The sequence below is a fragment of the Psychrobacter sp. AOP30-A2-5 genome, from assembly GCF_052378115.1.
Taxonomy (GTDB): Bacteria; Pseudomonadota; Gammaproteobacteria; order Pseudomonadales; family Moraxellaceae; genus Psychrobacter.
This window is the reverse complement of sequence record NZ_JBQSXK010000004.1, coordinates 1-57,671: the sequence shown is the minus strand read 5'-3', so window position 1 is coordinate 57,671 and position 57,671 is coordinate 1. Positions and strand designations below refer to the sequence as shown.

Annotated in this window: 46 protein-coding genes; 27 read left to right on the top strand and 19 right to left on the bottom strand. The window is 43.7% G+C overall.

Annotated elements, in window-relative coordinates; translation table 11 throughout:
- The first annotated feature begins 593 nt into the window (after nt 1–593).
- Entirely contained in the window at nt 594–1,577 is a 984-nt protein-coding gene (locus tag ACT3S4_RS04830; protein ID WP_087814355.1) for an ion transporter, read from the top strand.
- Between the two features lie 113 nt (nt 1,578–1,690).
- On the opposite strand, the gene ACT3S4_RS04825 is transcribed toward ACT3S4_RS04830, so the two are convergent.
- The 3 genes from ACT3S4_RS04825 to ACT3S4_RS04815 all read right to left on the bottom strand — a co-directional run bounded on the left by ACT3S4_RS04825 (nt 1,691) and on the right by ACT3S4_RS04815 (nt 6,566).
- Nucleotides 1,691–2,338, bottom strand: coding sequence for a TerD family protein (locus ACT3S4_RS04825; RefSeq protein WP_201559782.1), 648 nt, complete (start codon nt 2,336–2,338; stop codon nt 1,691–1,693).
- An 88-nt stretch (nt 2,339–2,426) separates the two neighbouring features.
- Nucleotides 2,427–3,545, bottom strand: coding sequence for a helix-turn-helix transcriptional regulator (locus tag ACT3S4_RS04820; RefSeq protein ID WP_201559783.1), 1,119 nt, complete (start codon nt 3,543–3,545; stop codon nt 2,427–2,429).
- A gap of 165 nt (nt 3,546–3,710) precedes the next feature.
- Nucleotides 3,711–6,566 carry an ATP-binding protein gene (locus tag ACT3S4_RS04815; RefSeq protein ID WP_201581184.1) on the bottom strand — a complete coding sequence of 952 codons (2,856 nt, stop codon included), beginning with the start codon at nt 6,564–6,566 and terminating at the stop codon, nt 3,711–3,713.
- Nucleotides 6,567–6,928: 362 nt separating this feature from the next.
- Between ACT3S4_RS04815 and rsmG the strand changes: the two genes are divergently transcribed.
- The 10 genes from rsmG (at nt 6,929) to ACT3S4_RS04765 (ending at nt 16,868) form a co-directional block, all read left to right on the top strand.
- Entirely contained in the window at nt 6,929–7,645 is a 717-nt protein-coding gene (gene rsmG, locus ACT3S4_RS04810) for a 16S rRNA (guanine(527)-N(7))-methyltransferase RsmG (RefSeq protein ID WP_201581185.1), read from the top strand.
- A 225-nt stretch (nt 7,646–7,870) separates the two neighbouring features.
- Nucleotides 7,871–8,650 carry a ParA family protein gene (locus ACT3S4_RS04805; protein ID WP_201581186.1) on the top strand — a complete coding sequence of 260 codons (780 nt, stop codon included), beginning with the start codon at nt 7,871–7,873 and terminating at the stop codon, nt 8,648–8,650.
- A gap of 153 nt (nt 8,651–8,803) precedes the next feature.
- A complete protein-coding gene (locus ACT3S4_RS04800) occupies nt 8,804–9,949 on the top strand; it encodes a ParB/RepB/Spo0J family partition protein (RefSeq protein ID WP_198330645.1) in 1,146 nt (381 codons plus the stop codon).
- 86 nt (nt 9,950–10,035) lie between these two features.
- On the top strand, nt 10,036–10,770 hold the full coding sequence (locus ACT3S4_RS04795) for a MotA/TolQ/ExbB proton channel family protein (RefSeq protein ID WP_444760575.1): 735 nt from the start codon (nt 10,036–10,038) through the stop codon (nt 10,768–10,770).
- Between the two features lie 86 nt (nt 10,771–10,856).
- A complete protein-coding gene (locus tag ACT3S4_RS04790; protein ID WP_025651795.1) occupies nt 10,857–11,288 on the top strand; it encodes an ExbD/TolR family protein in 432 nt (143 codons plus the stop codon).
- 94 nt (nt 11,289–11,382) lie between these two features.
- On the top strand, nt 11,383–13,170 hold the full coding sequence (gene msbA, locus ACT3S4_RS04785) for a lipid A export permease/ATP-binding protein MsbA (protein ID WP_444760574.1): 1,788 nt from the start codon (nt 11,383–11,385) through the stop codon (nt 13,168–13,170).
- 75 nt (nt 13,171–13,245) lie between these two features.
- A complete protein-coding gene (gene lpxK / locus ACT3S4_RS04780; protein WP_443509908.1) occupies nt 13,246–14,385 on the top strand; it encodes a tetraacyldisaccharide 4'-kinase in 1,140 nt (379 codons plus the stop codon).
- A gap of 37 nt (nt 14,386–14,422) precedes the next feature.
- Nucleotides 14,423–15,235 (top strand): 3-deoxy-manno-octulosonate cytidylyltransferase, encoded by an 813-nt coding sequence (kdsB, locus tag ACT3S4_RS04775; RefSeq protein ID WP_444760573.1) that lies wholly within the window; start codon nt 14,423–14,425, stop codon nt 15,233–15,235.
- Nucleotides 15,236–15,319: 84 nt separating this feature from the next.
- Nucleotides 15,320–16,465 carry a DNA polymerase III subunit delta' gene (locus tag ACT3S4_RS04770; RefSeq protein ID WP_201581190.1) on the top strand — a complete coding sequence of 382 codons (1,146 nt, stop codon included), beginning with the start codon at nt 15,320–15,322 and terminating at the stop codon, nt 16,463–16,465.
- Nucleotides 16,466–16,520: 55 nt separating this feature from the next.
- Entirely contained in the window at nt 16,521–16,868 is a 348-nt protein-coding gene (locus ACT3S4_RS04765; RefSeq protein WP_045446052.1) for a PilZ domain-containing protein, read from the top strand.
- A gap of 300 nt (nt 16,869–17,168) precedes the next feature.
- Here the strand turns inward: ACT3S4_RS04765 and ppk2 are convergent, their stop codons facing one another.
- Both ppk2 and ACT3S4_RS04755 read right to left on the bottom strand, forming a co-directional pair.
- Nucleotides 17,169–18,182, bottom strand: coding sequence for a polyphosphate kinase 2 (ppk2, locus tag ACT3S4_RS04760; RefSeq protein ID WP_228139068.1), 1,014 nt, complete (start codon nt 18,180–18,182; stop codon nt 17,169–17,171).
- A gap of 248 nt (nt 18,183–18,430) precedes the next feature.
- Nucleotides 18,431–19,990: an acetyl-CoA C-acetyltransferase gene (locus ACT3S4_RS04755; RefSeq protein WP_201581191.1), complete on the bottom strand. Its 1,560-nt coding sequence runs from the start codon at nt 19,988–19,990 to the stop codon at nt 18,431–18,433.
- Nucleotides 19,991–20,567: 577 nt separating this feature from the next.
- Here ACT3S4_RS04755 and ACT3S4_RS04750 point away from each other — a divergent pair.
- The 4 genes from ACT3S4_RS04750 (at nt 20,568) to ACT3S4_RS04735 (ending at nt 25,828) form a co-directional block, all read left to right on the top strand.
- Nucleotides 20,568–21,968, top strand: coding sequence for a 3-oxoacyl-ACP reductase (locus tag ACT3S4_RS04750; protein WP_201581192.1), 1,401 nt, complete (start codon nt 20,568–20,570; stop codon nt 21,966–21,968).
- Between the two features lie 377 nt (nt 21,969–22,345).
- Nucleotides 22,346–23,263, top strand: a complete 918-nt coding sequence (locus ACT3S4_RS04745; RefSeq protein ID WP_055124219.1) for a MaoC family dehydratase — start codon at nt 22,346–22,348, stop codon at nt 23,261–23,263.
- 176 nt (nt 23,264–23,439) lie between these two features.
- Nucleotides 23,440–23,982, top strand: a complete 543-nt coding sequence (locus ACT3S4_RS04740) for a beta-lactamase hydrolase domain-containing protein (RefSeq protein ID WP_201581193.1) — start codon at nt 23,440–23,442, stop codon at nt 23,980–23,982.
- A gap of 433 nt (nt 23,983–24,415) precedes the next feature.
- Nucleotides 24,416–25,828: a serine hydrolase domain-containing protein gene (locus ACT3S4_RS04735; RefSeq protein ID WP_201581194.1), complete on the top strand. Its 1,413-nt coding sequence runs from the start codon at nt 24,416–24,418 to the stop codon at nt 25,826–25,828.
- Nucleotides 25,829–25,846: 18 nt separating this feature from the next.
- On the opposite strand, the gene ACT3S4_RS04730 is transcribed toward ACT3S4_RS04735, so the two are convergent.
- The 3 genes from ACT3S4_RS04730 to ACT3S4_RS04720 form a co-directional block, all read right to left on the bottom strand.
- Nucleotides 25,847–27,094, bottom strand: coding sequence for a cation:proton antiporter (locus ACT3S4_RS04730; protein ID WP_201553713.1), 1,248 nt, complete (start codon nt 27,092–27,094; stop codon nt 25,847–25,849).
- Between the two features lie 209 nt (nt 27,095–27,303).
- Nucleotides 27,304–29,190 (bottom strand): dihydroxy-acid dehydratase, encoded by a 1,887-nt coding sequence (gene ilvD / locus ACT3S4_RS04725; protein WP_201553714.1) that lies wholly within the window; start codon nt 29,188–29,190, stop codon nt 27,304–27,306.
- Between the two features lie 205 nt (nt 29,191–29,395).
- The gene (locus ACT3S4_RS04720; protein WP_227694081.1) at nt 29,396–30,157 is read right to left on the bottom strand and encodes a hypothetical protein; all 762 of its coding nucleotides are present in this window, start codon (nt 30,155–30,157) and stop codon (nt 29,396–29,398) included.
- 258 nt (nt 30,158–30,415) lie between these two features.
- On the opposite strand from ACT3S4_RS04720, the gene ACT3S4_RS04715 reads away from it, so the two are divergent.
- From ACT3S4_RS04715 to dusB, 3 genes are all read left to right on the top strand, one after another.
- A complete protein-coding gene (locus ACT3S4_RS04715) occupies nt 30,416–30,856 on the top strand; it encodes an HIT family protein (RefSeq protein ID WP_087814376.1) in 441 nt (146 codons plus the stop codon).
- Between the two features lie 319 nt (nt 30,857–31,175).
- Nucleotides 31,176–33,221 (top strand): BCCT family transporter, encoded by a 2,046-nt coding sequence (locus tag ACT3S4_RS04710; protein WP_087814377.1) that lies wholly within the window; start codon nt 31,176–31,178, stop codon nt 33,219–33,221.
- A 132-nt stretch (nt 33,222–33,353) separates the two neighbouring features.
- Entirely contained in the window at nt 33,354–34,385 is a 1,032-nt protein-coding gene (gene dusB, locus ACT3S4_RS04705) for a tRNA dihydrouridine synthase DusB (protein WP_087814378.1), read from the top strand.
- Between the two features lie 50 nt (nt 34,386–34,435).
- On the opposite strand, the gene ACT3S4_RS04700 is transcribed toward dusB, so the two are convergent.
- Nucleotides 34,436–34,825, bottom strand: coding sequence for a DUF1622 domain-containing protein (locus ACT3S4_RS04700; RefSeq protein WP_087814379.1), 390 nt, complete (start codon nt 34,823–34,825; stop codon nt 34,436–34,438).
- Nucleotides 34,826–35,014: 189 nt separating this feature from the next.
- Here ACT3S4_RS04700 and ACT3S4_RS04695 point away from each other — a divergent pair, with 189 nt between their 5' ends.
- Nucleotides 35,015–35,902: an SDR family NAD(P)-dependent oxidoreductase gene (locus ACT3S4_RS04695; RefSeq protein WP_444760572.1), complete on the top strand. Its 888-nt coding sequence runs from the start codon at nt 35,015–35,017 to the stop codon at nt 35,900–35,902.
- Nucleotides 35,903–36,272: 370 nt separating this feature from the next.
- Here the strand turns inward: ACT3S4_RS04695 and ACT3S4_RS04690 are convergent, their stop codons facing one another.
- The 4 genes from ACT3S4_RS04690 to ACT3S4_RS04675 all read right to left on the bottom strand — a co-directional run bounded on the left by ACT3S4_RS04690 (nt 36,273) and on the right by ACT3S4_RS04675 (nt 39,527).
- Nucleotides 36,273–36,551: a peptidylprolyl isomerase gene (locus tag ACT3S4_RS04690; RefSeq protein WP_045446094.1), complete on the bottom strand. Its 279-nt coding sequence runs from the start codon at nt 36,549–36,551 to the stop codon at nt 36,273–36,275.
- A gap of 262 nt (nt 36,552–36,813) precedes the next feature.
- Nucleotides 36,814–37,881: an LLM class flavin-dependent oxidoreductase gene (locus tag ACT3S4_RS04685; protein ID WP_087814381.1), complete on the bottom strand. Its 1,068-nt coding sequence runs from the start codon at nt 37,879–37,881 to the stop codon at nt 36,814–36,816.
- Nucleotides 37,882–37,973: 92 nt separating this feature from the next.
- The gene (locus ACT3S4_RS04680) at nt 37,974–38,888 is read right to left on the bottom strand and encodes an MBL fold metallo-hydrolase (protein ID WP_087814382.1); all 915 of its coding nucleotides are present in this window, start codon (nt 38,886–38,888) and stop codon (nt 37,974–37,976) included.
- Nucleotides 38,889–38,981: 93 nt separating this feature from the next.
- Nucleotides 38,982–39,527, bottom strand: coding sequence for a cysteine hydrolase family protein (locus ACT3S4_RS04675; RefSeq protein ID WP_087814383.1), 546 nt, complete (start codon nt 39,525–39,527; stop codon nt 38,982–38,984).
- A 108-nt stretch (nt 39,528–39,635) separates the two neighbouring features.
- Between ACT3S4_RS04675 and ACT3S4_RS04670 the strand changes: the two genes are divergently transcribed.
- Nucleotides 39,636–40,616 carry a GlxA family transcriptional regulator gene (locus ACT3S4_RS04670; protein ID WP_444760571.1) on the top strand — a complete coding sequence of 327 codons (981 nt, stop codon included), beginning with the start codon at nt 39,636–39,638 and terminating at the stop codon, nt 40,614–40,616.
- Nucleotides 40,617–40,731: 115 nt separating this feature from the next.
- Here ACT3S4_RS04670 and ACT3S4_RS04665 read toward each other — a convergent pair whose 3' ends face one another.
- The gene (locus ACT3S4_RS04665; RefSeq protein ID WP_444760570.1) at nt 40,732–42,885 is read right to left on the bottom strand and encodes a heavy metal translocating P-type ATPase; all 2,154 of its coding nucleotides are present in this window, start codon (nt 42,883–42,885) and stop codon (nt 40,732–40,734) included.
- A gap of 152 nt (nt 42,886–43,037) precedes the next feature.
- Here ACT3S4_RS04665 and cadR point away from each other — a divergent pair, with 152 nt between their 5' ends.
- Complete coding sequence (gene cadR, locus ACT3S4_RS04660) at nt 43,038–43,448, top strand: Cd(II)/Pb(II)-responsive transcriptional regulator (protein ID WP_045452168.1); 411 nt, start codon at nt 43,038–43,040, stop codon at nt 43,446–43,448.
- A gap of 141 nt (nt 43,449–43,589) precedes the next feature.
- On the opposite strand, the gene ACT3S4_RS04655 is transcribed toward cadR, so the two are convergent.
- On the bottom strand, nt 43,590–43,784 hold the full coding sequence (locus ACT3S4_RS04655) for a heavy-metal-associated domain-containing protein (protein WP_109590099.1): 195 nt from the start codon (nt 43,782–43,784) through the stop codon (nt 43,590–43,592).
- Nucleotides 43,785–43,934: 150 nt separating this feature from the next.
- On the opposite strand from ACT3S4_RS04655, the gene ACT3S4_RS04650 reads away from it, so the two are divergent.
- Together ACT3S4_RS04650 and cueR are read left to right on the top strand one after the other, a co-directional pair.
- Entirely contained in the window at nt 43,935–46,412 is a 2,478-nt protein-coding gene (locus ACT3S4_RS04650; RefSeq protein WP_109590098.1) for a heavy metal translocating P-type ATPase, read from the top strand.
- A gap of 64 nt (nt 46,413–46,476) precedes the next feature.
- Nucleotides 46,477–46,869 carry a Cu(I)-responsive transcriptional regulator gene (gene cueR, locus ACT3S4_RS04645; RefSeq protein WP_087814389.1) on the top strand — a complete coding sequence of 131 codons (393 nt, stop codon included), beginning with the start codon at nt 46,477–46,479 and terminating at the stop codon, nt 46,867–46,869.
- A gap of 369 nt (nt 46,870–47,238) precedes the next feature.
- Here cueR and ACT3S4_RS04640 read toward each other — a convergent pair whose 3' ends face one another.
- From ACT3S4_RS04640 to lipB, 4 genes are all read right to left on the bottom strand, one after another.
- Nucleotides 47,239–47,565: a ribonuclease E inhibitor RraB gene (locus ACT3S4_RS04640; protein WP_087814390.1), complete on the bottom strand. Its 327-nt coding sequence runs from the start codon at nt 47,563–47,565 to the stop codon at nt 47,239–47,241.
- Nucleotides 47,566–47,740: 175 nt separating this feature from the next.
- Nucleotides 47,741–48,208 (bottom strand): hypothetical protein, encoded by a 468-nt coding sequence (locus ACT3S4_RS04635; RefSeq protein ID WP_250162328.1) that lies wholly within the window; start codon nt 48,206–48,208, stop codon nt 47,741–47,743.
- 161 nt (nt 48,209–48,369) lie between these two features.
- Nucleotides 48,370–48,900: an inorganic diphosphatase gene (locus ACT3S4_RS04630; RefSeq protein ID WP_404642735.1), complete on the bottom strand. Its 531-nt coding sequence runs from the start codon at nt 48,898–48,900 to the stop codon at nt 48,370–48,372.
- A gap of 208 nt (nt 48,901–49,108) precedes the next feature.
- Complete coding sequence (gene lipB, locus ACT3S4_RS04625; RefSeq protein ID WP_444760569.1) at nt 49,109–49,936, bottom strand: lipoyl(octanoyl) transferase LipB; 828 nt, start codon at nt 49,934–49,936, stop codon at nt 49,109–49,111.
- Between the two features lie 602 nt (nt 49,937–50,538).
- Between lipB and ACT3S4_RS04620 the strand changes: the two genes are divergently transcribed.
- The 4 genes from ACT3S4_RS04620 (at nt 50,539) to msrAB (ending at nt 57,392) form a co-directional block, all read left to right on the top strand.
- Nucleotides 50,539–52,023, top strand: coding sequence for a coniferyl aldehyde dehydrogenase (locus ACT3S4_RS04620; protein WP_444760568.1), 1,485 nt, complete (start codon nt 50,539–50,541; stop codon nt 52,021–52,023).
- A gap of 349 nt (nt 52,024–52,372) precedes the next feature.
- Nucleotides 52,373–54,304 carry a glycine betaine ABC transporter substrate-binding protein gene (locus ACT3S4_RS04615; protein ID WP_176393037.1) on the top strand — a complete coding sequence of 644 codons (1,932 nt, stop codon included), beginning with the start codon at nt 52,373–52,375 and terminating at the stop codon, nt 54,302–54,304.
- 75 nt (nt 54,305–54,379) lie between these two features.
- Entirely contained in the window at nt 54,380–55,288 is a 909-nt protein-coding gene (locus tag ACT3S4_RS04610) for an ATP-binding cassette domain-containing protein (RefSeq protein WP_087814393.1), read from the top strand.
- A gap of 289 nt (nt 55,289–55,577) precedes the next feature.
- Nucleotides 55,578–57,392, top strand: a complete 1,815-nt coding sequence (msrAB, locus tag ACT3S4_RS04605) for a bifunctional peptide-methionine (S)-S-oxide reductase MsrA/peptide-methionine (R)-S-oxide reductase MsrB (protein WP_087814394.1) — start codon at nt 55,578–55,580, stop codon at nt 57,390–57,392.
- Nucleotides 57,393–57,671 lie beyond the last annotated feature (279 nt).

Here is a 57,671-nt window from a genome sequence, read left to right as displayed (position 1 = left end):
ACTTAGATTCTATCATACCGATGTTATACAGAGGCACGGCGCTAGAATTTGGTCGATAGTCAATGATGCTAAACTCTCGCTGATACTTTTAGCGTATTAAAATGTCAAAAACTTAGAGCCGGTAATGATAGTCTCATTACTTTTCGAATGAATAATGAGAGTGGGAAAAGAGGGGTAATATATTATGCTTGGCTATTGTAGTAATTCTCCTCTACGCTGCACAAACGCACGTTCTGTGACGATATTGGATCGCATGGACTCTTGCTGTCCTGAATGCAACTTATTTTTGCTGCCTGCTCAAGATATCAGTCAGCAATTACGCGCTGACGAACGATTTTTACGCTTCGCTATCATCGCCATTGTGCTGATGCTAATTTTGTTTGCCTACATGTATTATTTAAATTTAGTATAATCACCGATCATGATTCATACTAAATAAGCCAGTCCTATCACTAGTAATGCTTTAAGAGCACTACATCGTCAAGTAGTGATGGGTATGAAATACTGATGGTGACCGAGCATTAATGTCATATTCTGTGATGACTGCTTTATTATATTAATATAAGACCGGTGTTTCACCGCATAGGGACGGCATGCTATTCCAATCTATACGGCGCTTGCGTCTTTTCGTATACGATATTCTGCAAAATGATGAGCACGATACGCTGTTTAGCCGTTGCGTTGACTACTTTTTAATATTTCTAATCATGACCAATGTAGCAGCGGTCATTGCTGAGTCGGTTGACAGTTGGTATTACCCTTATCAGGAGTATTTTACTTGGTTTGAAAATTTCTCTATCGTGGTGTTTTCTATTGAGTATTTGCTGCGTTTGTGGAGTGTGGCCGAGGAAAAACCAGATGACACTACTTGGCGTCAGCGTTGGGAGTGGTTGAAAAGTCCTTCTGCGTTGATTGATTTAGTCGCCATTGCGCCAGCTTTCCTGAATTTCTTTGTTACGATTGATTTACGCTTCTTACGTATTTTACGTTTATTCCGCATTCTCAAACTGACACGCTATTTTGCTTCGTTACGCATCTTATTGGTGGTCATTAGTAAAGAAAAAGGCTCATTCCAAGCGGTTATTTTTATTTTAATAATTATGATTGTGACGGCATCTAGTGGCATTTACTTGGTTGAAAACCACGCCCAGCCAGAAGAGTTTGAGTCGATACCTAAAGCGATGTGGTGGGCGGTGGTGACGCTAACGACGGTGGGCTATGGCGATGTCACGCCGATTACCAATGCGGGTAAAATATTGGGTGCGGTTATTACCATATTAGGTGTGGGTCTGGCGGCATTACCTGCAGGTATTTTAGCGACTGGTTTAGCAAATGAGCTTGCTCAGCGCCGTGAAGAGCTTGAACAAGACTTTCGAGCGCAGCTGATTGATAGCGATTTTGATTTGGTGAAAAATCAGATGATGATCGATAAAATTCGCCGTGAGCTGGGACTGGATAAAGAGCAGGCGCAAAATATCGTATTGCAGGTATTACGCGAACAAGAGCTTGAGCGCCGCGAAAGAGAAGTGGAAGAACGACAAAAGAACTTTTGCCCACATTGCGGTGAGCCACTGTAAGTCTTTTATAGTAATTATTTCAGGTTTCAAAAAATGGGTGTTTAACAAAAGGGTGCAATGTTATCAGAACGTTGCACCCTTTTTATTAGCAATAAACGGATATTTTATGGTATTTAGATAGCTTGTGGAATGGGTAGCGCACGGGCCAATTCATGGGCGACTTGCTGCGCCGCCGTTGCTAAATCTTCGGCAGTAAGGGGTAAGTTTTGTAGTGTGAGATGCCAATCATCCACTTCTCGGCGTAAATGTGCCACCCACAGCGTCGTGCAATCACGTGGCAGTTGCTTTAGATTGACTTCAAAGCATCGATTGCCTTCATCATCGCTTAGATGAATCTCGCCTTTTTTGACTCTTGAAAACGGATGACCGTGGTAAGAGTTGGCTATCATAGCAATGTGGGTGATATGTGCTGGGATTTTATCTAAGTAAAGCCTGATTTGCTCTTGGTCAAGAGGTGCCAAATACATCGCTTGTTCGCCGCGATCTTTGCCATTGAGACTGTCGCCTTGATGTTTCACTGATTCCGCTTTATCGCGCAATTGTTTGAACCACACGATATCACTGATGGTGCAATTGTCGTCATATAGTACGCAAGCCAAATCAATATCAATAGCGCTCTGGTTTTTTTTAAAGCGCTTAAACATGCCTTTTGGCTCAATCTTGGTAAATTCATAGTTTAGCGCAAAAAATAAGGTTCCCGCGTCTAAGCCCAGTCCTCTTAAACTGTCTGACAGTAATGGCAATGAGGTAGTGGTCGGCATAACATTCCTTATCTACTTTCGTTCTTCATTTTTAAATAATGGTAATCGTCTGAATACGGTTAAATTTGAGCATCATTACTCGCAGTTGTTATTTATGATCAAAAAACTTATCCAATACGGCTTGATGTAACAATGCTGGTTTGGCATTCAATAAACCATTGCCAAAACCACGCAACCACCAAACCAGTTGTGAAGTTAGGTTGACAGTGGCTTGAATAGTCAGCGTGTCATCATCCAACGTAACAGTTTGGTCGTCACTGAGCTTGCTTTCAGTCAGGCTTTTGCCCGCTTGTTTGGTGAATTGTAGCTCAATAGCGGTGTTTTTGCCATGATTAGGCAGCTCACCGAATAAGGGGTGGCTAAAGCCCATACCACCCGCATCCAAATAATTATCGAGTTGGAAACTCTCAGGTGTTTGTGCGGCGCTTTCAAGAATGTCAACGCTAGCAAATCGATGTAGGGCAAAGGTACGAATGGTAAAGTTTGGATCATCAGTACGAGTTGCCAGCAGATAAATAATCACACCGCGCTGGATAATAGCGATGGGATTCAAAAGATATTCACTGGCCTGTGATTTATTGCTGCGTGTGTAGCAGGCTTTGATTTGTAATTGATAAAATAGCGCATGGTAAATATTGTCTTTGCTATCCAAGTCAATATGCGGCGCGATTAGTGGCTGAGTGGCAGGCTCAATACGCACTCTGTCGATCCATGAATGGGTGACTTTACTGTTTTTTAGCTGCCGCCTTGCCAAGTCAAACCACGGAAATAATTCATCTAAAATAACAGGTGGTAGTAGCTGAGTTAGATTGGCTTCAACCATATTAAAGGCGACTGCTTGCGATAGATTCATGTGCGGTAAGCTTTGGAGTGGCGCGTCATCACGCCAGCGCCAGCCTTGTGGGTTGGCGTTGTTTTTTTCTATAGGAAAGCGTTTTGCTAGCGCATTTAAGTCGCGTTGAACAGTGCGTAGGCTGATGTCAAAACCTGCCATCATCAGCTGCTCGTAGATATGGGTTGTGCCCACCCAGCGGTTGCGCTGTAGTTGCGATAGCACTTGCCACTGGCGCGCCGTCGTCGCCGCGCCATGGCGATTATCGTTGTTATCTCCTGAGACATGACTGTCCGCTGCCGCTACAGTATTAGCTTGCTCAACAGAGTTCGTTTGAGCATGAGAGTGGTCGGCGTCAGTAGAATGTACAGTCATTAAGCGATAACCTTTATGAAATTACGAGTTGGCTTTTGTATAGCTTAGCGGAGTATTAACCATTCATCATCGCAGAAAAGTATCGTAGCGTCTAGGGCATGTCTTCAATTAGCACACTGACTTATGGATTGGTTTTGATACAGCTAAATTTCACTATAAATCAGCTTATATGGCGTCAATGGGCGTTTTAGTGGCATTCTTATCGATACCTTGATTGATGCTTTGGTTGATACCTTGATCATCATTTATACTGACTTCGTTGTGCTCCGCCTTGTCTTTGTGTTTTTCCTTTTTTCTCTTGTCCCGTTTTTTTTGACGTTTTGCTTTCTGCTTCTTTTTATCTTTCTTTTTGGACTTTTTATCATCCATACCATCGTCATTGTTATCTTGATTTTCATCCCATAACATCAGACGACTTAAAACTTTGCCAAACAACGTGTCTTTACGATAGCGACCTTTCTTGTTCATGGTATCGATAGGCAAACCAGTCATCAGCGTCAATGCTTCGCTCAGTGTATAGACACCATAAATATGAAATTCGTTCGCTTTGACGGCAGCAATGATGTCGTCACGCAGCATGAGCTGTTTGACATTGGCCATTGGAATGACCACGCCTTGCTGCCCAGTCAATTCTTGCTCGCGGCATGCATCAAAGAATCCGGCGATTTTAGAGTTGATGCCACCAACCGCTTGCACTTCGCCCAATTGGTTCATAGAGCCAGTAATGGCAAATGATTGATCAATCGGGACGTTTGCTAAGGCAGATAGCAGCGCACAGCCTTCGCTGACGGTAGCACTATCGCCATCGATATGGGCGTAGCTTTGTTCAAAAGCGAGCGAGGCGCTAAAGTTGAGCGCATGATGTTGGCTGAATAATGCGCGCAAATAGCTGGTCATAATCAGCATGCCTTTGGCGTGTAAACTACCGCCCAAGTCTACATCACGCTCGATATCGAGAATCTCACCTGTACCGATATTTGGTTGAATGACGGCAGTCAAGCGGGCGGGCATGCCAAACTCGCTATCGGCATAGCTGACCACTGTCAGCGCATTGACTTGTCCGACAGCGCTGCCTTGAGTTTGAATAAGCTGCTGACCGTTTCTTAGCTCATCCCAATAGAGGTCACGCAGGTATCCTGAACGCTCGTCCATATCATCGATGGCTTGTGTGACATGATAGGCATTAACAATGTTTTTTCCGCTTAAATGCGCGTGGCGGTTAGACTCATGCAACAGCTTGATTAATAAATCACTGTGCAAGCTTAAGCGGTCTTGGTCTTCTGCTTGTAAGCTTAAATGCTCAAGTAGGGCAGCTTGCGCGCTACGATCAAACGGATAGAGATTGGCATAGTCAATGATATCAGCCATTTTCGCGACTAACGCCAATTCGTGCTCACTGCTGCGAGGCACGTCATCGTGAAAATCCGCACGTACTTTAAATACCGCATCAAACTCAGGCTCAAGCTCTAACAGCTCATAATATAAGTCTGCTTCACCAAGCAAAATCACTTTAACATCAAGGTCAATGGGGGCAGGTGCTAACGATAAGCTGCCTGTTAAGGTCAGCATTTGTTCAAGGCTTGAGAGTTTGATTTTGCGTGATTGTAACGCCCGCTTGAGACCCTGCCAGGCATACGGATGCTCAAGTAAGTGACTCGCTTCTAATAGTAAATAACCACCATTAGCACGGTGTAGAGCACCCGCTCGAATCATACTGACATCAGTGGTGACCGTGCCCAATTGGGTGATTTGCTCGACATGACCTAACAAGTTCAAGTGCGTCGGTAAGTCCTCAAAGATGACGGGTGCACCGTCGTCCGGCATGTGACTGACAATGACGTTGACCGCATAGCGACTTGGGGTCGTGGCCAAAACTGCCGTTACAAACTCTTCGTCATCGCCATTGACGATGCGCTCGACATGCGTAACCATGTCGGCAAATACGGTCTTGAGATAGTCAATGACCAGTGGGTGACTGGCAAATTGCTCATAAACAGGGGCAAATAACGGTTGTAATGCACGACGTGCAATATTGCGATGCAGGGCTTCTATCGCATCATTGGCTTCGTCCTCTAACTGCTCTAACGCGATGGTCAACTGACTTAAGCGTTTTTGCATATGGTTTTTTTGGACAAAGTTATTTAGCTCAGCTTCGTATTCACTATTGCCGTATTCAGTATTGTTTTTATTCTGCTCTGCATTTATAGGATCGTTATACTCGGTGCTAAGAATGCTCGGTTCACTACTATTATCGCTCACGGATTTATTTTTGTTGCTAGCAGATGGTTTGTCATTACTACCACTAGTTTCTGTCGCGAGTTGACTGGGATGTACAAACACCGCTTTATTATCAAAGGAGCGAAACGTCAACGCCAAATCATATTGTTTGCCTTCTGCATTGAGCACATCATAAGCCTGACTTTCTTTTTGATGCGTGTCATTTTTGATTGCTTCGATTTTGCTTTGATATTGATCACTACGAAAGCGTTGGCTCAATCGCTTTTTGGCTTGTTGCCATAAGTGAGTGACTTGCTGCTGCAATAAAGAGGCTTGCCCAGCAGGTAGTCGCAAGGCTAAAGGGGTACGTGGATCGGTAAAATTATGCACATATACCCAGTCGTCAGGTGTGGGTGCATCGGCGGCAATACGCGTTAGCAAGCGGCTGATGACGGTGCGTTTGCCCAAGCCATTTTCACCAGCAGCAAACACATGATAGCCACTGGCTTTGATATCCAAAGCTGTTTGTAAGGCTTTTAGTGCACGCTGCTGACCAAAGCCAACGTCTAGATCTGGTGCCGTGCGAGTATCCGAGGGCAATTCATCAGGATCGCTATAGCGTTTTAGTTGCTCAGCGGTGACAAGGCAGCGCTGCTTGATATCAATAAAGCATGGATGCGGTGCATTCGGTGTTGCTGATTTGGTGCTTTTTAATTCAATGATGGGTGTTGCCATATTATTAGCGTCTTTTTTATTAGCGTCTCTCGATAATTGAGAGGTAGGGATGTGTGGCTGTTTGGTCATAGGTATAAATTATATCGTTTGTGGAAAGTGGCGTGGTTATTAAGTGTTATTAAGTTTACTAATGAGTGCTAATACTTGGTTTTTTCTAGTTAATTTGCATCGTTCATAAAAACATCTTACAAGATAAAACGGTGTTTTAAATAAATCATTAAAAGCAGTTTTGTATCATTAGCAGGCTCTGTCAAAACCGCCTATATAAGTAATCATTCATCATCCATTTAAGGCGATTAAAGAACAATAACGCCTCAATATAGGCTCAGATAGTATAAGATGTCTCACATTGGCGCAATCTGCAACTATTCAATGGGCAGACTGCATGATAAAATAGACGGTTCACATGTCAAAACTGGATAACTCGTTGTATGTCAGACTTTACTAAAACATCTTCATCCTCTGCTAACACGGGCAATATCCGTATTGATCCGACTGGCTTTGTAAAGCTTGGCGCACAGTTGCCAGCGCTGGCGAATACCTTGGCACAAGCGGTCAATGAGCTCAATTTACCCTTGAGTGAGACGCAGCAGCGCACATTATTATTGTACTTAGACCAGCTTTTGTTGTGGAATAAAGCGTATAATCTGACCGCCATCACTGATCCAGAAGAGGCATTGATCAAACATATAATTGATTGTTTGGCTATTATAACGCATTTACCGTCAGGGTCACTGTTAGATATTGGCACAGGAGCAGGGATGCCAGCGGTTATTATTGCGATTTGTCAGCCAGAGCGTCAATGCACCGCACTTGATAGTAATCAGAAAAAAATTCGTTTTATTAAGCAAATCAGCAGTGAGCTTGGCTTGAATAATATGCAGCCAATTGCTTCTCGTATCGAGGCGCATGACGCCAGCTATGACGTTGTGACTTCTAGAGCCTTTGCCAGTTTGATCGATTTTGTCGAAGTGGCTCAGCCGCGCTTAGCAGATAACGGTTACCTATGCGCGATGAAAGGCAAAGCGCCAAGCGATGAAGAACTACAAGCGCTGGACAATGACTGGCATATTAAGACGATTAAGCTTAAAGTGCCTCGTTTACATGATAGTCGTCATTTAATTGAATTGTCCTATAAAAATGTCTAAGCTATGAACACCTTTTAAGTGATACATGTCGGTATCACATGATTTTGTGGATATTTGAATGGCATAATATTCAAAATATAGTGATGCAAATCGTGCTAATTAGATAAAAGTACTCGTATTGTTTACGCTTATGAGTATGATGCTATGCAAAGTTTAGCGAAAAATTGATTGTGTAAGCCAAAAGTAAAATAACAGTAATAGACCCTAATTAAATTGAGTGAGTGTATGGAAATCATAGCAATTGCGAATCAAAAAGGCGGCGTGGGCAAAACCACGACGGCAGTAAATTTGACCGCCAGCTTGGCTGCGAAGCGCAAGCATGTACTGCTGATTGACTTAGACCCACAGGGTAATGCGACCAGTGGTACGGGTGTTGATAAAAACGAGCTTGGGCTAACTATCGCTGACGTATTATTGGATGGAGTATCGCTGTCTGATGCTATTGTTACCAGTCCGGCGGGGTTTGATGTGATCGGTGCCAATCGTGATTTGGCAGGCATGGATATCACCCTAATGAACAAGACCAATAGTCATGAGCTGTTTAAAACAGCAATGGTGGCTTTGGTTAATGATCAGCTAGCTGCTAAAAAACCTGCTTACGATTATGTGGTTATAGACTGTGCACCCAGCTTGAATTTGCTGACGATTAATGCGTTAGTTGCTACAGATAGCGTTATTATTCCTATGCAGTGTGAATACTATGCATTAGAAGGATTGGCTGATTTGTCGCAGACGATTGAGCGTTTAACGGAATTGAATCCGAAGCTATACATTCGTGGTGTAGTGAGAACATTATTTGATGCACGCAATACACTGGCTCGTGATGTCTCTGCCGAGCTGGAAGCGCACTTTGGCGATATTATGTATAAAACCCATATTCCAAGAAATATTCGCTTGGCAGAAGCGCCAGCACATGGTTTGCCAGTTATCGCTTACGAGAGATGGTCAAAAGGTGCGCGCGCTTATCAAAAATTGGCGGCTGAAGTCATGAAACAAAGTGACTAATATGCATGTATGCATGTTTTTTAGCACCAATGATAGACTGCAAGCAAAAGCGTGCAAACAGATATCGAGTATTGAATGTCGTATTTATAAGTAATGAGTAAGCTGTATTAATAATTATTTGGCTTTTATTTTAGCGTTAGAGGATAGGTAATCATGGCGAAGAAAAGAGGGTTGGCTGCCAATCGAGGCTTAGATGCCTTATTGGGGTCAATCAAAAAAGAAAAGCAAATCACCGCCTCTGCCTTGCAAGACGATATGGCGGCGCGTGAGAGTACTTTGCCAGCTGAAACGCTAAACGCTGATAGATTAAATATTAGCACACCTGCTAAATCTGATAGTAATGAGACCAGTGAAAAACCAACGACCAAACCTATTGCCTCTGACACCACTGCCAGCAGTCGAACCACACGGTCGCCGCGCACGATAAATAAAGGTACGGCTAATAAAAGTCGTGTTAATGGAACAGATGCCATTGCCTCTGAAGACCAGATCAGCTTGGTGCAAATAGATGTCACGCGTTTGCAAGCGGGTAAGTATCAGCCACGCCGTGATATGAGTGAAACGGCGCTTGCAGAGCTGGCGTCTTCGATTGAGCAGCACGGTGTCATGCAACCGATCGTTATCCGTCCGTTGTTAGCCAATGAAGACAAGAGTGAAGCATTCGTTACCCATGAGATCATTGCTGGCGAGCGCCGCTGGCGAGCGGCAAAAATGGCAGGTAAATCTGTCATTCCAGCGATTGAACGTGCTTTATCGGATGAGCTTGCCATCGCACTGGCCTTGATTGAAAATATCCAGCGTGAAGACTTGTCTGTGATTGAGCAGGCCGCCGCATTACAACGTTTTCATACTGAATTTGGTATGAGTCATGCGATGATTGCCGAAGTCGTTGGCAAGGCGCGCACCACCGTATCAAACCTGCTGCGTCTCAATCAGCTACATGATACAGTCAAAGATCATTTGGCAAATAGCGCCTTAGATATGGGTCATGCGCGCACGCTATTGGCATTATCTTCTGAGCAGCAGCCGATTATCGCGCAAAAAATTATCGACGGCGGTATGACGGTACGCGACGCTGAAAAGTTGGTTAAATCGATCTTGCAGCCTGCGCCTAAAGCCAATCGTGCTGAGCAAACGCAATCTCGTGAGGTTGAGCGCTTAACGCAAAGGCTGACAGATATGTTAGGGGCTGAAGTCAAACTCAAACACAAAAAAGATGGTCAGGGTAGTGTTGAGATATTTTTCCATAACCAAGATCAATTAGCAGCTTTGATTAAGCACATAGAAGCACAGGCTTGATATCGCTAACGAGTTTGTCATGATGCTGTAAATATTAAGATATTTTGATAACCGCTATTTTTATAAAAATATAAAAGAGAGTCAATATGTGGGAGTTGGTAAAAGCGGGTGGTTGGTTGATGACGCCTATCGTGGTGTGCTCAATATTGGCATTGGTTATCATCATCGAGCGTAGTCATACCTTACAGTTTAATAAAGTTGCTCCGAGTAGATTGCGCGAACAGCTAATCACGCGCTTACGTGAGAATGGGGATATTGGTCGTACACAGTTGATGAATGTCAAAGAAAAAACACCTTTGGGAGATATTTTAGCGACAGGGCTGCTGTATCGTCAATATGGCTTAGACTCGATGACGATGCATATGCAAAACCGCGCTAGCGTACAAGTGCATCAGTTAGAAAAAAACATCAATATGCTTGGGACCATAGGGGCGATTGCGCCACTACTGGGGTTGTTAGGCACGGTGTTAGGCATTATTTCGTCGTTTTTGGCGATTACCGATGGCGCGATGCAAGACCCAACGATGCTTGCTGCTGGTGTGTCACAAGCGTTGATTACGACTGCTGCTGGTATGATCGTGGCTATTCCAGCACTGGTTGCCTATCGTTATTTTCAGCGCCGTATTATCGATATTAATGCCCAGTTTGAGACGCAAGCGGGACTCATGATTCAAGAGTTGTATGATTATCATTTGCTGAAAAATACGTCTACTGCTGGTTTGAATGTGCCTGCACATCGTGCGCCATCGGCTGACGTTGTAGATCACGAGTATGCAGTGGATGGATTAAGCTCAAATAATGGTGTTGCCGTCACTTCTTAGCATTTATTTCTTATTATTTGTGACTGTTCAGCACGCCCTAATAATCCATCAAGCACATGAGTATTCAGTAAATTAAAGAGAGTGATATGCGCTTTAGAAAACCGACTGTTGAGCCGCTCGAAATTAACTTGACCCCGATGATTGACTGCTTGTTGTTTTTGATTGTGTTTTTACTGTTAGCAACGTCGTTTAATCATTTTAGTCGTTTAAATATTATTCTTCCTGAAGCTGAAGGTGTTGCGCTGACAGAAGAGAAAAACAGTATCGAAGTGGCAGTACAAGAAGATGGCAGTTATCTGGTGAACGGTATTACGCTTGCTAGTAGCAATGAGGCAGAGTTGACAAGTATGCTACAACAAGAAGCTGGCAGTAATCGTGACATGCTATTTGTTATTGCTGCGGATGCCAATGCCACCCACCAATCGGTTGTGCGAGTGATGGACATTGCGGGTAAACTGGGATTTTTGAATCTTAATATCAGTACGGTCGTGCCACTTGGTCAGCCGTTACCGCAGTAGCCTATAGCTACTTTATTGCCATTGATAGATGTTCTTATAAAACTGTAATTTTAACGCAGTCCATTCATGTTATGACCCCCAAATTGAGGCTTTTATGAGCCAAGCATATCAACCTGACTCTGCAAAAACTGCTGCTAAAAAACTATCAGCAGAGCCGTCAAACATACCTAAACATAAGACCTTGCTGCGTTTGCTGAGTTATTTAAAACCATACTGGTGGGCATTAATGCTTACTGTGTTGGGCTTTGCGATTAATGCGGCGACAGAGATTTGGATTGCCAAATTACTTCAATACATCACCGATGCCATTAATCAGAACGATCAAAGCAAACAAGATTTATTTCCATTATTGATCATTGGTCTGTTTTTTGTCCGCGGTGTTGGTAGCTTTTTGGGTAATTACTATTCTGCTCTGGTCTCACGTAATTTGGTATATGAGCTGCGAGTGGAAGTCTTTAATAAATTGCTTCGTCTGCCAAGCTCTTTTTACTTAGCCAATCCTGCTGGTACCATTTCATCCAAGCTGATATTTGATGTTGAGCAAGTCACCGCCGCTAGTACAGACTCTATGAAGACGCTACTGCGGGATGGTTTGACAGTCGTCGCCTTGATAGGTTTCTTGCTTTATAGCAATTGGCGTTTGACGTTGATTTTATTCGTTGTGCTACCGCCAATATTGTGGCTTATTCGCATCGCCTCAAAGCGTTATCTAAAGTTGTCTAAGGGTATTCAAGAGACGATGGGTGATGTCAGCCATATTACCAATGAAGTGATTGGTGGCTATCAGGTTGTCAAAAACTATGGCGGTCAAGCATACGAAGCCGCACGCTTCGATAAAACATCGAAAAAGAACTTACGCCAAGGCATGAAGGTCGTGGTGACCAACAGTATCAATACGCCAGCAGTACAGCTGCTAATGGCTGTCGCCATGTCAGTTGTGGTGTGGCTCGCACTACGCCCATCGGTGATTGACAATATCTCAGCGGGTGAGTTTATCTCATATATTGCCGCTGCAGGTTTGCTCAGCAAGCCGGTACGCTCATTGACTGATGTGAATCAAAAACTGCAAAAAGGGATTGCGGCAGGTGAGTCTATTTTTGCATTGCTAGATGAGCCAGAAGAAACAGATACTGGTGTGCTTAGCCCTACTTTGACAGGTGAAATTAAGCTGGATAATGTCAGTCTGGTTTATCCTGATTCGACGGTCGCTTTGCGTGACTTTACATTAGATGTAAGAGCGGGTGAGACGGTTGCATTGGTAGGGCGAAGTGGTGCTGGTAAGTCCTCTTTAGTGAATTTACTGACGCGTACCTTATCGACTTCTTCTGGGCAAATTACTTTGGATGGCATACCGATTGAAGACATTAAGCTTGAGAGCTTACGGGCGCAGATTGCGATGGTCAATCAGCAAGTAGTCCTGTTCAATACCACGGTATTTAACAATATTGCTTATGGTGGCTTAGCCAGTAAAACCCAAGCTGAAGTTGAACGCGCCGCAAAAGATGCTTTTGCCCATGATTTTATTATGAAAATGCCAAACGGCTATCAAAGTGAAATCGGTGCTGAAGGTTTGCAGCTGTCTGGCGGGCAGCGTCAGCGCTTATCGATTGCTCGTGCGCTATTAAAAGACGCGCCGATTTTAATTTTAGATGAAGCAACCAGTGCTTTAGACAATGAGTCAGAGTACTACATTCAACAAGCGCTTGATAATGTGATGAAAGATCGTACGACGTTAGTCATTGCACATCGATTAACCACTATTGAGTCCGCAGATCGTATCGCCGTGTTAGACAGCGGTCAAATCGTTGAGTTAGGCACGCATGATGAGCTGATGCAATTGCAAGGTCATTATGCACAAATGTATGAGCGCGATTTTGAGTAGATTTATGTATCGCTATCTTGCAACACTCTTGCCACTTGAGCCGCACTAAAATAATAGGATAAGTAGCCAATAATAATGAGCATTGAGACGACAGTGACGCGTGCCTGGCAACGTCAAGCCGCTTGGCTATGGCTATTGCTACCTATTAGTTGGTTGTATGGACTCATCACCACGCTGCGTCGTCAAGCTTACAAATCTGGGCTGTTAGAAAGTTATCGTGCGCCGGTTCCCGTGATGGTGATCGGTAATATCAGCGTGGGCGGTAGTGGCAAAACGCCATTAATTATTGCCTTGGTTGATTATCTACAAGAACGGGGAATAAAGGTAGGTGTTATTAGTCGTGGTTATGGTGGTGATACCAGTCAAATGCCCGCTTTGGTCGATGCCACCAGTTTGCCCAATGTGGTAGGGGATGAGCCTTGTTTGATTGTCAATATGACAAATGCGCCCATGGCAGTATGTCCTGATCGTAAGCAAGCAATTATGACCTTGTTAGCTGCCCATCCTGACTTGCAATTCATTATTGCCGACGATGGCTTGCAGCATTATGCACTGCAACGTGACATTGAATGGATTGTGGTCGATTCGACACGAGGCTTTGGTAATCAGCAACTCCTGCCAACAGGGTTTTTACGTGAGCCCATGTCACGCTTACAGGGGGCAACTGTCATCTACCATGAGCCACTAAAAACAGATTCAGTTGATAATAACAAAGATAATAGCAGTCTATATCGAGCCAATCGCTTGACGATGCATCTAGAGGCGAATGCTCTGCAACTCTTATGGCAACCTACTTTATCTTATTCTCACATTGATGCGCCTAAAAAGGGCCATAAAGTACATGCGGTGAGCGGTATTGGTTATCCGCAGCGGTTTTTTGATACTTTAAATTCGCTTGGCTTCGATGTCGTTGGACATGCTTATCCTGATCATTATGATTTTGACTTGGCGGAATTGTTACAGTATACAGAATATCCAATCGTAGTAACCAGTAAAGATGCGGTAAAAATGAGAGCGTTGTTGTCGAAAGCCACTACTGATAAAGCGCTAAATGATGAGTATCAAGAGCTGATAAACAGACTATGGGTACTGCCAGTAACCGCCGAACTCTCTGACAGCTGTTATGATAATCTGCAGCAGCAGCTAAAGAAGCTAGGTATTGATATCGAAAATAATGACAGTACCAATAACAATAATAAAGCAAATAATAAATGATGCTTTAAACCGTATAAAAATTGCTATAGGAAACCCCATGTCGTCAGTAATTATACCCGCCAAAACTCATATTGTTATCCCTGCTCGTTTTAAGAGCACACGGCTGCCTGGCAAGCCATTACTAGAAATACATGGTAAGCCGATGATTCTTTGGGTTGCTGAAAAAGCGCAAACAGCGCACTTCGCTGATGATATGTGCATTGCCACGGATGATGACGATATTGCCAAGGTATGCATGGATGCAGGGTTTGATGTGGTGATGACCAGTAGCGAGCATGCTTCAGGCACTGACCGTTTGGCAGAGGTAGCCGCCATTAAAGGATGGGCTGACCATGATATCGTGGTCAACATGCAAGGTGATGAACCGTTAGTGCCACCGTTATTATTGGAGCAGGTAAAGGCGCTTTTGGTCGCAGACAGTGATAGCGTGATGGCGACTTTGTGTGAGTCTATCGACGACTATGAGACCTTTATGCGCTCATCAGTGGTAAAGGTTGTCAGTCAACAATCTAATCACTTGCAACGTGCGCTTTATTTTAGCCGAGCACCCATTCCTTGCGACCGTGATGTCGTATTGTCCAATGATGGTCATAGAAACCCACCAAAAAATGCTTATCGTCATTTAGGGTTATATGCTTATCGCGTCCGTTTATTGCAGCAGTTTGTGCATTGGCCGCAAACGCCACTTGAGACACTTGAGAGCCTAGAGCAGTTACGCGTTTTAGAAAATGGAGCGCAGATTGCTATTGCAGTTGCCGCTTGTCATCTACCTGCAGGGGTCGATACCCAAGAAGATTTAGACCGCTTAAATGCCATGAGTTTGACTGAATTTCAGAGCCCCATTGGATAGATAGCCTAAGCAAAAATATTTCATCTAAAGCGTCATGAACACGCTATATCCTGAATAATCAAGCGAAGTGATAGGACGTTAGCTATGAGTGATAAGACGCAAAATACAGGCACAATGGATACTACAGACCACATTTATTTCGCCGCGTTATTGCCATGGCAGAAAAATCTGTGGTCGCAATTGACCAAGCGAGTTTTGACATCACAGCAATCTTTGCCACATGCGCTATTAGCTGCTGGTATGCAGGGTATGGGCAAGCGGGCTTTTGTATGGCGTTTGGTCGCTTGGCTATTATGCCGTAAGCGTGATAGCCATCCCACAGGGGCTTGCGGCGCGTGTGAAAGTTGCCAATGGCTAAGATCTGGCACGCATCCAAGCTTACAGGTATTGCCACTGATCAGTATGCCGATCAGTGCAGATAGTGCAGATAGTGCTGATAATCAAGAAAAATTAAGTAACGCTGCAAAGGATAAAAAATCATCCAAAACAGCCAATAACAGTGCTCTTAAGATTAAAGTGGATGATATCCGCAACTTGCAGCCTTTTATCTACCAAGGTGGTCAAGGGATGCGTATCTGTGTGTTAGACCATGCAGAGCAAATGACGATTGCTGCGGCCAACGCGCTACTCAAAACCTTGGAAGAACCACAAGCTAAAGTCCATTTGTTTTTGATCAGCGATACTCCAGCACAACTACTGCCCACCATTAAAAGTCGGGTGCAGCAGTTGCCATTACAGACCATTCAGCCTATGATCGCCGTTGACTATGTGACACAGGCACTTGGCTCTACGGTCAATCGTGAAGCGGTCGGAACGGCTGCGATTGAGCAGCTTATCCAATTGGCAAATGGCGCACCTTTGGCAGCGATAGCCATGGCACAAGCGCCATGGTATAGCAAACGTGCGCTATGGTTGACGACGTGGCAGGCATTGCGTAGTGGTAAACGTAGTAGTGTGGCAGCCAGTGACTATTGGCAAAACCAACTGAGTATCACGGAATTTATTCAGCTTTCTGAGCTGATGCTACTTGATATGCGCCGTCTTTACTTAGGGCTTAATGAGCTTCAAAAAGATGTCAATCTATCCGCTGCCTTAGAAAAATATCCACCTGATAATAATGGCCTCGCACTTTTTTCTAATAGCTTACAGCAGACAAAAATCGCTCTGCAACAAAATGTGCAAGAAAAATTTGCCTATGATAAGCTAATGCAAGAATTGGCTTGTTTATAAGAAAATCTGCCTTGATAGCAAATAAAAATACCAAACTTAATGAAGGAAGCTGACTATGGCCATGCCAGGACGCGGCGGGATATTAACCTGCCACATTGAAAATATCGAAATGTTATATGCCAGCTACTTGTCCTTTGTCAGTAATGGCGCATTATTTGTGCCATCCAATGACGCTCAGCAGCTAGGTAACGAGGTATTTATCGCCATCACTTTACCCAATTCTAGCGAGCGTTTGCCTATGAATGGCAAAGTGGTTTGGATTAACGCCAAAACTCAAGGTGGTCGACCGGCAGGTTTTGCGGTACAGATTGGAACTGATATTGCAGGTCAAAGAATTAAAAACGAAGTTGAGCGATTATTGGCGGGTAAAATAGATGGTTTGCAGTCCACCTATACCATGTAATTATTTATTGTACTTGTAATGGTTTTGATGAATGTTAGACGACTATTATTCAACAAACAGTATAAAAAAAGCCACCTTATATATCGATAAGGCGGCTTTTTTTATGAGCATAAGACTAGGGCGTGTCTTCATTTTAAAAATGGTGATAAAAATTGCCGTCAAACAATGAAGGTAATGCCAATAATATCGAGATATCAATAAGCTGTTTGACTATCCTTGGCAAAATGTAGCCATTATTAGCCAATTTAGAGGACAATCGATTGAATTGAGGACACGGCTTACGTAAAACCAGCATATCTTTTAATAGCGCGGTGGCACATACATATCATCTGGAATAGGCTCACGGTAGTATTCGTCATCACGTTTACGATCGGGTAATTCTACTTCATCACGTGGCACTTCCTTATAAGGAATTTGTTCGAGTAGATGAGCAATACAGTTTAGCCTTGCGCGTTTTTTATTGTTACCTTCAACCACCCACCAAGGTGCTTCAGGGATATGCGTTCGCTCAAACATGGTCTCTTTAGCCTTGGTATAGTCTTCCCAACGGCGGCGTGACTGTAAGTCCATGGCTGAGAGCTTCCATTGCTTGAGCGGATCATGAATACGGCTCATAAAGCGTGAATGCTGCTCATCATCAGTGATCGAAAACCAGTACTTCACCAAGCGAATACCTGAGCGTACTAGCATACGTTCAAACTCAGGCACCGACTGAAAAAATTCTTCATACTGTGCATCGGTACAAAAACCCATCACACGCTCAACCCCCACACGATTATACCAACTGCGGTCAAACAGCACAATCTCACCAGCAGCAGGCAAATGGGCGACATAACGCTGAAAATACCATTGTGATTGCTCACGTTCTGTCGGTGCAGGTAGGGCAGCCACTCGACACACACGAGGGTTTAAGCGCTGCGTGATACGCTTGATAGCGCCACCTTTACCCGCCGAGTCACGACCCTCAAATATGACGACGATACGCTCACCGCGATCAACGACCCAGTCTTGCAACTTAATAAGCTCGCGCTGTAGCCTTACCAACTCTTGAAAGTACATACGCCGATCAAGTCTTTCTTGCTCACTCATTTCGCGCCCATCAAAACGAAAATCACGCACATAATCATCTATCTCGTTTTCTAGCTCTTCATCATAAGTATCGATGAGGTCTTCGTGCATTTTACGCCGCAACTGATCATTAAAAACCTCCTTATCCATACGCTCGATAAAACTGTGTTGCTCAGGTGAGCTAAGTTCCTGACGCTCTTGTGGCGTGAGGGATTTGGGATTGATGGACGAAGGTATCTTACCCATAAAAAACTCCTAATCAGTGTTGTTATGATTTTTATTGGTTATCCTCTTACTTTAGCATAACTACCGATAGAGCTATGCGTTGGCTACGTTTCATTATTGTGTTGTTAGCAAGACCATGACTATCATCCAGTTTTGAGTAGTGAATGGGCATAAAAAAGCACCCTCTAATCCATCGATTAAAGAGTGCTTTAAAGTATTCATGCTAACTATTGACTGATAATACCAATCAAATAATAGCAGTCAAAGAGTTATTTCTCTAAGATACAAGTCACGCCCTGACCACCAGCTGCACAGATAGAGATTAGTGCACGACCTGAGCCTTTTTGATCCAATAGCTTCGCTGCAGTGGCTAGGATACGACCACCCGTTGCGGCAAATGGATGACCCGCAGCTAACGACGAGCCATTAACGTTTAGCTTGCTACGATCGATAGAGCCTAGTGGTGCATCTAGTCCTAGACGCTCTTCACAGAATTTTTCATCTTCCCAAGCAGCTAGTGTTGATAACACTTGTGATGCAAAGGCTTCATGGATTTCATAAAAATCGAAATCTTGTAGTGTTAGACCTGCACGCTCAAGCATACGCGGTACGGCATAAGCAGGTGCCATTAATAGGCCTTCTGTGGTGCCAGATTTACCAATGAAATCAACGGCGGCCGTTTCTTGATGAACGATATAAGCCAATGGCTTAAGACCACGCTCTTTTGCCCACTCATCGGTTCCTAATAGGACACAAGAGGCACCATCCGTTAACGGTGTAGAGTTGGCTGCTGTCATCGTTGGGTTGGCGTTCTTTTTACCAAACACAGGCTTTAATTTAGCCAGTTTTTCCAAAGTGGTATCAGGACGCAAGTTGTTATCGCGCGTCAGACCTTTGTATGGAGTGATTAGGTCGTCAAAGAATCCTTCATCATAAGCGCGCGCTAGGTTTTGATGACTGTTAAAAGCAAGCTCATCTTGTGCTTCGCGGCTGATATTCCACTCAAGAGTGGTGATGGCTTGATGGTCGCCCATTGATAGACCAGTGCGTGGTTCACCGTTTTGTGGCGAATCGATTAAGTCTTTTGGATTTAGACCCATTAGTGCTTTTAAGCGTTGTTTGTTGTCTTTAGCCGCGCCCAGTTTGATCAGTACTTTACGTAGACCATCACCAATCGCGATCGGTGCATCAGAGGTCGTATCTACGCCACCAGTAATCGCTGAATCGATAAGACCCAGTGCGATTTTATTGGCAGAAGCAAAAGTCGCTTGCAAGCCAGTACCGCAAGCTTGTGAGATATCATAAGTTGGCGTATGTGGGTTGAGCGCTGTGTTAAGTGTGGCTTCGCGAGTTAGGTTGATGTCACGGCTTAGTTTCATGACGGCACCAGACACCACTTCACCCAACACTTCGTCTTGTAGATTATAGCGTTCAATCAAGCCATCTAATGCAGCTGTCAACATGTCGGTGTTGCTAACGTCAGCGTATGAACCGTTCGAGCGTGCAAACGGAATACGGTTGCCACCTAAGATAGCCACACGATTTTGACCAGCAACGGCTTTTGTTTTGCTGGTTTTTTTGGCGGCAGACGCTGGCTTTTTCGTAGTAGAATCTGGTGATTTATCATTCGCCTCTGTAGTGCTAGCAGACTCTTTATTACTAGAAGACTCTTTATTAGACATGTCTGTAGCTGTCGTGCTTTTAGCTTTTTTAACAGCCGTTTCTGTTTTGGCGCTGTCTGATTTATTATCAGTAGATTTTGACGCACTGGCTTTGACCACTGTGCTTTCAACAACAGGGCTATCAGGGTGATTGTTTTTATTACTCATAATATTATCCTTAAAAAATATGGGCAGAAGAAAAGAGGGTAACAATAGTAAAGCTAATAATAAAAATGATTACATTAAAAAATTCAATAATCGAAAATAAACAAGAAGCAAATATTATCACTTATTACGCAGCATAACTGTTTATGATAAGACGTTTTTACGACCTTACTGTATATCTTTGGCAAACTATGTGACGCTTATCTAAGGTCGGTATCAGCTTTGAAAGATATCAATATGACTTTCGTAGACTGGCTAGTATCGATTATTGGCATTGCATAACGATAGATTTGATAATATATTGTTATCGATAATTGCATTTGCTATAACTTATAGGTCTGATTTTAGCACAATGTGGTGATTTTTAAATCCAGAAAAAGTGACCGCCTTGTATACTGAGTTGTTTACAGATTGTTGTAGACATTATCGGTTTTTGGACTTGTTTAAGATGGCAGTGTATAGTTAGGCCAGCTTTAGACTCATTTACTAAATATCAATAATTATGAGGTTATTGAGTCTATATAATAGGCACATTACATTTATTACTATTATTCTAACCGTTCGTTATAGGGATTATATTATGTCAGACCGTTATGGTGATTTTGTTCAGTCTTCTATTGGCAAAAAAGTGGCCAAAAATTTAGGTTTACCGTTACCTGTTACTCTTGATCGCTTCGAAAGCGGTGAGCCTTTAGTACGTGGTAGCGTATTGGTTGGTCGTGCTAATGGCGATGATAAAAGCGTCAGTGAGTCTGTGGCGCGAATTTTGTCAGACGTACATGCTGATGTTTATGTAAACAGCAGTGATGATATCAAAGATGCCCTTGCTGATGCAGGCGTTGAAGCAAAAGCCAATACGGGCGGCGATGATAAATTTAAAGTTTTGTTGTTTGATGCCAGCAATATTAGCAATGCCGATCAATTAAAAGAAGTGTATGAGTTCTTCCATACTGTCGCTCGTCGTGTAGAAAAGTCTGGTCGCGTCATTATTATTGGTCGCCCACCAGAAAATATCACTGACATTGATACAGCTTTGGCTCAGCGTGCGCTTGAAGGCTTTGTAAAGTCTGTCGGTAAAGAGTTCAAACGCGGTATTACGGCACAGCTTGTTTATGTGGAAGACGGCGCAGAGCAAAATCTAGATTCGACTTTACGCTTTTTCACCTCAGCTCGTTCAGCTTATGTCTCAGGACAAGTCGTACGCGTTAGTAAGGGTAGTAACGTTGATGTCGATTGGACACAGCCTCTTGGCGGCAAAACCATGCTGGTGACTGGCGCAAGCCGCGGTATTGGTGAAGCAATTGCTCGTGTATTGGCTCGCGAAGGCGCTCACGTTATCTGCCTCGATGTACCGCAGCAACAAGCAGACCTACAAAAAGTCGCTAGCGAAATTAGTGGCTCAGTATTGACCGTCGACATCACCAGTGATGACGCTGGCAAACAAATCGCCGAAGCCGCACAAAAGCGTGGCGGATTAGATTCAATCATCCATAATGCTGGCGTCACTCGTGATAAGACATTGGCAAACATGGACGAGAAAAAGTGGGACATGGTTATCGATATTAACCTAGGTAGTATTGCTAGGCTGAACCGCTATTTACTAGACAACGATGTATTAAAAGACAATGCACGTATTGTTTGTGTGTCATCGATTTCAGGTATCGCTGGCAACTTGGGTCAAACCAACTATGCCACCTCTAAAGCAGGGGTGATTGGTTTGGTGAATGCCACTGCCAAGCAGTTAGAAGACAACGCCAAAGGCATGACAATCAATGCCGTTGCTCCAGGGTTTATTGAAACGCAAATGACAGAAGCCATTCCATTTGCTATTCGTGAAGCGGGTCGCCGTATGAACTCTATGAGCCAAGGCGGCTTGCCAGTAGACGTGGCTGAGACCATCGCATGGTTTGCATCACCTGCTTCTGGTGGCTTAAATGGCAACATCGTTCGCGTTTGTGGTCAAAGCTTATTGGGTGCTTAACATCACTTTATAAGTAAGTGTCAATTATAAGTAAGTGTCAATTATAAGTAAGTGTAGATGATGATTTAGATTATGATAAATAGCTGATATTAATCAGTATTTTCAATTTTCCTCACATATGCTTACGAAAAAATTGCTCATAAATCGTAATAAAGCTGCCCAAGGGTGGCTTTTTTATGATAAAAACACAGAGAACCAGTAGCCAAATTGTTTTTTGCTGTGAGAGTTGCTTACATTGTCTAAAACCACGCCTATGAATTGTGCCTAATTTAGGCATAATACTGGTGGCATTGCTCAATGATAGGCTGTAACCAATAATGTCATAGCATCTTTAGATACACCAAGAAAATTTGCTCAAGCCCCACTTAGGATTTATTATGTCAGACAAACATTATGATGCGTTGCCGAAAGCGCATACGACCTATGCCAATATCGTTAAAAGTTTATTGCCTATTGGTAATAACGGCAAAATCAGTAAAGACCAATTGCCGCAGGCGACTTACTATGTGGACGATTTGCACATTGACCAAAGTAACTTAAACGATTATCGTAAAATTTGTGGTTTTGCAGATAATGGCAAAGTACCCATTACTTACTTCTCAGTGCTGTCTCAAACGCTGCAGATGAATATGATGGTTAAAGAGCCATTTCCATTTGCTATGTTGGGTCTAGTGCACGTCGATAATAGTGTGACTCAGTATCGTCCTATCGGTGAGCGTGAAACGGTTGCTATGTCAGTCACCTTTGATAATTTGCGTGACCATGCTCAGGGTCAGCAGTTTGATTTTGTGACGACGGTCAAGTCAGAAGATAAGGTGATTTGGGAAGGTACTTCGACGTATCTATCACGTAGCAAAAAACCCATCAGCAGCAAAGACAAAAAAAGCACTCCACGTCCAATAACGGTTAAGCCATCAGTCAACCCAGAAGGCGTGCATAGTATCTTTGAAGTGCCAGAAGATATCGGTCGTCGTTATGCTTTTGTTTCAGGTGACTTTAACCTTATTCATCTTCATCCATTATCTGCGCGTGCGTTTGGCTTTCCTAAAGCGATTGCTCACGGCATGTGGTCAAAGGCCAAATGCCTTGCTATGATGGACGAGTTGCCAGATGCGTGTACGGTTGATGTGTCATTTAAACTGCCTATCTTTTTGCCAGCCGAAGTAGAGCTGATCGCTGATCCGGTAGCTGCACTTAAAGACACAGACGATACCTGTGAGTTTGGCTTATTTAGCTCTAAAAATGACAAGCCGCATTTGGCAGGTACGGTTAAATTACAGAGTGGCAATGAGTAAAAGCCAGTAGAACAACTGTCATTTAACTAAAAAATATCTCAATATGGTCGATTCGTGATAGAAAAGTGATAGCGTTAACCTCGCTTGAAGTATTGCTTATACATCGACACGCGGTTGCTTTGTACTTATTTTAACTGGAATTGACCATAGTAAATATAACGAACAAATTTATAATTATGACTTCACATACCGCCGTACCAAACTCAGATCAACTGAATCATTCAGTAGCTACTGACACAGTATCGAATGCTGGCAATAGCGTTTTAGACAATGATGTTGATCTTAGTACTATTCTTGAGCCTTATTTTCGTCCTGACGACACTACCATTGTATGCGGTGCACTCAATGACGAAAAAGTGGTTGCCTTAGCGAACGCTGGGGTTGAGCTAGTGATTAACTTACAGCCAGATGATGAATTGAGCTTTGATGAAGCCGCAGCGGTCGAGCGAGCTGGCATGCACTATGAGCATCTGCCTATTAACGGTGCTGCAGACTTAAAGCAGCTCAATATATTGGCATTTGATAATATATTGCGCCAACATCATGGCAAAAAAACAGCAGTGCATTGTGGCTCAGGCAATAGAGTAGGTGCCGCAATGGCGCTACGCGCAGGATGGTTACGTGGACGTAAAATGGACACCGCTATGGAACGTGGGCGCAGTCATGGATTAACGAAGCTTGAGCAAGAAGTTCATAATCGTCTGTTGGTACCGCGCTAAGACATAAAGATGACAACGTATTATTAAGCAGCATTGCATGACAGAGAGGCGACCACTAGGTTGCCTTTTTTATTAAGGCGCGTTGTTATTTTTAAAATGAGGATAAAAGTTCTAGGGCGTGTCCTCATTTTAAAATGGTGATAAAAATGAGATAAATTGGCGTCAAACAAGGAAAGTAGCGCATATAATATCGAGATACTAAGAAGCTATTTGACGATGTTTGGCAAAATTTAGCTATTTTTAGCCCGTTTAGAAAGTAATCGATTGAATTGAGGACATGCTCTAAGCAAACGAAAAAATAACGAGTTAGTATTGAGATATTGAACAGTTACGCCTTAGCAAATAATGTATTTTTTATCATATGAACACTTAATATTAAGGGCTAAATAGTTCTTACCGTTTAGCTATTTTATAGAAATGGAGCAGGGTAGCCATGATCGATAATAATAAAACCACGCAGATTTTTGATCAACAGATAAATATAACGTTGCAACAACGTTTGCAGCAAATACTCACCGACTTACAGCTAGATGATGCACCAGCAGGGGGTGCCGTGGTTGTCTATCAGGCAGGAGAATGTATTGCACAGGCGAGTGTAGGGATGGCACGTCCAGAGATGCCATGGCAGCCTGATACTTTGGCGATTAACTTTTCGACGGGTAAAGGTATATTGGCGACGCTTGTACATATATTGGTTTCGCAGCAGATGCTTGATTATGACCAGCCTATTGCCCATTATTGGCGTGCATTTTCTGCACAGAATAAAGGGAATATTACGCTACGTAGCGTGATGTCGCATCAAGCCAACTTATTCTCAATTCAGAGTATCGATGCGGATAGCGAAACTTTGCTTGATTGGGATCAAATGCTCAATAAAGTTGCTGCCATGCCAATCACAGCATCAGACCATGGCGAGCTATATGACAGCGCTTATAGTGCTCTGGTCTATGGTTGGGTGTTGGGCGGTCTGATAGAAGCCGTTACGGAAATGTCTTTAGCTGAGGCATTGCGCCATTATCTTACTGAGCCTTTAGGTATTGCTGATAGTTGCTATTTTGGTGTACCAGAGAATAAAGTCAACCAAGTAGCAAGACTCGCCAAAGACTTCGAAGCATCAAATGAGGCTGGCTCACAACTGCGTCATAAACGTCATAAACCAACGCTAAAAGCTGACTCACAAAGTACTTTACGTACTTATGCTAGTCTGCCTAGCTACACTTGTTGGCAGCAGCTCGCCTTAGTTGATATACAAGCGGCAGACCTAAGTTCAGATGATGAGCAAAATACTTTACCGATACTAGACACGGCTCATATTAATCGTTTGTACTTCAATACCAGTCAGCTTAATCTAAAAAATTATAAGGCGGCACTCATACCTGCTGGCAAACAAGCAATCGATTATCACAGTCGTGAGACATTACAGGCGATTATTCCAGCAGCAAATGGTGTCGCTTCAGCTCAGGCATTGGCCACCATCTATGCGATGTTAGCCAACGGCGGAACATGGCAAGGACACACGTTTATTAATAGCGCCACTTTTGAGCAACTATCCAAACCGCAAGTCACAGGGCTAGATGCCGTCATGCCAGCAAACATGGATTGGCGCTTGGGTTATCATCGGTTATTTAGTCTTTGTCAGCATATAGACAGTGAAAAATTTGATGCAAACAAGCAAGGATTTGGGCATATGGGCTATAACGGTTCAGTGGCTTGGTGTGACACAGAGCGTCAGTTGTCATTTGCCTTTATCCATAATTTTGACACCACGATGCTGAATGATGTCCGTCAATTTGCACTAACGGAAGCGGTACTTAACTTAGTCGATTCAGAGCTTTCAAAGCGCTAGATAGCTCTATCGATAAGGTTAATGTGATTTATTCGGCGTCATTTTAAGCAATTTTGTGGCGCTAAGACCATGAATAAAGATTGACGCCAAAATGACAATTGAACAGACGACCCATAGCTTAAGCGCATCTTCATCACCGAAAAAACCTTGGTTGAGCGCATAAGATAAATAATATAGCGTACCAATGCCACGGATGCCCAAAGCAGAAATGGCATACTTTTCAGTGTGTGGCATGTTTAGTCCTGATAAAGCAATAAACCCACCAATGGGACGTATCAACAAGAGGAAAGTGAAGCTGACGATGTAAACACGCCATGTCAGCTCAACACCCGACTGCAATCCTTGACCAAGAAACATGCCGAAAGTGACCAGCACTAGAGACATGAGTAAGCCTTCTGATTGTTCTGCAAAATCATGGAGCTTGTGGTGATAGCTATGCTCATGCTCTGAGCGGCGAAAGGCAAATGCCGCGATAAACACGGCGATAAAGCCATAACTATGTACAAATTCGGCAAGTCCATAAGCCACTAACGTTAGTGCAATGACCACATAGCCTTGAGAAATAGTGGTGTTTTGGCTGTATTTTGAAAATACCAGCTTGGCCATAATTTTACCAACGACAATCCCCACCACCAGCCCAGCACCAATTTTCCATAAGACATCATGAGTGAACCATGACCAGAGCATCTCGAGGGTAAAGGAATTGCCTTGGCTAAAGGCTTCCGCTATTTTTATGGCCAAATAAACAAATGGGAAAGCCAGTCCGTCATTCAATCCTGCTTCTGAGGTCAAAGTAAAGCGCGGTGTATCTTCGCGACCTGTGTTGGGTGGCCCTACTTGAATACTAGAAGCTAAGACGGGATCGGTTGGAGCTAGTACTGCGCCCAGCAATATAGCGGCTCCCAGACTGAGACCAAATGCATAGTAGCCCAGTACCGCCATCGCAAAGATGCCAATCGGCATGGTAATAAGCAACAGACGCACGGTCGGTCGCCACAATTGCCAAGACAGCTTCGTATCAATTTTAATACCAGCACCAACCAAGGATACGAGCACCACAATTTCGGTTAATTTTTCGATAATTAAGCCGTTATTCATAGGGTCTAAAAATGATAAGGTCGTCCACCAGTAGCCCATCAGCAGCCCAAAGCTGACCTGCAACATAGGCAAAGAGATAGGCGTGCGCTTAAATATAATGGGGAATAACGCCCCCAGTAAAAAAGCGATACCGCAGACCAATAAAAATAAATTGTAGTTTTCAATCATAAGGTAGGTGCACGCTGTTATGTTTATCTTAAAAAGTTAGAATAAGGCCATATTTACTAGTCCATTATAATGACGCTAAAAAATAATGATTACCGCAAAAAATCGTTATCAAAACGACATATGCGTTGTTTTTTGGTGAAAAAAAAGCCTGCATAGCGCAGGCTTAATAGATTTTTACCAATATACTTTAACAATTAATAGTTTAAGGCTCAGCGCTCAACTTGACTCACGTCACGTACCGCACCGGTATCGGCACTGGTAGTCATGGCAGCATAGGCACGTAGCGCAGGGGTCACATGACGGTCACGGCTTACAGGCTTCCACGCATCGCGGCCACGAGCTTCCATCGCTTCGCGGCGAGTGGACAAATCGGCATCACTGACTTGCATGTTAATCGTACGATTAGGAATGTCGATATGGATGGTATCGCCTTCTTCAACCAGACCAATGGCGCCACCTTCCGCTGCTTCTGGGCTGGCATGACCAATGGATAAACCTGATGTTCCACCAGAGAAACGACCGTCAGTTAGTAAGGCGCATTCTTTACCCAAGCCTTTAGACTTAAGGTAAGTGGTCGGATATAGCATCTCTTGCATACCAGGGCCGCCTTTAGGGCCTTCGTAGCGGATGATAACCACATCACCTGCGACGATATTGTCAGCTAATACTGCCGCGACAGCATCATCTTGTGACTCAAATAGACGAGCACGACCAGTAAATACTAGGATGCTGTCATCCACACCTGCGGTTTTGACCACACAGCCACGCTCGGCGATATTGCCATACAATACGGCCAAACCACCATCTGTAGAATAGGCATGTAGGGCACTACGGATGCAACCTGACTCACGGTTGACGTCAAGGTTTGACCATTCTTTTGATTGTGAAAATGCCTCAGTGGTACGTATGCCACCCGGTGCTGCAAGGAAGCGTGCGCGAGCCTCTTGATTATCAGGATTCATGATATCCCACTTATCAATCGCGGCTTTCATCGTTGGACTATGGATGGTCGGTACGTCAGTTTTGAGTAAGCCTGCACGATCAAGCTCGGCCAATAAGGCAAAGACACCGCCAGCACGATGCACATCTTCCATATGGTATTTTTGTGAGGCAGGGGCGACTTTTGCAAGGCAAGGTACACCGCGACTTAGACGATCGATATCTGACATTTTGAAATCGACTTCTGCTTCGTTAGCAGCCGCTAACAGATGCAAAATAGTATTGGTTGAGCCACCCATCGCGATATCTAAGGTCATTGCGTTTTCAAAAGCCGCTTTGCTAGCGATGGAGCGTGGCAATACTGAATCATCATCTTGCTCATAGCGACGTTTGGCAAGCGAGACAATGGTGCGTCCTGCTTCTAAAAACAACTCGCGGCGTAGCGAATGGGTGGCGAGTAGCGAGCCATTACCCGGTAATGCCAAGCCCAATGCTTCAGTTAAGCAGTTCATTGAGTTGGCCGTAAACATACCGGAGCACGAACCACAAGTTGGGCAGGCAGAGGCTTCAATAGTGGCTACATCTTCATCACTAATGCTGTCATCAGCGGCATCCATCATCGCATCGACAAGATCAAGCTTACGAATCGCACTACTGTCACTACCATCGGTATTATGGCTTTTACCAACGGTACTGGCTAAAATCTTGCCCGCTTCCATTGGGCCACCTGAAATAAACACTACTGGAATATTGAGGCGCATGGCTGCCATCAACATACCCGGCGTTATTTTATCGCAGTTGGAGATACACACTAGTGCATCCGCACAGTGAGCATTGACCATGTATTCTACAGAGTCAGCAATTAGGTCGCGGCTGGGTAGCGAGTACAACATACCGCTATGACCCATCGCAATACCATCATCGACCGCAATGGTATTGAACTCTTTAGCCACGCCGCCTGCTTGTTCAATCTCACGTGCGACCAGTTGCCCCAAGTCTTTTAGATGAACATGGCCGGGTACGAACTGGGTAAACGAGTTGGCAATCGCAATGATTGGTTTACCAAAGTCGCCATCAGTCATGCCAGTCGCACGCCATAATGCGCGCGCGCCTGCCATATTACGGCCGCCAGTAGAGGTTTTTGAGCGATAATCCATGTGATATTCCTTACAAATAGGCGAGGTTTGTGAAAATGTGCACCCTCAATTTTAATATTGATAGTGTGCTTTTTATAAAATGCGAGGACTAGTGAATAATACTAGGTCGTTACCATACCATTAGATATGAATCACTGAAAACTATTCATTGATAATGCCAAGTCAATAGTAGTCATAACATCGTAAGTATTTGGAAGATAAGGTGTTATTCGACGCGCTCTACTATCGCCGCCTCAAACCAAGGTAGCTCTGTTTTGTCCGCTTCCAATTTAGCGATAACCACTAACGCATGAGTCGCTGGCAAGCATTGATAATCAGCGTTTGCTTCAATACGAAGTAGTTGCTCATTGCCTTCAGCTTGTTCATCTATACTGATTAAGGTTTGCTTATTATTTTTGTAGAGTACATCGATACGACCAAAAAACTGCCAATCTTTAAAAGCGGCTGTAATAGCATCTGCTTCATTCTGGGTATAAAGTTGTTGGGTGTCTTTGCCCGTATTGGTCCAATGCAAGCGTACGGCTAACTGCAGCGCTTCGCTAAAAATCACCAATGACCCGATGATTTTGACATGCCAAGGGCTGCTTATTAGTGCTTCGCTAATACCAATCAGCTTGGCTGCTTCATGAGCGCTCATGGGCGTATTGAACTGTGACAGGAGGGCGGGTGTGAGCGGATTCGCTTGCTTAATCGCATCATTTAAACTGTCGTAATGATATAAGAACGGTAGTGGTAAATCCTGTGTGACCGTCTTTTTAGTGATTTTGCAATTGTGTATCTTCCAACCAATCGTCTTGTCGCTCAGTGCTTCGGCCAGAATGAGCGCGTTAGGCTCAATGCTTTGAGTGGGGGCTTGAGTCTCATTTTCAGTCTCAGCGCTGCTTGGTTGTTTTCCATTATTGAATACAGAGCCAGCTGTGACAGACGTTTGCGCTGCTTGAGCAGGTTCTGTGTAAATGTTACTCATATTTGATTGAGTCGGCAAAGTAGACGAATCCATAAACGTAGTGTTGTTAAAGTAGAGGGTTAATATAACATTTAAAGCGCCTGACTCGCCAACCAAATTAGTGAGCTACCGCGATTAGCTTACGTATTGCGAATTTTTAATAACGAGTGCTATCGCAACTTGTGCTTAAACGACATTTCGTCCACTATATTACAGGTTGTCCCACCCCCTCTAAAAGCTGTTGAGCAACCAATAATCAAACAAGTAAAGGAAAAAATAATGACCCAAGCCAATGAGCAAGCCGCGTATGACGATAACAATATCTTTGCCAAAATGCTAAACGGTGACATTCCCTATCACAAAGTTTATGAAGATGATAAAACCCTTGCTTTTATGGATATCATGCCACAAGCAGAGGGGCATGTGCTGGTGATTCCTAAGCAAAAAGCCGTTGATTTGGCGGATCTTGAACCAGAGTATGCCGCAGCGGTGTTAATGACCGCTAAAAAAGTCATGCAAGCACAGCGTCAAGTGTTTGCGCGTGAAGGCATTATTCAGATGCAATTAAATGGTAGCGAGGCGGGTCAAACCGTTTTTCATTATCACGTGCATCTCATTCCATCGAGTATTCATCAGCTCGGTCGACATGCAGTGACCCAAGCTGATCACACAGAACTGGCTGAAACGGCTAAGCAACTTGCTGCTACCATTACTGTTTAGTAATAAAAAAACGAGATAGCTGTCGAATTAACAAGCAAAACGTAAATTGTTCCAGAATAAAATAAAAAAGTCGCTAACAAGCGGCCTTTTTTATTACTTGGTAATAGTCATGTAACAATCGTTAAAGTCATGTTACAAGTTGGGCGCTTGTCTGGGGTTTTTGAGCATAGTGTGATAAAAATTGTATTTGTTTAATAATAACTGATGCATTTTCGCCTTTGTGAGTCACTTTTTATAAAAAAGGCACTGCTCCTTCTGATTATTAATCTTGATATCGAAGATTATTTTTCATTGCTACTTTTTGGGGATATCACTTTCTATGAGTAAATTACCTCGCTCCACTATTTTGTTGCCGGTTTTTGTACCGGCAGCAGCGATTATGCTGTTATTGGTGATTGGCACAGCCATCAACCCTGACGCTGCTGGCGAGCTGTTCAGCAAAGTGCTGGCATTTACCACCGACACTTTCGGCTGGTTTTATATGTTGGCAGTCGCCATATTTTTGATGTTTATTATCGCCTTGGCATTTTCGCCTTATGGCAGTATTAAATTGGGCCCTGACCATGCGGAGGCTGAGTATAAGTTTCTGGAATGGTTCGCCATGCTGTTTTCCGCAGGCTACGGTATCGCGCTATTGTTTTATGGCGTAGCAGAGCCCGTATTGCATTTTGCCAGTCCGCCACTTTCCACGCCGCAGACGATTGAAGCTGCCAAAGAAGCCATGCAAATTGCCTATTTCCATTGGGGTTTTCATATTTGGGCGATTTATGGCGTAGTAGGTTTGTCGCTGGCGTATTTCTCTTTTCGTCATGGCTTGCCATTGTCGGTACGCTCAACGCTATATCCATTAATCGGTGACAAAATCTATGGCCCTATCGGACATACTGTTGATGTGTTTGCGATCGTGGGTACGATGTTCGGTATCGCCACCAGCTTGGGTCTGTCGGTGGCGCAAATTAACGCGGGTCTAAATTATTTGCTACCAGAGATGGTGCCAGTTAATACGACGGTGCAGGTTATTATCATTGCTTTAGTAACAGCAGCTGCCTTGGTTTCCGTGTTGGCAGGTATGGACAAAGGCGTCAAGCGCTTGTCTATCTTAAACATGGTATTAGCAACGGCACTCATGTTATTTGTCTTTATCGTTGGTCCGTCGATTTTTATTCTCAATGCTTTCATGGAAAATACGGGCAGCTATCTGGGCAATATCGTTGAGCGTACTTTTAGCTTACAAGCGTACCAATCGAGTGATTGGATCGGTAGTTGGACACTATTTATTTTTGCATGGACAATTGCTTGGGCGCCTTTTGTGGGTCTGTTCATTGCCAAGATCAGTCGCGGCCGCACCATTCGTGAGTTTGTATTGGGCGTCATGTTAGTGCCAACGCTATTTACCTTCTTTTGGTTTTCAGTGTTTGGCGATACGGCACTGCATATGATTATGGTCGATGGTTACGACGCGCTGATTAGCGAAGTGCAAAACAACCAAGCGATTGCGTTATTTAAATTGCTAGAGAATTTACCATTCACGCAGATTGTCTCGTCATTGACAGTACTGTTAATTATTACTTTTTTTGTGACGTCATCGGATTCAGGGTCATTAGTGATTGACTCGCTCGCCGCAGGTGGACGTAGTGATACGCCTTGGTGGCAGCGCTCGTTTTGGGTGGTAACCGAGGGGGCGGTCGCGGCGGTTCTACTTATCGCAGGCGGTCTAAGTGCACTACAAACAGCAGCTATCGTTAGTGCTTTACCGTTTGCAATCATTATATTGATTTCGACATTTGGTATGTGGCGCGCACTACGTATTGAAGGACATCGCAATCAAAGCCTAGCCAATGACAATCATTTGCCGCCGCATCTACTTAAGCTCGACGCATGGCGTGATCGTATTGACTATATCACCAATCAACCAACGCGCGAAAAAGTGCTGGGTTATATCAAAGGTACGGTTTTATCATCGATGCATGAGGTGGCAGAGAAATTTGCCGAAACAGGCTGGTTGCCTGATGTAAATTATGATGAGGTCAATAACCGTGCTGTATTGGAATTAAGACGCGGTGACAATGTAGAGTTCTGGTATGAAGTTCGTTTGTCAGAGCATGAAATTCCTGACTATTATACGGAAGATATGGCCAATGAATTACCACAAGAGCACCATCATCGTGCTGAGGTGTATTTGCGCCGTGGTGGTCAAACCTATGATTTATATGGCTATCAATCAGAGTCGGTGATTAACGATATTATTGATCAGTTCGAAAAATACCTACACTTCTTAAATGTGTCGCCAGATAGTTTGCCGTGGCGTATGCAGGAGCATGATGAGGACATCACACTAGAACAGGGCAGTGTGTTTGATAAGTAAGGGTACACTGTTGAAAAAGTCGTGTTTCTTAATGCAAGTTATTCATGTTAATAGCTTGCAATATGCGTACGATTCCTTAGAATAACGGCTTGTTTTTATTATCTTATTTTAATTAATGGCAAGCCGTTTGTTATGTCTACTGATTCTCCTGCTTTACCGTCGTCTTTGCCAGTATCTGACCATCCATTATTGCAACCATTGAATATCGGTGGCCTGACGATTGAAAACCGCCTCATGGTTGCTCCTATGGCTGGCGTGACGGACAATCCTTTTCGGCGTTTATGTAAATCCTTTGGTGCCGGTCATGCGGTGAGTGAAATGATTATCGCTGACACGGCGCTTTACGCGCGCAAAAAGTCCTTGTATCGTGCCAATTTTGACAATGAAATTGCGCCTATATCAGCGCAAATTGCAGGGGCTGAGCCTGATAAATTAGCAGAAGCGGCACGTTATCAGATCGATAATGGCGCGCAAATTATTGATATCAATATGGGCTGCCCTGCCAAAAAAGTTTGCCGTAGGCTGGCAGGTTCTGCACTGTTGCAAGACGAAGATTTGGTTGCCCGTTTACTAGATGCGGCGGTAAATAGCGTAAATGCCCCCGTGACCTTAAAAACGCGATTGGGCTATGAGAATGGTCGTGAGAATATCTTGCGTGTGGCGAAGCGCGCTGAGCAAGCAGGTATTGCAGCGATTGCCATTCACGGACGCACGCGCGAGGATATGTACACTGGCGAGGCGCGTTATGAGCTGATACGCGAAGTTAAAGAAAGTATCAACATTCCCGTCATTGCCAATGGCGATATCGATAGCGCGCAAAAAGCCCAGCGTGTCTATGAGTTGACAGGCTGTGACGCGGTGATGATTGGGCGTGCTGCCCAAGGACAACCGTGGATATTCCGCGATATCGAGCATTTCTTACGCACTGGTGAGAGTCTTGATGCACCGAGCGTCAGTGAGATAAAAGAGATCGTATTGGCGCATTTGCAAGAGCTATATGACTTTTATGGTGAGTACTCTGGCTGCCGTATCGCTCGCAAGCACATTGCTTGGTATACCACAGGCATTCCTAATTCTAATGCTTTTCGCCAAGCAATGTATGGTGAAGAAAGTACCGCTGGACAGTTTCGCGTGGTCGAAGATTTTTTGCAGGCGCACGGATAGTAAGTGAGCAGAGGGTTCATGCTAAGCGTTTGTTAAATAATAAAAAAGCTTTAAGGCTCGTCCACTTTAGCGGTACTTGGTTCTTTTTTGAGTGCGGTATTTTCTTTTTGCCAAGGGAATTTGCCTTCTAATTCTACTTGTAGTGACAAGCTCAAAAAAGTCCGAATGAGTACGATAAAACCTAGTACTAGGACGCTGCGTAACGTCGGTTCTGTGACGACAGTCGCCATAATATCAGCGGCGATGAGGACTTCTAATCCTAACAAAATAGATTTACCGACGGTTTGTCTGACTTCGATATAGGTCTCATGGTTAAACCCACTGGTTAGGCGAATCCCTCGATAAAAAGCAAAAAACAGTCCAAAAAACATAATAAGTACGCCAATGACCTCGACTATCTTAGCAATTAAATCAATGTAATGAGCTAGAGTTGCAATCAAAATAGATACTCCTTATCGATGCTCGGTGAAAAGCGTAAGTCTGAAAAATACTGCGATTATACGTTTATCGATCCTTATGATCGGCAAATTATCTGGCTGAGACGGCGGTTTTGTTCACTTTAAGCCATAATTTTTTGCTATGCTGTAATCGAACATTCATAGGCATAGAAACAACAAAAAGGATTTTTTATGGCCAATCCCTCAAAAAAAGCAATCAACAAAGCGGTCAAAGATAAGAATATCATTATCACAGGGGCATCAAGCGGTATTGGTGAGCGTACAGCATATTTACTTAGTGAATGCGGTGCGCATGTTATCTTATTAGCACGTACCGAAGACAAACTAAAAGCCGTTAAAGAAAGTATCGAGGAGCTTGGTGGCAATGCCAGTTATTACCCTTGTGATTTGACCAATATGGATGATATCGAAAAAGTTAGCACGCAAATTTTGGCAGATTTCGGACATGTTGATGTCTTGGTCAATAACGCTGGTCGTTCAATTCGGCGTTCGGTTCACGAGTCTATTGATCGTTTCCATGATTTTGAGCGTACTATGGATATCAATTACTTTGGCGCGGTTAAAATAGTTCTTGGGTTTTTGCCGAGGATGATTGAACGTCAGACTGGTCAAATTGTGAATATCTCATCGATTGGCGTATTGGCAAACAGTCCGCGTTTTGCCGCTTATGTTGCCTCAAAATCGGCATTGGACGCTTTTAGCCGCTGCTTAGCTGCTGAAGTGAAGGGCGATAATGTGACGATTACCAATATTTTTATGCCATTGGTGCGTACGCCTATGATTGAGCCTACTAAGTTATACCGTTACATGCCTGCATTAATGCCTGATGAAGCCGCGATGATGGTTGCCAAAGCGATTGTCCATAAACCAAACAGTATTGCCAGCAACATGGGTAAATTTGCGTCAGCTACTTATTCACTGGCACCAGCAATCAACGTTGGTATTCAGTCGATGGGTTATCGTATTTTTCCAAGCACCCGCGCTGGACTGACTACCGATAAGAAGCCAAACCTTGCTCAGCGTGCTTTTGCCAGAATACTGCCTGGTGAGCATCATTAGAATAGGCTGTATATGAGCCTTGATTTAGAATAAAAAAGGACGCTGCGGTGTCCTTTTTTAATGCCTTAAAAATTATTATTGTTGATATAAAATAGGAGAGAGGGCAGTAGCAGCCTTTTGTTCTTAACGCTTTATTATGATCAAAACCTATTTATAAATGTCTATCATCATCACTTTTATGGGAACTAAAGTGTCTTCAACTCAAATTTAGATATGACACGGACATTAGATCATAAGTCGTTTTGGGTCATAAATGAGTCAATCATGGCAGCTCAAATCGTGATTGCCATGATGTTAGATCCTGTATGAGTCAGGATAATGTTTAAGGCATATGTCAGTCGGCTTATAATTAAAGCTCCGCTCCTAATGCTTATGTCCTGTAGAGTACTTTGACCACATGCCAGCCAAATTTGGTTTTTACCAAATGTGGGGTGAAGAGTTTGCCGCTGAAGCAGATTTTGTCAAATGGCGGTACCATGTCGCCTTGTTGAAACTCACCTAAGCTGCCGCCTTTTTTACCTGATGGGCAGGTTGAATGTCGTTTCGCCAGCACATCGAACTTAGCGCCTTTTTGAAGCTTGGCAATAATGTCTTCAGCCTGCTCTTTGTGTTTTACTAAAATGTGTAATGCGCTAGCTGTACGAGCCATAATGTAAACCTTTCATAAAATATCAATTATCGGGGCATTATATCACGGCTTATCTTGGTTGCTAACTTCACTTGTATGCGCTACTTCTTCAAAAGCCATTATCTACACAGGGACTACTATTTGGATGAGAATCAGTGTCTTTTGAGTGTCGCTGTCATTACATCGGTGCAATGCATTTGGGTAGCTTACGAGCCCAATCAAGCCTAATGGTTAGGCATTAAGCGCTTTGCTAACTTTTTAATATCGTTATTCCCAACAGGATCTAGTGATTTGGCATACCATAATGATCTGCGATTAGCTCAACAGTGCGCGATTGGGCGCGGCGCGAATAGCCCTGAACCACCATCATTACCTCATCGACACCTGTCTGCTCCTGAAGATCCTCTAAACCTTTTGCGACCTCGGCAGCAGTGCCATGCAGGGTTTGATCGGTATACTGTTCAATAATCTGGCGCTCTTGCATATTGCCTTGAAAAGCGGCTACTTCATCAGGAGGCAGTAAAGCAAAAGGCTTGCGCTGAAACATTCTCAACATTGCCATGGCAGACGATGTTGACTGGCGACGTGCCTCTACAGGATCTTCGTCCGCAATCGCGCCAATGCTGACTAAGCAGTATGGCTTGGCTAGAATTTTTGAAGGACGGAAATTCTCTCGGTAAATGCGCATGGCACTTAAGACATCAGCATTGCCAAACTGTAGAGCAAATGCATAAGGTCTACCCAGCTTTGCTGCCAGATGCGCGGAGTAAGTCGATGACCCTAAGATCCAAACATCAGCAGCGGTCTTCGATGGGGGTACTCGGTTTTGCTCGGCTTGCCATGGGCCTGGCACCGCATGAACCGCATGATAAGGATGGTCTTTTGGAAAACTGTTTTCTAAAAAGCCCAACAACTCTGCGACTTGCTGAGGAAATTCATCGTTTGCTGCCTTATGCCGACGCAAAGCGGAAGCCGTTGCACCATCCGTACCCAGTGCCCGTCCCAAACCAAGATCAATTCGTCCTGGCGCCATCGCATCGAGCATGCCAAATTGTTCAGCAATGACCAAAGGCACATGATTCGGTAGCATGATGCCGCCTGCACCAAGCCTAATTCGCTCAGTTTCCCCAGTAAGCCGAGCCACCATCATCTGCGGTGAAGGCACCGAAGCACCAGGCATGGCATGATGTTCAGACATCCAAAACCGCTGAAAGCCTCTTTTGTCAGCCAATTTCGCAAGCGCAATCATCTCTTGAAAGGTGTCCTCTGCCGTGTGACTAACGCCGGTGAAGGCATTGTCGAGCACCGAAAGAACGAAAGGGGCGCTACCTGAATGATTTGGCATATTCATAAACGATCTCATTTTTACCGTATTAACGATGCATAGCAACACACTTTGGGTATTGCCACACAGGGAAGATTTAAAGACCCAACCATCAAGCACTAGAATTTATAGGTTTGACCATCATTAGGGACAAGCGCACGCTGCTTGTCTAAGTGCTTTTCTTCGATAAAGCGGCGCAGCTCTGCCTTGGTGAGGGTGGCATGATTGACCGTATCCATGTGCACGCTCACGATCTGAGCATTAGGAGAGAATTTATACGCACGGTATACATCCTCTTTACCCATAATGATAGAGTCATCAACAAAGGTAGTTAACTTCGCATAGCCTGTATTAAGGATGACCGCATCAGGCTTATAGCGAGTGAATGCATCTTCCACTTCCTTATTCCAAACGGTATCCCCTGCGACATAAACGGTCTTGTAGTTTGGTTTCTGGAATACAATCCCCATCGTTTTGCCCAGTAGTTCAGCTAATGGTGCCACTTTGTACATCTCATCAGTACCATGCTGTCCGATGGTTTTATGAATTGTAACGCCTTTAAACACAAAGCCTTGCTCTGTTAATGCTATAACATTGGTAAAACCATCTTTACGTACGATTGCCGTATCCGCTTCATCTTGGGTAAAAATTGGCATGTCACGCGGCACGAGGTTGCGTGCGGCATCATCCCAATGGTCAGCATGAAGATGCGTCAAGATAATGGCATCAGCCCTAAGCACTTCGGCAACAGTCATCGGCAAATCCACCATTGGATAGCGTATTTGGCTATTTACTGTGCCATCAAACCCTGGATAAGCGTTTTTAGCTGCTAGCATCGGATCCACTAAAAACGTGGTGCCAGCATAATCAAGCTTGATCGTGGCATTACGGATTTGCTGAAATTGAACGGTATTGGTAGCTGTCTGTTTTACCGCGTTAGAATTTGCTGCTGGACTGGCAAAGGTGGTACATGCCGTTAACAACATGACGCCACTTAACAGTGTGGTGCCGGTCAGTGATTTTGCGATATTCATAATAGTTACCTTATTGAGGAAATTCTTCTTAATGGGACTAGGGTTTAAGAGTCTATTTCATGACTAAATCATGGTTTGGCTAACAACTCTGGATTAACGGGCAATCCAAGTTTGGGTATCAATCACTTCGCCATATAGAAACTCAATCGCTGCCATGATGGTGGCATGAGCCTGAACAGCAGGTACTTTCGTACCATTAAATTCAAGATCAAGCGTGGCACAGGCATCATGAACCGTAGTGGTTGTATAACCAAAGTCCACTGCAGCACGAACTGTGGCATCCACACACATGTGGCTCATGGCGCCAATCACAGTCACTTCTTTGATACCTTCTTTATCTAATAGCTCTTTCAGATTGGTCTCACGGAACGAATTGGGGTAATGCTTAGTGATGACGGCTTCATTCTCTATTGGTTTTACCTTTTCATTGATTGCTACACCATCGGTACCAGGCGTAAAGATCGGTGCGTCAGCAGGCATTTCATGACGGATATGAATGACGGTATGACCTTTTTCTCTCGCAGACGCAATCACCAAAGCTGCATTATCAGCGGCTTCGTTAATACCTACAAGTGATAAGTTACCTTGTGGGAAATACTCATTTTGAATGTCGACAACGATCAATGCTTGTGTGTTCATGATAATGCCTCTTTGTTTATGGAAGTGACTGTATAGGCGTATATTTTACAAGCACTGTGCTACACTAACGAGTGGCTACATCGACACATAAGAGGTTAATAACGACATATGAATCAAAAACATGCTATTGAAATTGGCTTGATCGTTTATGAGAAAGCACAAACGGCGGCTGTCCTTGGACTGACTGATTTATTCGTGGTGGCCAGTAAACTCGCCGCTAAACGTCAAGATACAACCGATCTGCCTTTACAGGTCAGTCACTGGGAGATTTGCGGCGTTAAGCAGCAGCCTAAGCGCACTTTTTCGAGCAATCCTGATAGCGTAGGAAGATTAACAGCCGTCATCATTCCACCCACGTTAGAAGCACCGATTGCAAAGCAAGCGGCAGAACCTTGGCTAGAATGGCTAAAAGAGCAGCATTCGACAGGGGTGATACTGTCGTCCGTCTGCGCCGGTGCTTTTTTATTGGGCGAAACAGGACTACTCTCCAAGCGAAAGGCAACCACGCATTGGGGTTATGCAGAGGATTTTAAGCAGCGTTTCCCTGATGTGGAGCTCGATGTCGATCGCATTATTATCGAAGACGGTGATATTGTGACCGCTGGTGGCGCGATGGCCTGGACAGATTTAGGATTGAGAATGGTGGATCGCTTTCTTGGTTCTCAGGTGATGAATGAAACCGCTCGTATGTTGTTAATTGACCCCTCAAGGCGTGAACAATGTTATTACAGTGCTTTCTCACCCAACCTCACCCATGGAGACACAGCCATATTAAAAGTGCAGCATTGGCTACAAAGAACCAATGCACAAGATATTGATTTATCCACCCTCGCCAATTGCGCGCAGTTAGAAGAGCGTACTTTTCTGCGTCGTTTTCATAAGGCAACAGGCATGACATCAACGGAATATTATCAGCGGTTACGCATCGGCAGTGCCAAAGACTTTCTACAGTTCTCGTCGTCTCCTGTTGAGCAAATAGCGTGGAAAGTGGGTTATAGTGATGTCAGTGCATTTCGTAAAATATTTAAGCGCATTGTTGGGTTGACACCAAGTGAGTATCGACGTAGATTTAATACGAATAAGGCGTGATAGGTTTAGGTAATGATTTTTTTAAAGGTAGGCACATTGACTGCTTATAGGTAAGAGTTAGATGTAATAAAACGGCCACTGATGTAGCCATAACCGTTTTATTCTTTAACTGTCATTAACGGGAAGACACTCCTTTAAAACGCAGTAAACGCAATGCATTCAGCGTCACCAGTACCGTAGCACCAGTATCCGCTAGCACAGCAATCCACAGTCCTGTCACGCCGAGCACAGTGGTTATCAGAAATATGCCTTTTAACCCAAGTGCAAATATGACATTTTGATGGATATTTCTCATGGTGGCGCGGGATAAGGCAATAAGGTTAGCAACGTCTATCACGCGGCTTTTTAATAGGGCAATATCAGCCGTTTCGATAGCCACATCCGTGCCACTGCCCATCGCAATGCCAATATCTGCCGCTGCCAAAGCGGGTGCATCATTGATACCATCACCAATCATCGCTATTTTACTATTGCTTTGCATCTCACTGAGTAGACGTAGCTTATCTTCAGGTAACAGCTCAGCTTGCCACTCTATGTCTAACTGACTGGCTAGCGCTTTTGCCGTACGGCTATTGTCACCTGTGAGCATGACAGAGCGCACGTTCATCTTATTGAGCTGTGCAATGGCTTGCTGTGCATCTTCTCGTAACTCATCACGTAGAGCGACCAATCCGAGCGCCTCCCTCGTGTGCTCATCAAACAAAATAGAAACCGTTTTACCATCATTTTGTAGCATCTCAATTTGAATCTGCTGCTCAGCTGACAACATAACGTTCTCAGCGACGTAGACTGGTGAGCCGATGGCCAAAGAGCGTCCAGCGACAGTGGCATGAACGGCTTTGCCTGCCGTAGCAAAGGCGTTGGAGGATTCAGGTATGACTACGTTAGCGGCTTTGGCATGATCCACAATAGCCCTAGCAAGTGGATGACTAGAAGCAGCATCGACGCTTGCAAATAGTGACAGTAGTTTATCGTGACCCTCAGCAGCGGTATGCGCTGTTTTAAAACCAATAACATCGGTTACCCGTGGTTTTCCTTCAGTCAAAGTACCCGTTTTATCAAAAGCGACAGTACTGACCTGACCCACCAACTCCATGACATTACCGCCTTTGATAAGCAGTCCATGGCGCGTGCCGACCGCCAAACCTGAGGCAATAGCGGCAGGTGTTGACAGCACAAGGGCACAAGGACAAGCTATCAATAATAGCGCCAAACCACGATATAGCCATATTCCCCATTCTGCTCCCATCAGTAGAGGTGGGATAATAATCACTAAAGCCGCAATCGCCATCACGATAGGCGTATAGTAGCGGCTGAATGTCTCAATAAATCGTGCAGTCGGTGCTTTAGACGCTTGCGCTTGCTCTACAAGTTCGATAATACGCGCAATCGTATTATCTGCCGCTGTTTTTTCTACGCGTATTTGTAGTACCCCATCAACGTTGATAGATCCAGCAAAGACCTCAGCGCCTATGGTTTTGGCAACAGGAACAGATTCTCCAGTTACAGGTGACTCATCGAGGCTAGAAACACCTTGAACAATCACTCCGTCAGCAGAAACTCTATCACCGGGACGCACAAGCACCTTATCGTTAATCTGTAATGCAGTCGCTGCCACCTGACATTGTTGTCCTTGCGCGTCCAATAGAATAGCAGTCTTTGGCACTAGTGATGATAACGCTCTGATGCCAGCGCGCGCACGATCAGCTGCGACGCTTTCTAATAGCTCACCAACCGAAAATAGGAACACCACGGCAGCAGCTTCTTCTGCCTCTCCAATGATAAGGGCGCCGATAGCCGCAACAGACATGAGCATTTCAATTGAAAAAGGCGAACCTACTAACGCCAATGCAAAAGCTTTACGGGCAAATGGTAGGACACCGATAGCCACAGCGGCAATAAAAACCCATGCGCCATATTCAGGGAAAATTAAAGACAACATATATGCGGCACTCATCAAAAGCCCATTACCAACGACCTGTTTGCCTTTTATGGTTTGCCACCAGCGCTGATCGTTTACCGCTGCTTGACCACCATCAATACCCATCTCATTTTGTTGACTTGTTAACGCTGATACACCAAACCCTAAGCGCTTAATAGTCTTTTCGATATCTTTAACGTTAGTACTTGTATCAGGTTCTAGGGTTAACTCTAGCTTTTGAGTCGAAAAGTTTAGCTGAACCTCAGAGACACCAGGCATACGTGTTAGTGCCCGCTCAATTTTGCCAACACAACTGGCACAGTCCATACCTTCAATATGATATTGCATAGTTATTTATCCTCTTATTGAAGACATTATGGACCCTATAGTAGCTTTAGGGTCAAGGCTTTTAACGACAAAGGGGTTTGATTTTTTATCAGCAAACCTTATAGTTACTTTATTGTTTTAGATAATAGAAAATACTATTTAAGGAGATACACATGCTTATCAAAATTGGCGAGCTTGCCACGCGCACCGGTGCGACGGTCGAAACCATTCGTTATTATGAGAAAGAGATGTTATTACCAGAGCCTGCGCGTAGCCAAGGCAACTATCGTTTGTACAATGAGGCGCATTTTGAGCGTCTACAATTTATCCTGCACTGCCGTACGCTCGATATGACTTTGGATGAAGTACGAACCCTGCTTCAGTATAGAGATAAACCTGAGGAAAACTGCGGTGAGGTCAATGTGCTATTGGATGAGCATATCGATGCGGTAGAAACACGTATGGAAGAATTGGTTCAGTTAAAGCAACATCTACTAGCGTTGCGGCAAAAATGCGCAAGTGAAGCGCTGGCTGAATCCTGCGGAATATTGCATGCGCTTGCCGATAACTCCTGTCATAAATAAAGTATTCATTTTGGTAACATTATCCACTTTTCATACGTAAAAGTAGACCTATCACCAAACGCGCGTGGTCAATAAATTCAAAATGATTCAGCCCATAATCCTTTCTGTTAATCGTATAGACTGCGCGTCTATCAGACTGACTCATTGCACTTGTGCAGGGAAGCCAGCCTTTGCTAAAGCAGCCGTCATCTGCTCAACACTTGCGATGGTTTCAATACTGACCACTTTGGCTGCTAAATCCATGTCAACCTTGGCGTTTGAGTCGATATCGTGAATAATTGCTGTCACACCACGAGCACAGCCGCCATATTTCATGTTTCCAATCCATAGTTTCATAGCCTTTCTCCAAATAAGTTTTATTTCATCACTAAGCTTAAGCCTTGTCTTGATGGTAATGTCAAACATATTTTAAAAAAACACGCTTGACCTTACCATCATGTCAACCTCTATGCTGTTGATAACAGATTGAACATGATAGAGGATGTTATGAACTCAGAAAATAGTAAGTCTTATCTTTACAATGAAACATTACCCATTGAAGGTATGACCTGTGCTTCCTGTGTGGGGCGGGTGGAAAAAGCATTAAAAAAAGTTGAAGGTGTTGAAAATGCTGAGGTGAATCTTGCGACTGAAAACGCCATGATTTCCTCGTCTCAACCTTTAGATCTTATCGCAGCAACCAAAGCCGTAGAACGAGCCGGTTATAAGGTCTTGGCCTCTCAGCCGATTGAGCTGTCGATAGAAGGTATGACTTGTGCTTCCTGCGTTGGACGGGTAGAAAAAGCCTTAAAAAAAGTTGAAGGCGTACAACAAGCAAACGTCAACCTTGCTACTGAACGCGCATGGGTACAAGGCAACGCTCAAGTACAGAGCAGCGATTTGATTCAAGCCGTTAAAAAAGCGGGGTACACGGCTAAGCAGATTGAGCAGAATGCACGTGTTCGACAGGATAAAAAAGCCACGGAGCAGCAACAGCTGAAACGAGATTTGATGATCTCTTTAATTCTAGCCGTGCCTGTTTTTATTCTAGAAATGGGGTCACATATGATTCCAGCTTTTCATATGTGGGTCATGGACAATATCGGCACGCAACAAAGCTGGCTGATTCAATTTGTTTTGACCACGCTGGTACTCATCTTTCCAGGCCGACGTTTTTATCAAAAAGGTATTCCAGCATTATGGCGCTTGGCTCCAGATATGAATTCATTGGTGGCTGTTGGAACACTGGCGGCTTATAGTTTTTCGCTAGTCGCAACATTTATTCCACAAGTTCTACCTGAGGGTACTGTGAATGTGTATTACGAAGCGGCGGCTGTGATTGTGAGCTTAATTTTATTAGGGCGTTATTTCGAGGCAAAAGCCAAAGGGCGTACCTCTCAAGCCATTCAACATCTAGTGGGTATGCAAGCAAAAACAGCACGTGTTCACCACAATGGGCAAGTGACTGAAGTACCGATTGCAGAGGTGACCACAGAAACGATTGTTGAGATTCGTCCCGGTGAGCGTGTTCCAGTCGATGGTGAAGTAATTGAAGGTCAAAGTTATATTGATGAATCCATGATTACAGGTGAACCCGTTCCTGTCAAAAAACAAGTCGGTGATCAAGTGGTCGGAGGAACAGTCAATCAGAATGGAACCTTAAATTTTCGGGTGACTGCTATCGGAGAATCGTCGGTATTGGCACAAATCATTCGCATGGTTGAACAGGCTCAAGGGTCTAAATTACCGATTCAGGCATTGGTTGATAAAGTCACTATGTGGTTTGTCCCCATGGTCATGCTCTTAGCAATGCTCACTTTTATAGTCTGGTTTATCTTTGGTCCTGACCCTGCGTTGACGTTTAGTCTCGTCAACGCCGTTGCCGTCCTAATCATTGCTTGTCCCTGTGCAATGGGATTGGCAACCCCTACATCCATAATGGTTGGTACAGGTCGCGGCGCAGAAATGGGCGTCTTATTCCGCAAAGGTGAAGCGTTACAAGCTTTACAGGAAGTAAAAGTCATTGCTGTCGATAAAACTGGCACATTGACTGAAGGCAAACCAACCTTAACAGATTTTTATGTCCAACCAGGGTTCGAACGTGAGCAAGTCTTGCGTATTGTGGCATCGGTTGAAGCAAAATCTGAACATCCCATTGCCTTAGCCATTGTTCAGGCCGCAGAGCAACAGAATATTAGCTTATTGCCGATTACCACTTTTGACTCTGTGACGGGATTTGGAATCAAAGCAGGAGTTGAAGGTCAAGCCGTTCATATTGGTGCTGATCGTTATATGCAGCAATTAGGACTTGATGTTACTCCCTTTAAAGACGAAGCCGCGCACTTAGGACAAGAAGCTAAAACCCCCATATATGTCGCGATTGATCAGAAATTGGTTGCTATTATTGCCGTTGCAGATCCCATTAAAGACACCACTTATGCCGCGATTGCAGGTTTACATCAACTGGGCTTAAAAGTAGCAATGATTACAGGGGACAATCGGCATACTGCGCAAGCTATTGCAGCAAAATTACATATTGATCAAGTGATCGCAGAAGTGTTGCCTGATGGAAAAGTAGATGCAATACGTCAACTGCAACAACAATATGGACGAGTGGCTTTTGTTGGTGATGGTATTAATGATGCACCCGCTCTTGCTCAAGCTGATGTCGGACTGGCAATTGGCACAGGGACAGATGTGGCAATTGAAGCCGCAGATGTAGTGTTAATGTCAGGTAGTTTACAAGGGGTTCCTAATGCGATTGCTTTAAGTCAGGCTACCATCAAAAATATTCGACAAAATCTATTTTGGGCATTTTTCTATAACATTGCTTTAATTCCAATTGCCGCAGGGGTTTTATATCCAGCATTTGGAATTTTGTTGTCACCTATTTTTGCAGCAGGCGCAATGGCGCTATCCTCTGTTTTTGTACTAGGTAATGCCTTACGCTTAAAGTACTTTCAGGTGCCCGTGATTAAAGCGTAGAACTGTTAATATAGGGTTAAAGTACCCGTTTGGCTTTAACCCTTTTTATATCAGGAGGAAAGTTATGAATATCGGTCAAGCGTCAGAGCAATCAGGAATCTCTCCCAAAATGATCCGCTATTATGAACAGATTGGGTTACTTGATGCCGCAAAACGCTCAAATTCAGGATATCGAATCTATTCTAAACAAGATATAAAAGACTTATGCTTTTTAAGACAGGCTCGTGATTTAGGTTTTTCGTCCAAACAGATGAAAGAGTTGCTTGATTTGCGGAAAAATACAGATCGGCAGAGTGCTGATGTTAAACAATTGACACTGCAACATATCGCAACTTTGAACCAAAAAATAGCTCAATTGCAAGATATGGTGAGCTCACTACAGATTTCAGCTGATCATTGCTCAGGTGATGCAAACGCCGATTGTGCCATACTAAAAGATCTTGAACAGAATAAATAAAGTAAATTACATGTAATCTCATCTGTTTTTTATGCATATTTCAGTCTAAAAAAACATGTGTCTAAAAGAATACTTTCAGAAAAAATTAAGGCTATGGTTTCCTAGTGAGGACTTGAACACTCGGCTGTAAGCTAATAGTATCAATGGTTTTGCCCACTGAAATAGTCGCAGTATACTTCATGGTGTACTTACCATATATATTCTATCTGTGATCGGTGCGCTATACAGGAGTCGAACTACTAGTTTTAGATATGACTTTCATGACTATGAAATTTACAGTATAGGTTATGACTACTGAGCTGTTTGATTAAAATCTATAAGGTTTATCTCTACAGTTTGTTCAATATAACTCAAAGGTTGGTTTTTGATTTAATTACCAAAAGATCCAAAACCATCTATATAACCACCATACGGCTCTGCTATAGCATTCAGTAATGATTCAGTTTCTACTACATCATAATAGTTAGGAATCATGGATATTTTACAATAGCATGTAAAATCATCTTCTTCCTCTTCAATGCTGAAAGTAGTATTTGGTAAAGCTTCCTTAATTTTTTCTACTACTAAGATTCCAAAACTCTCAGATGGTACTGAGATAAAAAAATCTATTTCGATCATTTTTGTCAAATCTGTTCCATCATCTTTTAATCTTTGCAATGCATTTCCAGTATTATCATTCGGTAGTTCCTTATTCATCTTGATGTCCTTTGTTCATATTTAAAGTAATAGAGATATTAGAAAAGGCTATACCTCAAAGAAACCAGTTATTTCAGCCCTCATGCGTATTAGTAGACTACTTAAAACAGACTGATATAACAGAACCACTTATAACAGACTATAAAAAAATTAACACGACGATATCCTGTCCTAGTTAACCAAATACCCGCCATAATATCCAAAATAATCCAGCCATAATGATGGCAATCACCAATAGCCGTTTCAGCCAATAGGGTATCAGCGGTTTTTTATAGCCTAAATCATTAAGCTGGCTGTCCACACCATTTTGTAGGCTCTTGAATCCTCGACTTTGCTTAGTCGTTTTGACGCGATTTTTTATCAGCTGTCCAGCTTCATCCTCAGCACCTTGCTCTCTATCAAAGCTAATAGCATGATTAGGAATGCCTTGCTTGCTGGCGATAGTGTTGAGTTTTTGCTGCTGCTTTACCTTTAGTTGTGTCTCATAGGCATCAATCCTATTCTTGGCGTCATCCATACTAATGTCTTCATCTGCCGCCAAAGTCTTGATCGCCATCACTAAATTGTTTTTTTCGATCATCATGATGACGTCTCTTGGCAGCTTTGGGTTGACTGGTTTTGAGCTAGGGTCAGGGTTAAACATGACTGTCCTTATGGCGATATGAAAAATAGGCATCGATAGTGTTGATTATTATAACCATTTTACAGCAATAATATTCAATCAAAAAAATACCGCAATCACGATAATGACTGCGGCATTTTAATAGCTATCCTTTATTAGTATTTCTACCAATTTTTGATGGTCTATAGGTCTTTCCAGCGTTGGATAGACTCTTTGATGACTTCTTTGGCTTCTGCAACATCGCCCCAAGATTCAACGACCGTAGTGCCTGGTTTTTTCAGATCTTTATAGTGGCTGAAATGGAACTCTAACTGGTTGATTAGCTGCTTTGGTAGATCCGCTAGGCTGTTATGAGCATTGCCTGTATCACGGTCATCAGCAGGTACGACGACGATCTTGTCATCGACTTCGCCATCATCAACGAACTTCATCACACCAATGACTTTGGCTTTTAGGAAAATACCAGTTGGTAGCGGCTGCTCAGTCAGCAATAATACATCAAGCTCATCACCATCTTCGTCAAGTGTTTGCGGGATAAAACCATAGTTACAAGGCTTGGCAAAAATCTGTGGATCAATACGATCAAGCTCAAATACCGCCAGTTCACGATTCCACTCAATTTTATGGCTGCTACCAGCTGGGATTTCTACTACTACGTTGATAATGCCGCCATCTACATCGCCTGCGTCCAAAATTTTGTTAAAATCTGCCATAAAGTACTCCAATTTGCTTTTGTTTTAAGTGCTTGAATAATAAGTGATGATAAAAGAATAACGTCGCGGCACTGCGATATTATCACTGTGCCCAATATGTGCCGCCTGCGATTATAACAAGTTTGACTCAAATTTTCTCACAATGCTTAAGTCTAAGCGTGCACGATATTATGCAAAAAAAGATTATGCAAAAACGGACCTAAAGACCTCACTTGGGTGCGAGTGCGCGTAGCTCAATGAGTCCAGCATGACGCTTAGCAATGTTATCAATAAGTTTTTGGGTCACTTGCGCATAGCTTAAGGCTTCGCCAGTTTGTTCATCTGACTCTTTTTGCATAGCCACAAAGTCGGATAACCGTAACATTTGCATCCCCGCATAGCCGCACGGATTAATCGCATTAAATGCGGACAAGTCACAATTTAAATTAAGCGCGATACCGTGATAGCTAAATCCATGTTTAATTTTGAAGCCTAACGATGCCATTTTTCCAAGCATAATTTTATCATCGACGGAGGTACTGTTGGCTAGTGTATCGGTATTGTCACTGTCATCCGCTAAAGATGTATCAGCATATAGATAAACACCGGGTGCATCACGGCGCGCATGGGCGCTAATGGCTGTCGTGTCTGATGAAGCAGGATTTTGCAAGCAGTCATTAATGACGTCTTCGATTGCTTGCTCGGCATGCGAGACCAAGTTGCGCACACTCCAGCCCAAGCTATTCAAATCGAACAACCAATAAATAACCAGCTGCCCGTGACCATGCCATGTCACTTGACCGCCGCGATCCGTTTTTATAATAGGCGTATTGGTACGTTGCAAGATGTGCTCTTCTTTACCTGCTTGCCCTAAAGTATAGACATCATTGTGATCGACAATCCATAATTCGTCAGGTGTGCGCAGTCCTTGCTGTTTTTTTAAGTCAATACGTGCAAGCGTACGTGTTAGCATCGCATCGAGAGTGGGGACGTAATCGGCTGTTGTTAGAGATTTGCTGATCAGTGTGTCATTAAGCTGTTGCGTGGTGTTTTGCATGAGAGTCGCAGTCTTATTGTGGTCTGGTTCAAAGAGGTGTATCACTGATATTCAGTCGTGATATCGATAGTGAGTGTAGCAGTTTTTGCGATTGGCACCCAAGATTATCTCTTGTCACGCTGTAAAACTCAACAATCAAAACACTGATAAATGCCCTAACGGAGTAGCCATAATAAGCAAAATTTCTCAGTGCTTAATATGAAATTTCTAGCATTGTGATGCGTGTTTATAGACACTTATTTCATACAGACGCAGGAGTCAACTTAATGTGCTGTTCATTGATTCGTTGATGCGCTACATTAAAGTGCAATGAATGGAATCGCATTACTTATATTCAGGGGTTGCCATCAATGTAACCCGCTGATTAGGGCGTGTCCTCAATTCAATCGATTGCTTTCTAAATGGGCTAAAAATGGCTAAATTTTGCCAAACATCGTCAAATAGCTTATTAATATCTCGATATTATTTGCGCTGCTTTCCTTGTTTGACGGCAATTTATCTCATGTTTATCACCATTTTTAAAATGAGGACAAGCCCTAGAAATACAGAGTCTCTAACCCAATATAGTATATTGACTCTAACGCAGATGACAAGGAAGATAAATGACAGATAATAATCAAAACATGAATGAGCAGACCTCAATCGACACGGATATGTTGCAGCAACCAGTGCCAAAATCGCCTAGTATTGCTAATACGGTTGATGAGATGCGAGCGCAATTTTCACGCTTACAAACACTCAGTCGCACGCAGCCAATCAATGACTGGGCCACTCGTGAAACCCAACTAGACAGTCTAGAAGTCATGCTTAGCGATAACCAAGCCAGTTTCGCCAAAGCGATCAGTGCCGACTTTGGTTATCGTAGCGAATCAGAGACCCAGTTTGCCGAGTTGTTTCCTAGCTTTACTGGTATCAGTCATGCCAAAAAGCACGGTAAAAAATGGATGAAAGTTCAGCGGGCTTCTATTTCAGCGCTGTATATGCCAGCTCATAATGAAATCCAGCCTCAGCCATTGGGCGTGGTTGGTATCATGGTGCCTTGGAACTATCCGTTATTTTTAGCAGTAGGACCGATGATTGATGCACTCACTGCTGGCAACAGAGTTATGATCAAGATGAGTGAAGCGGCACCGCAGTTCGCCCAAGCATTTGCCAGTGCGATTGCTCGTTATTTTTCACCAGACATGATTTGTGTCGTACTGGGTGAGGTAGACATTGCAGTTGCTTTTAGTGAGCTGCCTTTTGATCATCTGCTTTATACGGGCTCTACGGCTGTGGGCAAAAAAGTCATGGCGGCGGCGGCTCCTAACTTAACACCCGTCACGCTCGAGCTGGGCGGTAAATCACCGGTCGTCGTGTTAGAGGGCGCAAACTTAGAAAACGCCGTCAATCGTGTGATGATGGGCAAAACACTAAATGCGGGTCAGACCTGTATTGCCCCTGATTATGTACTGATTCAGCGCCAATATCATGAAGAGTTTATCCGTTTAGCAAAAGAGTGGATGGAAAAGCACTATCCAAATATTGAGAGCAATCCAGATTACTCACGTATTATCAATGGCGAGCAATTTAAGCGTGTCAAAGGCTATCTAGATGCATTATCGAGCGATGGGATCCATAAGCTCACTGATGCTGAGTCTAATATCGAAACGCGTCTAATGCCGCCTGTCATCGTGAGTGAGCCTGCCCCCGATAGTGATGTGATGCAGGAAGAGATTTTTGCGCCGATTTTGCCATTGATGCATTACGATACGCTTGATGATGCCATTCATTTTGTCAACGAGCGACCACGCCCACTGGCGTTATACGTTTTTGGTGATAACTATAACGCCCTAGAGAAAGTACGTAACAATACGGTCTCTGGTGGCCTATGTATTAATGAAGTGCTGATACATGTTGCCCAGCATGACTTACCGTTTGGCGGGGTTGGCGATTCAGGAACGGGGGCTTACCATGGTAAAGCGGGATTCGAGCGTCTTAGCCATATGAAACCAGTATTTGTACAATCCAAGTTAAATGGGTTGAATTTGTTGTTGCCACCTTATGGCGGGTTGTTTAAAAAAGCCATGGCAATGTTTTTAAAATAACAAATGCTAAAGTGAGCAAAGTTGACATAACTTTCGTTCAAGTAAACAAAAATACCTAATCATTGTGAGCAATCATATAAGCAACTTTAAAAAACAGCATCTATCTCAATAGGTGCTATTTTTTTGTATAAAAGTAAGCGATAAAAAATTAATGAGCATTTGTCATCTTGTCTATAAATCGCTACACTTTGTAGTGAGCCTAAACGATAGTAGTATTAGTTTTAGATGAAGACGTTGTCTAGTCTTCAACGACTGAATGAGTCAAAAGCAATACACGCTTGGCGTAAAGCAATAATGTTATTGACTTGGGCGTTCATTTCCATAATAAAAATTATAAATAGGACATCTTATGCGCCAATGGATTGCGTTAAGTTTACTATGCATGAGCGTGCTGTTACTGCCAGTATCGGCATCAGCAGCCTGCGACTCACCAATCAAATTTGGCGCTCTGACATGGGAGAGCGGTCAGTTTATCTCTGGGGTGCTTAAGTACATCGCTGAAGATGGCTATGATTGTACAATTGAAGAGGTGCCGGGTGCTGGTCCTGCACTCGAAACGGCATTGTCACAAAACGACATTCAAGTGATTGGGGAGCAGTGGGTTGGACGCTCGCCAATTATGGAACAAGCCATCGAGCAGAATAAAGTGGCAGTCATCGGTGATACGCTCAAAGGCGGCGCAACTCAAGGTTGGTATGTACCCAAATATGTATTAGAAGAAAACCCAGGTCTACGCAGTTATCAAGATTTGCCTAAATATGCTGAGCTGTTTAAAGATCCTGAAGACCCTAGCAAATCACGCTTTATGAATTGTCCGTCTGGTTGGACGTGTGAGATTTTCAATACTCGCTTGCTGAAGAATACAGGTTTGGACAGTATCTTTAATAATGCCCATCCCGGCACTGGGGCAGCGCTCGACGCTGAGATTGCCTCTGCTTTTGAGCAACATAAGCCACTACTGTTTTATTACTGGCAGCCTACGGGCTTGATGGCAAAATATGACTTTGCGCCATTAGAGTTCCCTGCCCATGATGACGCTTGTTGGCAAGATTTGTTACGAGCGGATGGCACCGCCGATTGTGTGTCTGGCTTCCCTGTCTCACCTTTAGGTATCGCAGTATCTACCCCCTTTATTGAATCCAATCCAGAGCTTGCTGATGTCTTTAAAAAAGTTCAGTTTAGCTCCGATGAGCTCAATGGTGCTATCTTGGAGATGAGTGAAAATAAACGCAGTGGCGATGAGCAAGCACTAGCATTTTTGCGTAAATATCCGAGCGTCTGGCAAGCATGGTTGTCTGATGAAGCAGCCAGTAACCTTGCGGCTAAGCTAGGCATCAGCTTAACGGGCGAGGCTATCACTTCAGATGCAACCGTCTCTAGCACTAATCGAGCGACCTCATTATCGAGCTTTCCTTCTTGGTCACTTGAGACGCCGCTTAATAATACATTAGCAAGCGTTGTCCAAAATTATGGCGATGTGTTTCGTACTGTCAGTACCATGGCGTTAACCTATCTATTGCTACCGATTGAGCGTCTATTAACCACTATGCCGCCTTGGCTTATCATTGCGCTTGTGAGCGTATTGGCATGGTTTGGTGTCCGTAAAATCTGGTTTGCACTGGCATGCGGCGCAGGACTTTTTCTCATTGGTGCATTTGGACTATGGGGCGCATTGATTGATACCTTGGCACTGCTCATCGTATCAGTGTTGGTGACCGTCGTGATTGGTATTCCTATAGGCATTGCTATGTCGGGCAGTAAAATTCTTCGCAAGGTTGTGACGCCAATACTGGATGTGATGCAGACCATGCCAAGTTTTGTCTATTTGATACCCGTATTAATGTTATTTGGGATTGGCAAAGTGCCTGCGTTATTTGCCACTATTATTTATGCCTTGCCACCACTGATTCGGCTGACGACATTGGGGATTACCCAAGTCAATCATGAGATGGTCGAAGCAGGGCGCTCGTTCGGTAGCACACACTTGCAGCTGCTCATTTGGATTAAATTGCCGCAAGCATTACCCAGTATTATGGCGGGCGTGAATCAAGCGGTGATGATGTCGCTCTCTATGGTGGTGCTCGCGTCTATGATTGGCGCACCGGGGCTTGGTGAAGATGTGTTGCAATCGATTCAAACGCTTAATATCGGTCAGGGCTTGCAAGCAGGTACGGCGATTGTCATCGTTGCCATTATCATTGACCGTATCACCCAAGCGTTCGGTCAAGGCAAGCGTGCTCGGCAAAAAACCATCGATGCTGGCAGGCATCCCATTGGTTAATTATCAGTGCCCTGGTCGAATGTTCAACACGCCCTAATCATAATGATAACTAGAAAAATAAAAATGAGAGCCATCATGAATCATATTCAATTGGAAAATATCAGCAAGATTTATAATGCCAATAGCTCGCAAGCAAAGTCTGCATTGGCATTACTAGCAGAAGGTATGGATAGTATTCAGGTAAAGGAACAAACAGGCTATTCGGTCGGGCTTTATGACATCAATTTAAGCGTTAAAGCAGGTGAGCTGCATTGTATTATGGGCTTGTCAGGTTCAGGAAAATCAACCTTGATACGCCATATCAATCGTTTGATTGACCCAACCAGCGGTAAAATATGGGTTGATACTTCTATTAATGCTAAGCCGTCTACTATTGCTAAGCCCTCCACTAATGCCAAACCCTCTGCTGATGTATTAGAAAATGGAAGATCATCGTCTGCTATTAATATTTTAGAGCTAAATGATAAAGCGCTACAGCATTATCGCCAGCAGACACTCAGTATGGTTTTTCAGCATTTTGGTTTGGTGCCACATATGACGGTGCTGCAAAACGTCGCTTACGGCTTGCGAGTGCGAAAAATGAGTATCAAAGAACGCCACGAGGTTGCTCGGCATTGGCTTAATGAAGTTGGGCTAGCAAATTTGGAGAAAAGTTACCCTGATGAGCTGTCAGGAGGGATGCAGCAGCGAGTAGGGCTTGCGCGTGCCTTAGCAACCGACAATCAAATATTGCTGATGGACGAGGCTTTCTCTGCCCTTGATCCCCTTATTCGTGCCCAATTACAAGACCAACTACTTGAGCTACAAGCACGGCTAAACAAAACCATCGTCTTTATCACTCATGATATCGATGAAGCGATTAAGGTCGGTCAGCGGATTAGTATTTTAAATGGCGGGCGTTTGGTACAAACGGATACACCCAGTGAATTACGCCACAACCCAGCTGATGAGTATGTGGCGCAATTTATGCGTGCCAAAATTTAATTTAAAAATAATACGACGTTTTTTTAAATGCTGTTTTATAAATTACACCTGCAAAATGATAGATTTCTGTCTATATCATTATTCTTACACTGGTGTTAAAAAAGTGTAGCAACCCCTTAGTTACTATTAAAGTAAACTCCATCATCGATGTATACTATTAAGATACTCTAATAGTGTATTAGCTTTGCTAAAATCTTGATTTATCCACTCTCATTGATTACGTAAGAAGATCATGAGCGAGCATAAAAACTCAGTTTATGATCGTAAGACTTCGTAAAAAGGACCTCGCATGCCGCATAAGAAAATTCGCCATAATGATCATAGTCATACTAATAAGTTAGCGACAGACTCACCATGTGATTCATCACGTTGGCTAAAAAACATTAGTGCCGTTGGTGTCACGACAGTACTGAGTGCTGGCATATTGGTCGCTTGTGGACAAATGAGTAGTGCGGAGAGCAATGCAAGTAGCACGACTAAATCAGCCAAGCAAAACAGTGGAGTGACTAGCTCACGTGACATGCTGCCTTCCGATATGCTTGGACAAATGCGAGCGCTGCCGCAATTGACAAAAGGCTTAGGTGACACGGGCACAGCAGTCATTGACCCTAATAAACCGACATTGATTAAATTTTGGGCAAGCTGGTGCCCATTATGTTTGGGTACGTTGGCAGAAACCGAAGAATGGCGCACCGATCCCAAGTTCGCTGATTTAAATGTCGTGACTGTTGTCAGTCCCGGTCATCTAAACGAAAAAGCCGATAGCGACTTTAGCACTTGGTATGCAGGCGTCCAAGCAGACTATCCAAAGCTACCAGTATTGTCTGACGCTTCAGGCGAGCTGATTAATAAACTTGGTGTGCAAGTTTATCCAAGCTGGGCGATACTCGATAAAAGCGGCAACTTGGTGCATTTGGTGAAAGGCAATATATCGGCAGAGCAAGCCTATGCCCTTGCTGAAAATGCCAATAATGATTTTGCTGAGCTTAAAGCAGGGAGTGCTAAACCAGCAAACGCGCAAACCTTAGACAACAACAGCAAGATTGAAACCATCAAACAAAAAGAGGGCGTTTATTATAACGATAAAGGCAAAGCGATTAATACGCGCTCAATCTACTTGGCGGGCGGCTGCTTTTGGGGCGTAGAAGCTTACATGGAGCGCGTCGAGGGTGTGGTCGACGCTGTATCAGGCTATGCCAACGGTGATACCGCCAATCCAAGTTACGAGCAAGTGATTCGTGGTTCAGGTCATGCCGAAGCCGTCAAAGTCACTTACGATGCGGATAAAACAGACCTTGATACTATCTTAAAATACTACTTCCGCGTGATAGATCCAACCAGCCTCAACAAACAAGGCAATGATCACGGTGTGCAGTACCGCTCAGGCGTTTATTACACCGATAAAGAAGATAAAGCAGTGATTGATGCTGCCCTCCAACGTGTGCAAAGCCAGTATAAACAAAAAATTGTAGTAGAAAATGAGCCGCTAGACAATTTCTACTTAGCTGAAATGTACCATCAGGATTATCTGGCAAAAAATCCAAACGGCTATTGTCATGTTGATTTAAGCCTTGCCGATGATAAACCAGAAGGTACTGCGCGTACCAAGCTTGCACCTGTAAGTACCGTTGCTGAGACTTTAAATCCTAAGCGTTACGCAGGATTTGATAAAGGCGCGCTCAAAAACACCTTGACCAAAGCACAATACAATATCACGCAAGATGCCGGTACTGAGCGCGCCTTTAGCCATGAATATGATAATTTATTTGCGCCGGGTATCTATGTCGATGTGGTGAGCGGTGAGCCTTTATTTTTATCAACTGATAAATACCAATCTGGCTGTGGTTGGCCAAGCTTTACCAAGCCGATTGACATGCAAGTCATTACCCAGCATGAAGACACCGCTTTTAATATGGTACGCACTGAAGTTCGCTCGCGAGTAGCAGACTCACATCTGGGTCATGTATTCCCTGATGGGCCAAAAGATCGTGGCGGGCTGCGCTATTGTATCAATGGCGGGGCGCTACAGTTTATTCCAGTCGATGTGATGCCGCAGTCAGGCTATGCGCCATTAGTGAAGTTGGTTAAGCCTGCAAAACCTTAATTATTAATACTGATAATCGACTTTATATAGAGACGTTAAGATAATTCTTAGCGTCTTTTTTATGATTGATGCCTTGAGCATAATTACTATCACAGCATGATGGTTCGTTTTATTATCGTTGTATTTTTGCTGTTATAGCCGTTGAATTATGAAAAACCAACCAAACTTCGTTATACTCAAAAGCTGAGCGTTTTCTATTATTAATACTTTTATCATCTAGCGCCGTAAAACCACGTCCTTCTAGGGCATGGATATCAGGCGTCAACCGTTGTCACCTAG

What these genes read in the sequence shown, in the direction of transcription:
- ACT3S4_RS04830 (WP_087814355.1), top strand. Translation starts at nt 594, where the DNA reads ATGCTATTCCAATCTATACGGCGCTTGCGTCTTTTCGTATACGATATT.
- ACT3S4_RS04825 (WP_201559782.1), bottom strand. Translation starts at nt 2,338, where the DNA reads ATGCCGACCACTACCTCATTGCCATTACTGTCAGACAGTTTAAGAGGA.
- ACT3S4_RS04820 (WP_201559783.1), bottom strand. Translation starts at nt 3,545, where the DNA reads ATGACTGTACATTCTACTGACGCCGACCACTCTCATGCTCAAACGAAC.
- ACT3S4_RS04815 (WP_201581184.1), bottom strand. Translation starts at nt 6,566, where the DNA reads ATGACCAAACAGCCACACATCCCTACCTCTCAATTATCGAGAGACGCT.
- rsmG (WP_201581185.1), top strand. Translation starts at nt 6,929, where the DNA reads ATGTCAGACTTTACTAAAACATCTTCATCCTCTGCTAACACGGGCAAT.
- ACT3S4_RS04805 (WP_201581186.1), top strand. Translation starts at nt 7,871, where the DNA reads ATGGAAATCATAGCAATTGCGAATCAAAAAGGCGGCGTGGGCAAAACC.
- ACT3S4_RS04800 (WP_198330645.1), top strand. Translation starts at nt 8,804, where the DNA reads ATGGCGAAGAAAAGAGGGTTGGCTGCCAATCGAGGCTTAGATGCCTTA.
- ACT3S4_RS04795 (WP_444760575.1), top strand. Translation starts at nt 10,036, where the DNA reads ATGTGGGAGTTGGTAAAAGCGGGTGGTTGGTTGATGACGCCTATCGTG.
- ACT3S4_RS04790 (WP_025651795.1), top strand. Translation starts at nt 10,857, where the DNA reads ATGCGCTTTAGAAAACCGACTGTTGAGCCGCTCGAAATTAACTTGACC.
- msbA (WP_444760574.1), top strand. Translation starts at nt 11,383, where the DNA reads ATGAGCCAAGCATATCAACCTGACTCTGCAAAAACTGCTGCTAAAAAA.
- lpxK (WP_443509908.1), top strand. Translation starts at nt 13,246, where the DNA reads ATGAGCATTGAGACGACAGTGACGCGTGCCTGGCAACGTCAAGCCGCT.
- kdsB (WP_444760573.1), top strand. Translation starts at nt 14,423, where the DNA reads ATGTCGTCAGTAATTATACCCGCCAAAACTCATATTGTTATCCCTGCT.
- ACT3S4_RS04770 (WP_201581190.1), top strand. Translation starts at nt 15,320, where the DNA reads ATGAGTGATAAGACGCAAAATACAGGCACAATGGATACTACAGACCAC.
- ACT3S4_RS04765 (WP_045446052.1), top strand. Translation starts at nt 16,521, where the DNA reads ATGGCCATGCCAGGACGCGGCGGGATATTAACCTGCCACATTGAAAAT.
- ppk2 (WP_228139068.1), bottom strand. Translation starts at nt 18,182, where the DNA reads ATGGGTAAGATACCTTCGTCCATCAATCCCAAATCCCTCACGCCACAA.
- ACT3S4_RS04755 (WP_201581191.1), bottom strand. Translation starts at nt 19,990, where the DNA reads ATGAGTAATAAAAACAATCACCCTGATAGCCCTGTTGTTGAAAGCACA.
- ACT3S4_RS04750 (WP_201581192.1), top strand. Translation starts at nt 20,568, where the DNA reads ATGTCAGACCGTTATGGTGATTTTGTTCAGTCTTCTATTGGCAAAAAA.
- ACT3S4_RS04745 (WP_055124219.1), top strand. Translation starts at nt 22,346, where the DNA reads ATGTCAGACAAACATTATGATGCGTTGCCGAAAGCGCATACGACCTAT.
- ACT3S4_RS04740 (WP_201581193.1), top strand. Translation starts at nt 23,440, where the DNA reads ATGACTTCACATACCGCCGTACCAAACTCAGATCAACTGAATCATTCA.
- ACT3S4_RS04735 (WP_201581194.1), top strand. Translation starts at nt 24,416, where the DNA reads ATGATCGATAATAATAAAACCACGCAGATTTTTGATCAACAGATAAAT.
- ACT3S4_RS04730 (WP_201553713.1), bottom strand. Translation starts at nt 27,094, where the DNA reads ATGATTGAAAACTACAATTTATTTTTATTGGTCTGCGGTATCGCTTTT.
- ilvD (WP_201553714.1), bottom strand. Translation starts at nt 29,190, where the DNA reads ATGGATTATCGCTCAAAAACCTCTACTGGCGGCCGTAATATGGCAGGC.
- ACT3S4_RS04720 (WP_227694081.1), bottom strand. Translation starts at nt 30,157, where the DNA reads ATGAGTAACATTTACACAGAACCTGCTCAAGCAGCGCAAACGTCTGTC.
- ACT3S4_RS04715 (WP_087814376.1), top strand. Translation starts at nt 30,416, where the DNA reads ATGACCCAAGCCAATGAGCAAGCCGCGTATGACGATAACAATATCTTT.
- ACT3S4_RS04710 (WP_087814377.1), top strand. Translation starts at nt 31,176, where the DNA reads ATGAGTAAATTACCTCGCTCCACTATTTTGTTGCCGGTTTTTGTACCG.
- dusB (WP_087814378.1), top strand. Translation starts at nt 33,354, where the DNA reads ATGTCTACTGATTCTCCTGCTTTACCGTCGTCTTTGCCAGTATCTGAC.
- ACT3S4_RS04695 (WP_444760572.1), top strand. Translation starts at nt 35,015, where the DNA reads ATGGCCAATCCCTCAAAAAAAGCAATCAACAAAGCGGTCAAAGATAAG.
- ACT3S4_RS04690 (WP_045446094.1), bottom strand. Translation starts at nt 36,551, where the DNA reads ATGGCTCGTACAGCTAGCGCATTACACATTTTAGTAAAACACAAAGAG.
- ACT3S4_RS04685 (WP_087814381.1), bottom strand. Translation starts at nt 37,881, where the DNA reads ATGAATATGCCAAATCATTCAGGTAGCGCCCCTTTCGTTCTTTCGGTG.
- ACT3S4_RS04680 (WP_087814382.1), bottom strand. Translation starts at nt 38,888, where the DNA reads ATGAATATCGCAAAATCACTGACCGGCACCACACTGTTAAGTGGCGTC.
- ACT3S4_RS04675 (WP_087814383.1), bottom strand. Translation starts at nt 39,527, where the DNA reads ATGAACACACAAGCATTGATCGTTGTCGACATTCAAAATGAGTATTTC.
- ACT3S4_RS04670 (WP_444760571.1), top strand. Translation starts at nt 39,636, where the DNA reads ATGAATCAAAAACATGCTATTGAAATTGGCTTGATCGTTTATGAGAAA.
- ACT3S4_RS04665 (WP_444760570.1), bottom strand. Translation starts at nt 42,885, where the DNA reads ATGCAATATCATATTGAAGGTATGGACTGTGCCAGTTGTGTTGGCAAA.
- cadR (WP_045452168.1), top strand. Translation starts at nt 43,038, where the DNA reads ATGCTTATCAAAATTGGCGAGCTTGCCACGCGCACCGGTGCGACGGTC.
- ACT3S4_RS04655 (WP_109590099.1), bottom strand. Translation starts at nt 43,784, where the DNA reads ATGAAACTATGGATTGGAAACATGAAATATGGCGGCTGTGCTCGTGGT.
- ACT3S4_RS04650 (WP_109590098.1), top strand. Translation starts at nt 43,935, where the DNA reads ATGAACTCAGAAAATAGTAAGTCTTATCTTTACAATGAAACATTACCC.
- cueR (WP_087814389.1), top strand. Translation starts at nt 46,477, where the DNA reads ATGAATATCGGTCAAGCGTCAGAGCAATCAGGAATCTCTCCCAAAATG.
- ACT3S4_RS04640 (WP_087814390.1), bottom strand. Translation starts at nt 47,565, where the DNA reads ATGAATAAGGAACTACCGAATGATAATACTGGAAATGCATTGCAAAGA.
- ACT3S4_RS04635 (WP_250162328.1), bottom strand. Translation starts at nt 48,208, where the DNA reads ATGTTTAACCCTGACCCTAGCTCAAAACCAGTCAACCCAAAGCTGCCA.
- ACT3S4_RS04630 (WP_404642735.1), bottom strand. Translation starts at nt 48,900, where the DNA reads ATGGCAGATTTTAACAAAATTTTGGACGCAGGCGATGTAGATGGCGGC.
- lipB (WP_444760569.1), bottom strand. Translation starts at nt 49,936, where the DNA reads ATGCAAAACACCACGCAACAGCTTAATGACACACTGATCAGCAAATCT.
- ACT3S4_RS04620 (WP_444760568.1), top strand. Translation starts at nt 50,539, where the DNA reads ATGACAGATAATAATCAAAACATGAATGAGCAGACCTCAATCGACACG.
- ACT3S4_RS04615 (WP_176393037.1), top strand. Translation starts at nt 52,373, where the DNA reads ATGCGCCAATGGATTGCGTTAAGTTTACTATGCATGAGCGTGCTGTTA.
- ACT3S4_RS04610 (WP_087814393.1), top strand. Translation starts at nt 54,380, where the DNA reads ATGAATCATATTCAATTGGAAAATATCAGCAAGATTTATAATGCCAAT.
- msrAB (WP_087814394.1), top strand. Translation starts at nt 55,578, where the DNA reads ATGCCGCATAAGAAAATTCGCCATAATGATCATAGTCATACTAATAAG.